Source organism: Streptomyces sp. NPDC057617 (assembly GCF_042800555.1).
GTDB lineage: Bacteria > Actinomycetota > Actinomycetes > Streptomycetales > Streptomycetaceae > Streptomyces.
This window is the reverse complement of the sequence record NZ_JBHVGV010000001.1, coordinates 57,672-113,294: the sequence shown is the minus strand read 5'-3', so window position 1 is coordinate 113,294 and position 55,623 is coordinate 57,672. Positions and strand designations below refer to the sequence as shown.

The following is a 55,623-nucleotide window of genomic DNA, read 5'->3' as shown; positions in this document are numbered from 1 at the left end:
TCGCGACGACAAGAGTGGACGGGACCTTCTCCGTCGCATACCTCGTCTTCAACACCATCATGAATCTGACCACCCAGGCCGCGCAGGTGAACTGCTTCCGCAATGCCGCCGCCCACCTCGGACCGGGGGGCTGCTTCGTCGTCGAGGTCATGATCCCGGAACTGCGCAAGCTTCCGCCCGGGCAGAACGTCGTACCGTTCCACACGGGCCCGACGGGGTGGGCGTACGACATCTACGACGTCGCCACCCAGGAGATGAGCTCCAACTACGTCGAAGTCGTCGACGGCCGCGGCGAGTACAGGCCGATCCCCTTCCGGTATGTGTGGCCGTCGGAACTCGACCTGATGACTCAGCTCGCGGGACTGCGGCTGCGGGAACGCTGGGACGGCTGGACACGGGAGCCCTTCACGGGCGAGAGCCGGCAGCATGTGTCGGTCTGGGAGAAACCCGCCTGACCGGGCCCCCGGCCCTAGCCACGCGCCGCCAGCTGTTCATCCTTCTCCTGCTGGCACCTTTCCTGCATCTCCTCCCGCATCTCGGCACGCTCGCACGGGGCGTGCCCTGCCTGCTCGATGATGGACTGCCCGCTTTCCAGGGTCACGAAGTTCAGAAAACTCCGGGTCAGCGATCCGGTCGACGGATTCCCGTATGTGTAGGCGTATTCGACCTCGGTGAACAGGTAAGTGCTGGTGGCAATGTCGTTGGTCGAGGGCGGTTCCTGCCCGTCCAGGGACAGTACGCCCATCGTCTTCTTGTCCGGGAACTTCTCGAAGGAGTTCAGTTCGCTGTAGCCGAGCGCGCCCTCGGTGTCCGCCACGGCGTTCAGCATCTCGTCCGTGCTGTCCTGTTTGCAGTGGATGATCGGGTCGTTCTTGTCCGCCGCTTTGAGCGTCTCGCAGTCCACCGAGTTGTCAGCCACCGTTTGCGCGCCCATGAGAATCTTCCGTTCGAAGATCTCCTGGGTGCCGGAGTCGCCCTCCCTGGTGACCAGCTTTATCGCTCCGGGGCCGCCGCCCGCCTGTGACCAGTCGGTGAGTTTTCCGGTGAAGATCTGCCGTACCTGCTCGCGTGTCAGACCCTGTTCCGGAAGGCCGGCGGAGGAATTCGCCACGAGCGCGAAGGTGGAGATCGCCACGTAATTCTCCTCCAGCTCCCGGTAGCGGTCGGCGTCGGTCCTGAGTCCGTCGGAGAACGCGATCACGGCCGGGGACCTGCCCTCCGCCTGCTTGCCCGCGCTGACCAGGGCTTCGAGCCCGTCCGTGGTACCCGTCATACGGAGGTCGATCTCCGAGCCGGGGCAGTCCTTCTCGTACGCCGCCTTCAGAGCCTTCGCCGCCTGGTTGAAGGCCGTGGAGCCGACCACGGTGAGCTTGCCCGTCTCACAGCCGCGCGGCGGGACGACGGCCTGGGGCCATGCGATGGTGACCGCCAGCACCGACACCGAGAGCGAGAGGGCGGCGGTGATCCATTTGGCCTGCCTGCTGAAGAGGGGCAGCTCTTCGTCGATGGACACGCCCTTGTTGCGTACGACGTCACCGCCCTGAAGGCCGCCCGTGATCCGTACACCGGAGTTGACCGGACCGCCGGTGAGCAGCACCAGAAGCTTGAAGTGCTGGTTCCGGTTGAGCGGGACCGGAGGGAGAAAGATCTTCCTGCCCGACGAGTGGAGACCCGCCGGTCCCGCCGGTACGAAATGCTCCAGCAGATACTCGTCGTTGACCTCGGGCTGGGTGACGGCGACGCCGCGCACGGTGCGGTCGCTGAAGACGACGGTGAGGCCGTGCAGTGCGTCGCGGCTGGTGTAGTCGGACTCGGCGATGGTCTCCGCGCCGTTGTTCTCGATACGGATCAGCACGACGGTGGCATCGTCCAGGCCCTCAAGGAAGTTGCCGAAGGCGCCGATACGGACGGTGGTCAACGCCCCTTCGTCACCGCCGTCGTTGCTGTTGCCGAAAGGGGTGTCCATCTGGACGCGGTACCCGATCCGTTTACGGTTCTGGGCCCGTGGCCGGTACCAGATCGTAACGGCCGACGCGGCCAGACCGAACACTGCGAAGATCGTGGCCAATATGTTGTCGGCGGTCAGCCACTCATTCATGTTTTTGTCCCCCGTGCGCGTACGCGCGTTTGTATACGTGATGGCGCGTCACGATAAGGAGCGGGGGGTCCGCATTGGAACACCTTTCCGTGTTCCGTCGACAGCCGTTTGCCTGCCGTTCGCTTCATGGGCGTGCGCCGGGGGTTTATGACCCGTTGTCGTCCAAGGCGTCCTGGGCCGTGCCGATGAACTTTGAGAGACTTTGTTCCATGGGCATTACTGTCAGCTCGAATCCCGCGAGGAGGGCATCCACCTCCGGTGGCAGATCGTCGGCCGGATTCGCTTCGTTCGCTGCTCTTATGGCCTCCAGTTCCGCGCAGAGGCTGGAGATCACATTGGCCGTACGGGCGACATCGGCCGCCATCGCGGAGACATCCTTGGGGCCTGCCAGCGCGATATCCAGCCAGAGGGACGCGACGCTCGCGGCGCGCGTCCGGCACTCGTATACATAGGTGCTGGTAAAGGTGGAGACCTTGTAGGGGCCCAGTTCTCTTTGCCCGATCGCATTGCGCAGCGCTTCGGCGGCGGCGATGAATTCCCTGTACACGCCCTCCCGCGGCTGACGCCGCTGCCGCTGATGCTCCGCCCGGGCCGCGATCCGGGCCGCCTCCCGCTGCGCCCTTCCGGCGGTGAGCGCGGCCCCGATGGTCGCCAACGCCCCGGCCAACGCCCCGCACACAGCGGCTAAGCCAGCATCCATAACTACCGAGTGTGACGGCTCGCGGCGGCCCTGGTCAACGTAAATTGCAAAGTTCTGCAATTGGCTACATCATGAACTCAGCACGTGCCCTCTGTGCGGGACATACGGGATTGGGGATCAGGTGGGCGGGGAGTTCTTCGCGGCCGTGCGGGAGCGGGTGCGGCAGGCTCGGGTGGCGCTGGAGGCCGCCGTGGGAAGCGGGGACGTCTATGAAGTCGCCCTCGCACAGGACGAGTTGGACGACGCCTTGTCGGTGGCCGGCGAACACGGAATCGAGACCGGTCCGTGCGCGGAAGGGGCCGGCGGTGCGGATCACAACAGGTAGGAGAGTCACCATGCCGGTTCCGCTGTATCAGGCGAAGGCGGAGTTCTTCCGGATGCTGGGCCACCCGGTCCGTATCCGGGTGCTGGAGCTGCTGCAGGACGGGCCCATGCCGGTCCGCGGTCTGCTGGCGGAGATCGAGATCGAGCCCGCCGCCCTGTCGCAGCAGCTCGCCGTCCTGCGCCGCTCCGGGATCGTCACCTCCACCCGTGAAGGCTCCACCGTCGTCTACGAGCTGGCCGGCGGGGATGTGGCCGAGCTGATGCGCGCGGCCCGCCGGATCCTTACCGAGATGCTCGCCGGGCAGAACGAACTGCTGGCCGAGCTGCGGGAAGCCGAGGTCCCCGCCAAGTGAGCACGCCCGCCGCCCGGGGTCTCGCCCGGGTGCGTTCCCTGCTGCCCGTACGCGGTGATCTCACCGCCATGCGCCGGAGCCCCCGCCGGGACCTGATGGCCGGTCTGACCGTGGCGATCGTCGCGCTGCCGCTCGCGCTCGGCTTCGGCGTCTCCTCCGGCCTGGGCGCCGAGGCGGGCCTGGTGACAGCAGTGGTCGCCGGGGCCCTGGCCGCGGTGTTCGGCGGATCGAATCTTCAGGTCTCCGGACCGACCGGCGCGATGACCGTCGTCCTCGTGCCCATCGTCGCCGCGCACGGCACCGGCGGAGTACTGGCCGTCGGACTGATCGCCGGTCTGATGCTCCTCGTCCTCGCCCTGGTACGCGCCGGACGCTACATGGCGTACGTCCCCGCCTCGGTGGTGGAGGGCTTCACCCTCGGCATCGCCTGCGTGATCGGTCTCCAGCAGATCCCGAACGCCGTCGGCGTCGCCCCGCCGGAGGGCGACAAGGTCCTGGTGGTGGCCGGGCGGGCCGTCGAGGAGTTCGTACGGTCCCCGAACTGGACCGCTGTCCTGCTGGCCGCCGCCGTGGCGGGGACCATGCTGGCCGGGGCGCGCTGGCGCCCGGCCGTCCCGTTCTCCATTGTGGCGGTGATCGCCGCGACCGTCGCGGGCCAGGCCCTGAGCCCGGGCACCGTACCCACGATCGGGGCCCTGCCCGTCGGGCTTCCCGCCCCCTCCCTCACCTTCCTCGACCCGTCCGCGCTCGCCTCCCTGCTGGCGCCCGCGGTCGCGGTGGCCGCGCTCGCCGCGCTGGAATCGCTGCTGTCCGCCCAGGTCGCCGACGGTATGACGGTCGGGGAGAAGCACGACCCCGACCGGGAACTGTTCGGGCAGGGCCTGGCGAACATCGCCGCCCCGCTGTTCGGCGGCGTACCCGCGACCGGCGCGATCGCCCGTACGGCGGTCAACGTCCGTACGGGCGCGTCCTCCCGGCTCGCCGCGCTCACCCACGCCGTGGTGCTGGCGGTGATCGTCTTCGCCGCCGCCCCGCTGGTCTCCAGGATCCCGCTCGCCGCGCTGGCCGGCGTGCTGATCGCCACCGCGGTCCGGATGGTCGAGGTCGGCTCCCTGCGCGCGATGGCCAGGGCCACCCGCTCGGACGCCGTCGTCCTGGTACTGACCGCCGTCGCGACACTCGCCCTGGACCTGGTGTACGCGGTGATCACAGGCCTGGCCGTCGCCGGGGCCCTCGCGCTGCGGGCGGTCGCCAAGCACGCCCGGATGGACCAGGTGGACTTCCGCTCCGATCTGCCCGGCGAGCACAGCGACGAGGAACACGCCCTGCTGGCCGAGCACATCGTCGCCTACCGCATCGACGGACCGCTGTTCTTCGCCGGCGCCCACCGCTTCCTGCTGGAGCTCTCCGAGGTCGCCGACGTCCGGGTGGTGATCCTGCGGATGTCCCGGGTGACCACGATGGACGCCACCGGCGCGCTCGTCCTCAAGGACGCCGTCCACAAGCTGAACCGGCGCGGTATCGCGGTGATGACCTCCGGGATCCGCCCCGGCCAGCGCCAGGCCCTGGAATCGGTCGGCGCGCTGGACCTGCTGCGGCGGGAGGGCCGGGAGTACGCCACGACTCCGGAGGCCATCGCCGGGGCCCGGTCCCATCTGCGCGACGCCGGGCTCCTGCCCTCGTACAACACCTAGGGCCTAGGGCGTGTTTCGGAAGTCCCGTCTGCCTCGCGACGCCCGGCACGCACACTCGCTGCGTTGTCGGAGTCGCCCGAGTACGGCCGGGCCATCAACACCGCCGATCACTCCGCCTTGCGATTGCACGCACCGGACGCCGCGAGGCCCGCCCTGCGGGCCGACGACGCTACTTCCGAAACACGCCCTAGAAGGCGTCCGGATCGATCTTCCCCGTGACCAGACCGGTGAGGAACTGCCGCAGTGTGGACGACGAAGCCGCCTCCTCCGCTTCCGCCGCCCGGTGCCTGCCCGTCCGCCGGACGGGCACGGGTGCCGGGATCTCGTAGCCCTCCCGCAGCCGGTACCTGATCGGCAGCGCCCGCAACCCCCGTACGAACGGCGAGGAGCGCCAGGGGAGTTGGTCCACCGGTACGGCCAGCTCAAGGTGCTCGAACTGCTCGAACAGGGACTCAAGGGCCAAGGTCGTGATGGTGGTGGCGAGTTCACGCGACGGGCACTGGCGCGGGCCCGCACCCCACGAGAGATGGGCGCGCGTGCTGGTCGCCCTGTTCGCCGAAGTGCCGTCCGCGAAGCGCGGATCCGCGTGGGTGGCGGCGGTGGCGATCCATACGGGCTCGCCCGCCCGGATGATGTACTCGCCCAGCCGCTGGTCCCTGAGCGGGAACCGCGGTACGAAGTTGGACAACGGCGGTTTGCGCAGGACGACATGGTTGACGGCCTCGCGGATCATGCCCGCCGACAGGCTCGCTCGCGCGCGGCCGTCGCCGGTGATGATCTCCACGACCGAGTTGGCTATGAGGATGCCTCCATGGTCCGAGACCATCCCCATGAGCATGGTGAGTTCATGCGCCAGCTCCGAGGCCGTCAGATTGGGCTGCGCCGCCAGCATGTACGAGGGGAAGTCCTCACCGGGCCGGCTCCGCTTCTCCTCCCCGAGCTTCGCCATGGCGGCGAGCACCCGGTCGGAGGCCTCGGCCGAGTCCGGTCCCGCGTCGAGGATCCGCCAGATGTCCATCAGCGCCTGGTCGTTCTGGGAACCCGACGCGCCCAGCAGCTCGCCCGCGACCATCAGGGGCAGCGGCCGGGAGAACTGCGCGGCCAGGTCCGCCGTACCCGACCTGCCGCCCTGCGCGAGGAACCCGATGAGTTCGTTCGCGGTCCTGCGGATGTTCTCCTTGAGCCTGCGGGTCTGCGGATGGCCCGGATCCTGGAACGGTTTGAGCGCCGAGTCCCAAGCGGCCCTGTACTTGGCGTGGTTGGAGCCGCCGCGCGCCATCATGTTCTCGGCCGTCAGCGCGGGGGCGACCGGCCAGTCGTACGGCACACGGCCCTCGTTGCGGGCACGCCAGTGGTGTATGCCCTTCGGCCACAACGCGTCGTTCTGGAGTACGTACAAGGCTTCCGGATATCCCAGCACCAGCCAGACGGGCACACCCAACAGGTCCACGGGAGCCACGGCGCCATGCCGGCGGCGTAAGCGCTCGTGCACGATGTCCGGGCGGTCCTGGTACTCACGCCCGAGCAAAGGCTCCGGCATCAGCGACTCCAGGGTGACACCCGGGTTGTAGTTTCCACTGACTTGTTCCACGTCGATCTCTTCCTATGGTGCGGCTCACCGCGCCATGGGCCACCTGACGGCGCGGCGGACCGTACGGCCCTCAACGAGTGCGTCCACCTGCCTGGTTGGTGTGATCGCCGTCGACCGCCCGGTCCGCCGTACACGCTGCTCCGGCATCCGCCCCTTGCCAAGCCCGGTGACGTCAAAAGCTTGGGCAACAATTCCCAGGCCACGGCGTTCCGCCGGCGCACCGGACACCGAACACAACAACTCATTCCCGCCCCGGCCCGGCCTTTCCAAGCGCCGCTTCACCGAGCCCCCCGTCTGCACACTGTCCACGCCCCCGGCGCCATGCCCCGCCCGCTGTCGGTCAACTCCCTTGTCCCGCAGAGCGCGTACGAGCCCGATACGGTGACCCGCCGCCTCGCCGGGAATCCGCGGGACTCGCTTCCCCGGTGCCTGGACGCCTCGGACTCGATGCCGCCGACGATGGGCGATGCCTTCCGCCGTTCCCCCCGTCTGCCTGCTCCGCCCGCCCGCTTCGTGCGTCCGTATCAGAACGACAGCGGTTGCAGGGCGATCGCGTCGCGCAGCGCGGTCACGGCGGGTAACCACGGACGGGTGCTGGGGCCGGTCAGGACGAGAGTGCGCCGGCTCACCGGGTGCAGAGGCACCATGACCAGCTCGTCGCCGAGCATGGAGCGGGCCAGCGTCGGTACGACGGACACACCGACATGGCCCGCGACCATGCGCAGCAGTGTGCTCAGATCACGTACCTGCTGCACCGGACGGAAGGCCGGCACGGCGGATGTGCAGATCTCCATGACCCGGGGACGGCAACTGCTCGCCGACACGATCACCGGGTCGTCGAGCAGTTCGGTCACAGAGATCGACGGCTCAGCCGCGAGCGGGTGATCCTTCCGCAGCACCGCCGCGAAGGCGTCACGGGCGACGACGATGCCTCCGGGCGGTATCTCGGAAGGGTCGATCAGGATGGCGGCGTCGATCGCGCCCTCCTCCAGCCAGGGCACCATCTCGTCCTCGTCCGCCTCCAGGACATGGACCTTGACATGAGGTGCCGCTTTCTCCCACACCGGCAGCAGCGACGGGATCATCCCGGTCCGCGCGGTGAGCGTGACGGCCAGCCGTACGTCGCCGGACGGGGACGCGGGGTCCAGGGCGCTGGCCGAAAAGGAGTGGAACGACGCCAGGACGGAGCGTGCGTGAGGGAGCAGTTTCCGGCCGAGGGGAGTGGGCGCGACGGCGGGCTGGCGGACGAACAGAGGGCGGCCGACAGCTTTTTCCAGGGAGGCGACAGCGTGTGAAACAGAAGGCTGGCTCATCCCGAGGGCGTCGGCCGCTTTTGCGAATCCCGCCCGTTCCACTACCTCGACAAAGACACGAATCTGGACAAGGGTGACCTTCAAGACTCTCCCCCGGTTGCTCGATGGGCGCCCCACGATCCCTGCTGACCAGCAAGGATAAGTCGGCCGTATAGCCGAATCAACGGCTTCTATTGGCCTCGGCCGTGGGATGTGCCACAGAATCGCACCACTCGATGGCCCAGGGGGTGCGGAGTGAAGTCACATACCTCGGACGGACCGACCGGTCGCAGTGCGCGGGTTCTTTTTGCCTATGTCTTGCTTTCTCTGACATGGGGATCCAGTTTCTTCTTCATCAAGATCTCCGTGGCCGGTCTGTCACCCGCGCAACTCGTTCTCGGCCGACTCGTTCTGGGCGCGCTGACGCTCAATGTCATTCTCCTCGCCACCGGGCGGCGTTGGCCGCGCGAGGTCAAACTCATCGGGCATCTGGCGGTGGTCGCATTTCTTCTCTGCGTCTTTCCGCTGCTGCTCTTCGCATGGGCCGGTGAACGCATTCCCTCCGGGCTGTCGAGTATCTACAACGCCACCACCCCGCTTATGACGATGGTCATCGCGCTGGCGGTGATCCCCCAGGAAAGGCTCAACCGGGCGCGCTCGGCGGGAGTCCTGATCGGCGCCGCCGGAATCGCCGTCGTACTGGCTCCATGGCAGCTCGGAGACGGCGCGAGCGACCTGTCCGGCACCGGACTCGCCCAGGTCGCCTGTCTCTTGGGCACCGCGAGCTACGGCCTCGCCTTCACCTACATGCGGCGCTACATTTCGGGGCGTTACTCCTACGACGCGCTGACGATCGCCGCCGTGCAAGTGGCCCTGGCGGCCGCGATGATGGTTGTCACGGCACCCTTCTTCGCCGGTGAACCCGTCGATCTGAATATCAATATCGCGCTGAGTGTTCTGGTGCTCGGCGCGCTCGCCAGCGGTATCGCCTACATCTGGAACACCTTTATCGTCGAGAACTGGGGCGCGACGCCCGCCTCGACCGTCACCTATGTTTCCCCGCTCGTAGGGGTGTTCCTGGGAATCGTGGCCCTGGGCGAGCATCTCACCTGGAATCAGCCCACCGGTGCCCTGATCGTCGTACTCGGAATTCTGCTGAGCCAGGGCGTGATCGGTGCCGGAAAGAGAGCCGCCCCGGGGGCAGCGGGTTCCGGGCTCTCCTCGGAAGAAAAAGTCAGTGATGCCACACGAACGGGAGGACAGCGATGACCACCAGCGGCTACGACCTTCAGGAACTGGAGTCCCTTCTCATCAGGGTGGTGGAGGAGGAGACCGGGGAAAGCGGGATCACGCTCGGCACCTCGCTCCAGGGGATCGACTCGCTCACCTTCTCCGAGATCCTGATGAACGTCGAGAAGGAATTCGATGTCGAGTTCGGCCTTGAGGAGGCCTTCTCCCTGGGCGGCGGGGCGACCGTGGGCGCTCTCCTCGAAGCGATGGCCGAGAGACTGCCCTGACCCGCCTTCTCGCCCGGCTGACCCACAGTGCCCACTTCTCAGAATCGGAGAACCTGGTCATGGCAATTCAGTCCAAGAGAGCCACACTGGACGAGCTGTACGAAGAATGGGAGCGGGAGGAGATATCGCCCTTCTTCCCCGTCATCGAGGAGAACAACGGCAACTCCGTCACGACCGACCGGCATCAGAACCTGCTCATGTTCGGCTCCTGCGACTACCTGGGGCTCTCCCAGGACCCCGCGCTCAAGGCGGGCGCGATCAGGGGTATCGAGCGGTACGGTACGAACACCTACGGCGCCCAGCTGCTCTGCGGCCACACACGTATCCACCACGAGGTCGAGGAGCGGCTGACGGCGCTTTCGCCTGCGCACTCCGCGATCCTCTTTCCGTCCGGAATGGCGGCGAATCTCGCGCTGATCTCAGCCATGGCGTCCTCGGAGGATGTCATCCTCAACGACCGCACCGACCATGTCTCCATTTTCATGGGGAGCACGCTGTCGGGCGCCGAGATGAGGACGTTCCCGCACAACAACATGGCCAAACTGGAGAGCCTGCTGCGGCAGTACGGTGAGAAGCGCCGACGGATCATCATCGTCGACGGCCTCTACAGCGCCGACGGCGATTTCGCCCCGCTGGACCGGATCGCCGAACTCGCCGCCGAGTACGACGCCAGGATCCTTGTCGACGAGGCACATTCCTTCGGCATCGTCGGCCCCAACGGACTCGGTGTCGCAGAGCATTTCGGTGTGCTGGATCAGGTGGACGCCATCGTCGGCACCATGAGCAAGGCGCTGGGCAGCGTCGGCGGCTTCGTACTGGCCCGCAAGCCGCTCGAACGTGAACTCCGTTACATGGCGCCCTCCTACACCAGCTCGCGCGGCTCCGCTCCCGGCGTCGCGGGGGCGACCCTGGCCTCACTCTCCGAACTCGCCACCCGGGGGCCCGAGTTGCGGCAGCGCCTGGCGGACAATGTGGCGCTGATCCTGGGGCGGCTGAGAAAGGCCGGGATCGATCTGATGAAGACGCGCAGCCATATCGTGCCCGTACTCATCAAGGACGAGCGCAAGACGGTCGAAGTGGCCAACTGGCTCATGGAGCACGGCGTGTTCACCGCGGCCTTCGTCTATCCGCATGTGCCCATGGGGACAGGCCGGCTGCGGGTCGGTGTGACCAGTCGGCACACGACAGAGGAATGCGAACGGCTTGTCGAGCTCCTTGTCGAGGCCCGTGACAAGTTCTCGTTCTGACACCGCGCGCGTCGGACCGACACCGCACGCCTCTGCGTACCACCGCGTCACCCCACAGCGTGGATCACAGCACCGCCGGCACCGGCGGGCATGGAGGGAGAAGAATGATGACGAGGTCGGCCGTGCTCGCCGGGCTCGGATCGTGGGTTCCGCCGGACGTGGTCACCAACGAGACGCTGGCCCGGCGGATCGACACCTCGGACGAGTGGATCACCACCCGTACCGGAATCCGTCGGCGCCATGTCGTGTCGCCGGGTGTCAGTACGGGAGACCTGGCCGTCGAGGCCGGCCGCCGGGCGCTTGCCGCTGCTGACGGAATCGTCGTCGACCATCTCGTACTCGCGACGGCGACACCCGACAGGCTCTGCCCGGCCACCGCGCCGGACGTCGCCTCGCGCCTGGGCCTCGGCCCCATCCCCGCCTTCGACATCTCGGCGGTGTGCACCGGCTTTCTGTACGGTCTCCAGACCGCACGGGCCTTCATCGCCGCCGGACTGTCACAGGCGGTTCTGCTGATCGGCGCCGACACGTTCAGCACCTATCTCGATCCGACGGACCGTGTCACACTGCCGATCTTCGGCGACGGGGCGGGCGCGGCCGTCCTCCGCGCGGGCGACGCGGACGAGCACGGTGCCCTGGCCGGCGTCACTCTGCACAGCGACGGGACCCTGGCGGATCTGATCGCCGTGGACGGCGGCGGCGCCCGCGCCAGATCGGCCGGGAGCACGGCACCGTCGTACCTGCGGATGCAGGGGCGCAGCACCTTCAAGCGGGCCGTACGCCACATGGAGGACGTGACCCGGCACACCCTCACCGAGGCCGGCTGGCGGACCGACGATGTCGACCATGTCGTCGGCCATCAGGCGAACGAACGGATCCTCCGGTCACTCGCACGGCAACTGGGCACGGACGAGGAGAAGACCGTCCTCCATCTGCGGGACGTGGGCAACACCGCCGGGGCGTCGATCCCGTTGGCGCTCGATCACGCCTGGCGCGCCGGACGGTTCGCCGCGGGCGACAGGATCGTGATGCCGGCCTTCGGCGCGGGGGCCACCTGGGGTGCGGCGGCTCTTACCTGGCCCGATCTCAAGGCCCCTGAGGCTCCTGAGACTCCGGGGGAGTGAGCGCGCCGCCCGGCACCTCGTGGGGAACCCAGAGCGGATCCTCACGAGGTGCGGCGGCGTCCGTGCACACGGCGAGTACGTGTGACGCCCCCTGCCGACGGAGCAGCAGCCGTACGGGGAGCGGCTCACCACGGGCCGTACGAGCGGTGAAGTCGCTGCCCTCCCCGCTCTCCCGGCTGTCCCCGCTCTTCCCGTCCTGGACGACGAAGGAGTCCAGCCGGGTGCGCAGCCCCTGGCCGGTGTGCTTCGTATAGCTCTCCTTGAGCGCCCACAGCGCGTGGAACCGGTACGTCCGGTCCGCACCGGCGCGCTCCGCGACCGACGCCCACTCCTCGGGATGGAAATACCGCTTGCCCACGTCGGGGTTGGCGGCGCCGATCCGCTGGATGTCGACGCCGACGGGAAGTACGTCCACGGCGAGCGCGACCAGGTCCCCGGAGTGGCTGAGGCTGAAGTGGAACCACGGCATGCCGGCCACGAACGGCTTGCCGAACGCGTCACGTTCGACTCCGACGGGTCCTGTCACACCATGCTCGGCCGCCAGCACCCACCGCAGCAGTGACCTGCCGGTACGGGACTGGGCTTCGCGGCTCACCCGGTCACCCGGGACACGCGTCCAGTACACCTTCAACGCTGCGGATAGGTGCTGTAGATGGTGGCCGGCTCGGCCGGCAACGGCCGGTCCGGGGAGAACTGCGGCAGATCGTAGCCAGATATCAGGAAACTGCTGTAACCGACCGGGGCGGAGCTCTCCGCCCAGAACACCCCGCCGGCAATCACGTGGCCGTCGCTGCCGGGCCCGGCCTCCAGAACAAATGCGCGCCAGTCGTGCCACGGGCGCGGATCCGCAGCCCTTAGCCGTTCCTCCTCCGGTCCGGACGGCAGGCGTATGGTCAGCGACTGGTAGCGATCGCGGATCGAAAGTGCGCCGACATCCGTGAACAGAATCTCCAACGTAGTGTGCAGCCTCGCGTCGGTGTCCCGTTCACCGCGAAACAGCACCTGGCTGTGACCGATGATGTATGTGAAGAGACGCAAGGGCCGCTCGAAGGAAACCGGCAGGTCCACCAACTCGGTCCGTCGCCCCGGCACAAGAACCCCTCCACCTCTGCACGCGATGACGCCTCGCCCTCTGGGTTTCTGCCATCCTAGCCCGCTGCCGCTATGCGAAGCCTGATCGTGCGGGACTGAGGCCGGAGCGCGAACTCGGGCCACACATCCGGTCCGCAGGCCCGTGAGCCGAGCCCGTGCTGGGCCGCGTCGACGAGCAGATAGCTCGTCGATGAGTCCGGAAGCTCAAAGGGGTGGCCGGCTCGGGCGATCTGCTGTGGGGTGTGGCGGCTGAGTGTGAAGCCGGGGCGGCGTCCTTGTGCGTCCGGGATCGCCGCGAAACGCAGCGCCGGTGTGTTACCACTCGTCAGCGCCAGTCGGCGCAGTTGGGAGCGGTGCCCCGTCTCCTGGGGCCTTGCGTAGTCGACCGAGAGATCGCGGATGGTGGCGGAGAAACGGCCGGTGCGTGCCGCGCGGAGACTGTCGGGGTAGGACTCGTGCGGGCCGAGGCCGAACCACTCGGCGCCATCGATGGGAGCTGTTCCGTCGGGCAGATCGAAACGGATCCCGATCCGCGGCCACACCGTCTGCCAACCGCTCGAAGGCTCTATCTCCACCCGCAGTTCGAGTTCGTCGCCCTCGACCGACCAGACGGACTCCACCATCACCGACAGGGCGGAGTTCGCCGGGGAGACCCTGGCGAGCATGTGCAGGGCGTCCGCGGTGCGCTCCACGGACACTCGCCGTGTGGTCAGCCGGTCGAGACCGTCGCGACGCCACAGTTCGGCGTGGGAGACCCCGGCGATGCCGGCGTCGCTGTCCTCGACTTCCCCGGACGTACCTTCGTCGTTGTCGGTCGGGGCACGGAACAGTTCCAGCCGTGGGCCCGCCACCGCGCGCCCGGCGAGGCGCACGAGGGACCCGTCGACGAACTCGGCGATGCCGAGGTCCAGTGTCCCGACGCTCCGCCGCCAGTCGGTCCGGGGCCGGACACCGGGCGCGGGACGGCGCGTCGAACGGTCCAGTTGGGCGGTCGCGATCACATGCCCCTCGCGCGCCCAGGCGGTGTCGGCAGCCAGTACCACCTCGACGGTGAGCCATGTCTCCGAGTTCCGCGACACCGGGATCCGTGGCAGCGGCACACGCACCGACTCGCCCGCCGCGACGACAGGGACCCCCAAGTCCCCGGAATCCACAGGCGTGCCGTCGTGCTCGACGCGCCAGCGGAAGCGCAGGTCGGACGTGTCAGCCGAGTGCCGCAGGTTCGCGATCGCGACATCGTCACCGTCGAAGGTGAAGCCGACCGGCTGTACGACCGCCTTGAACTCGTGGAGACCGGGAGTCGGGACGTCGTTGCTCAACAGCACCCCGTCCATCACGAAGTTGCCGTCATGGACGACCTCCCCGAAGTCGCCGCCGTACGCGTAGTACGGCGTACCGTCCGGGGCCGTCGTCAGAATGCCGTGATCGCGCCACTCCCAGACGAAACCGCCGTGCAGCCGCGGATGTTCGTGCACCAGCGCCTCGTACTGGTCGAGCGCGCCGGGCCCGTTGCCCATCGCGTGGGCGTACTCGCAGAGCAGGAACGGCTTGGTGCGCTGCCGGGCGCCCTGTGCGGGAGTGCAGTTCAGCAGTGGCGAGCGTGAACCGTCGGTTCCGATCTGCTCGGTCTCGACCACCGACGCGTACATGCGCGAGTAGACGTCGGTGTATTCGCCGGTGTGATCACCTTCGTAGTGCACGGGCCGTCCGGTGTCGCGGGCGTGGACCCACGCGGACATCGCGGCGAGGTTGCTGCCGGTTCCCGCTTCGTTGCCCAGCGACCAGATCACGACACTGGGATGGTTCTTGTCCCGTTCGACGGTGCGCTGGATGCGGTCGAGGTACGCCGTACGCCACGCCGGGTCGTCGCTCGGATTGCCGGCCCAGTCCACTGTGGTGAAGCCGTGCGTCTCCAGATCGCATTCGAGGACGACCCAGAATCCGAGTTCGTCGGCAAGGTCGAGCAGCCGCGGATGCGGCGGGTAGTGGCTGGTGCGGATCGCGTTCACATTGAACCGCTTCATCCGGGCCAGGTCCTCGCGGGCGTGCTCCTCGTCGAAGACACGGCCGCGCTCGGGATGGGTCTCGTGGCGGTTCATCCCGTGGAACACAACACGGCGGCCGTTGACCAGGAACCGGTCGCTGCGGATCTCGACCGTGCGGAAGCCGATGCGCATGGCGATGCTCTCCGCGGACGTCGACACGGTGACGTCGTACAGGCGCGGCTGCTCGGCCGACCACGGCTCCACGCCGTCGATGTCGAGCGGGGCCACATCGGCCGCCGTCGCCCAGACCTGCTCGATACCGAGTTCGGGGAGGCGCAGTGTGATCGGAAATGCCGCAGCATCGGCGGTGACCTCCGTCTCGACCCGTCCGCGCCCGTTCTCGAACCCGGTCCGCAGCCAGACGTCCTCGATGCCTCCGGCCGGGCGCGCGATCAGAGTGACATCACGGAAGATGCCCGGCAGCCACCACTGGTCCTGGTCCTCGACATAGCTGGCCGCCGACCACTGGTGCACCCGGACGGCGACGACGTTGTCACCCGGGCGTACGGACGATGTGACATCGAATTCGTGGGCGAGCCGGCTGCCGCTGGCGCTGCCGATCTCGTCGCCGTTCACCCACAGCTTGAAGAGCGACTCGACACCGTCGAACCGCAGCACAACACGCTCGGCCCCCGACCAGTCGGCGGGCACGTCGAAGTGGCGGCGGTAGTCACCGGTGGGGTTCTCGTCCGGAACATGGGGCGGGTCTATCGGGAACGGGAACTGCACGTTGGTGTAGATCGGCCGGCCGTAGGCCCCGTCACCTTGGAGCACCCAGTGGGAGGGCACCGGGATGCTGTCCCAGCCGCCGTCGTCGAAGCCTTCGGCCGCGAAGTCCTCCGCCACCGCCGCCGTCGGCGACAGCCGGAAACGCCACTGCCCGTTCAGCGAATACGAGGGGGCGTCGGAGTGCAGCCACGAGCGCGCCGGGCGCAGCGCGCCACGCCCTGGTGTGATGTCCGAAACGTACGCGGAAAGCTCGGAGGGCACGAGGTCACAACTCTTTCTTGATGACAAAGGGAGCCGAACGCCGGCTGTGTGCGCCGGCTTGTGTACGGATGCGGTTGTCTACCGGACCACGACCGTTCGGATCTCCCATGGGCCGAGGGCGAGTTCGAGTCCGTCCGCGACCGGCGTCGTGGAGAGCGGCCGGCCGAGCAGGTCGACCGTGGTGGCTTCGGTGAACGCGCCCGTCACACGGGCGGTCGATCCCGTACCGCTCATCGCGGCCAGCCGCACCTCGGTGCCGGCACCGCGCTCGTCGTCGGTGACGCGGCGGATGCTCGACACGAAAACGTCCGCGCCGTCGACCCGTACGCCCGTTGCGTCCGGGGGCAGTTGGTCCCCGGCGGGCGCGGTCCCGCGGGCGACCAGCACGTCGTTACGGAAGTCCTCGGCGAGGGCGACCGCGTTCGCCCCCTGCCAGCCGGAAGCCGAGGGCACGACGGCGAAACGGTTCTCGATGCGTACGCCGAGATCCTGCGCGCCCGGTGCGGGAATCTCGCTCGCCGCGGGCTCGTCACGGAGCGGATGGATATTGACGCTGATCGACCCGATCGCCCGCAGCAGTGTGATGGCGAGTTCGGAGCCGTCGCCGACGAGTTCGTACTCGGTGGTGTGGTCGAGCAGTACGTGGGCGGCGCCGGCCGACACGAACGAACCAGCCGGGAAGGTCGGGATCGGGAATTCGCCCCAGCCGCCCTCGGCGGTCAGCCCGCGTTCGGTGACGGCGAACTGCCCGCCGGACGCGGACACGTCCACCGGCTCGGGCAGCGGTACGTGGAAACGCAGCCGGTGGTCGGCGGACTGGTTCAGGAACGAAGTGGAGACACGTACGAACGGCTCACCCGCGCGCACCTCGACGACCGTCTCCACCGGGGTCGGGACGGCCGTACCGCTGCGCAGATCACGGTCGGAGGAGAGCGCGGTGGGCCATTCGTAGACGCGGGTGACACGCATCCTCGAACGCAGCGGACCGTTCTCAAGGAGTTCGACGGCGGCCTCCGTCGGCTCCGACACGAGCACATCCTGGGCCGGCGGCGCGTAGTTGTAGCTGTCGCCGCGGTCACCGCCGTCGACGAGGCGGCCCACTCCGCGCAGTACGGTGCCGTCGGCTCCCGTCACGTCCAGGGTGCCGTCGGCGGCGACCTCGACCTCGACCAGTCCGTTCGACAGCGCGCGGGCCGACGCCGTCGCGGGTGCGAACGCCGTCGACGGCGGGTCGGTACGGTCGCTCGGTCCGACCCGGAAGCTCGCGAGCCCGGAGGCGGGGACGCGCACGGGCACCAGCGCGGTCGCGCGGGCTTCCTCCAGCGTCAGCACCGTCCACTCGCCCGGATGCGCGGCGGCCGCGGCGGCGACCTCCCGGCGCAGGATCAGCAGGTCGAACGGTCCGCTGCTCGGCACCTCGGCGAGATGGAAGACGAGCGAGCCCGGGGTGAGTTCGTAGTGGTCGATCAGACGGCCGAAGAGTTCACGGCGGTGAATACGGCGCAGTACACGTTCGAGCTGCGAGGCGTCCATGCGCTCGTCGCTCAGTACGGTCGGGGCCTCCGAGACCGGCTGTACGGGATGCGTCGAGCCGTCGGCGGCGGTCGCGACCAGATGGGTTCCCCCGGGCGGGGCCACGACATCCACCTCGACCAGAGCCGTACGCGGGAACGGCAGTGTGTTGGCGACCAGGTAGCCGTCGCTCGGTACCAGCGCCGCGGGCTCGGCGAGTGCCGCGTCCCGGACCGCGCGCGCGGTGTGCGTGGCTTCGGCGAGACGCGCTTCGACCTGATCGGCGGTCTCGTCGGTGCCGGAGCCGACGACCGAATCGTGTGCGCTCGACTCGATGATCTTGTGCCATGCCAGCGAGAGGAACGGTGAGTCGTCGCGCCCGGACCACAGCGCGTTCATCCGCTCGGCGTGGTCGACGGTGCGCTCGGCGACAGCCATCCGCTGCTTGAGAGCGAGCCGTACGGAGAGCACGCCCGGGAGGATGTTGCCGCGCACATGGCTGCGCAGCTCACCGGTCACGACGGCGGAGACCTCGTCGCGTACATGCTCACGGATGTACTCGTCGAGCGTCGCGATGGTGATGGGGCGCTCGGCGCTGGACGCACGCCGCAGCCAGGCCGCGAGCTGCGGATCGGGCGCGTTGTGATCGGTGCCGGCCATCGCGAGCACCGGGTCGCCACCCCACCGCCCGGCCGTCATCTCCGCGTACTCGCCGAGCGCGCGCCCGATCTGCTCGGGTACCAGCAACACGTCGAGGCCGTTGTCGTAGCCGTCGAAGAGGAACTCCGTGCGCACTTCGGAACCGTCGGGAGCACGCCAGCGGAAGGCGTGACCGTCGACAGAACCGGGAACACCGCGCCACAGCGCCGCATGCTTGATTCCGGCGCGCGCCAGGATCTGTGGCATCTGCGCGACATGGCCGAACATGTCCGGCAGATAGCCGATGGGCATCGAACCGCCGAGGGCCGCCGCGGCCGCCCATCCCATCTGCAGATTGCGCACGATGGTCTCGCCGGAGCACAGGAACTCGTCGAGCAGGATGAGCCACGGCCCGATGGCGAGCCGCCCGTCGGCGACCAGTGCCACGACCCGGTCGCGGTTCTCCGGCCTCATCTCCAGATAGTCCTCGATCGCGGCCATCTGCCCGTCGACGGTGAACCGGAAGTCCGGGTTCGCCTCGGCCGTCTCCAGCACGGTGTCGAGAGCGGCGACAAGCCGGTGCCGGAAGACCTGGAAAGGCTCGTACCATTCCCGGTCCCAGTGGAAATGGGGCACGAAGACGGCGGAGTTCTGCATGGGGAGTTGGACCTTCTGTGTCGGCGGGGGAGAGGCAGGAGACCGGGGGTACGGAGTCACTTGAGGGAGCCGGCGGCGAGACCGGTGCGCCAGAACCGCTGGAGCAGGATGAACAGGATGATCACGGGCGCGATCGAGACCAGCGAGCCGGTGATCACGGATTCCTGGAGGAGCGGAGCACGGGCGGTCTGTCCGTTCCACTGGTAGAGGCCGAGTGTGATCGGGAAGAGCGACTCCTTCTGCAGCATCACCATCGGCAGGAAGAAGTTGTTCCAGATGGCGACGAACTGGAACAGGAAGATGGTCACCAGCGACGGTGTCATCAGCCTGAACGCCACCGAGAAGAACGTACGGAACTCGCCGGCCCCGTCCAGCCGCGCCGACTCGATGATCTCCTGCGGAACGGCGGCCGCGGCGAAGATCCGGGCGAGATAGACGCCGAACGGGCTGACGATGCTGGGCAAAAACACCGCGAGATACGTGTTGACGATTCCGGTCGCCGAGAAGAGAAGGAACAGCGGGAGCGCGAGCGCGGTGGTGGGAACGAGAACACCGCCGAGGATGACGGAGAACAGGAACTCGCGGCCCCGGAAGGAGAACTTGGCGAGCGCGTAGCCGCACAGCGCGGAGATCAGGGTTCCGACGGCCGCGCCCAGCACCGCGTAGATCACACTGTTCAGAGCCCACCGACCGAAGATGCCGTCGCTGCGGCTGAACAGGGTGGACAGGTTGTCGAACAGGTCGAAGTGCGAGAACGCCAGCCCGTTGGTGGAGGCGAGGTCGCCCTGCGGTTTGGTCGCCGCGACGATCAGAAAGTAGACCGGCAGCAGGAAATAGATCGCCAGCAGGAACATCAGGGACATCGCAGCCGTGCGGCTGACGCGGCTTTCACGGATCAGGGGCTGGTTGCTCACAGTCCCGCCTTCTTCGAGGTGAGTCGCATGAACCCGAAGCTCAAGACGAAGGTGATGACCGCGATGACCACGGAGATCGCCGCTGCCTGCTGGTAGTTGTTCCCGGAAGCCACCGCGTACGCGAGCATGTTCGGTGTGAATGTGCTGGAGATGTTCGAGGAGATCTGGCGCAGCACGGCCGGCTCGGCGTAGAGCTGCAGTGTGCCGATGATCGAGAACACCGTGGTGAGGATGATCGACGGAGCGATGATCGGGACTTTGATCTGCCACGCGATCGTCCAGTTGCTCGCACCGTCGAGCTTGGCGGCCTCGTAGAGTTCCTCCGGGATCGACTGGAGCGCCGAGAACATGATCAGCATGTTGTAGCCGGTCCAGAGCCAGGTGGAGACATTCGCGGCCGACCACAGCACAGCGCCCGGGCCGAGGAAGTCGGGCTGGAGGCCGATGCCTTTCAGCAGGTCGACAACCGGGCTGAGCTGCGGGGAGTAGAGGTACGACCACATGATCGCGGCGATGACACCGGGCACGGCGTACGGCATGAACGCCGCGATACGGAAGAACGGCTTGAGCTTCAGCAGGGGAGTGTCGAGCAGCAGCGCCATGGCCAGCGCGACGAACAGCATGACCGGCACCTGCACGATGCCGAACAGTCCGATCCGCCCGATGCTGGCCCAGAACTCGGTGTTCTGGAAGACCTGCACGTACTGCTCGAAACCGCCGAAGGTCGTGTACGAGGTGCCGTACTGCCCGCCCGTGCGGCGCACGACGCGGAAGCTCTCCCAGATCGCGTAGGCGATCGGCACCAGGTAGAACAGCACGAACGGGAGAAAGAACGGGGTCAGGAACGCGGCGATGGTGCCCGCCCGGGGGCCGCCGCCGTTGTGACGACGGCGGCCCCCGGGCTTCGCCACCACGTGGGTCGCGCGGGTTGCGATATCGGTCATGCTGCGGTCACTTGCCCGCCACAGCCGGGATCGCCTGATCATTCATCGACTTCAGCGCGGCTGCCTGGGCGGCCGAGAGCGCGTCGGTGAGTGTGCCACTGCCGGCCGTTGCCTTGGCCATCGCGTCCTGAAGCGCCAGGTTCACCGTCTTCTGGGTGGGACCCCAGGTGAAGCTGGTGTCGATGTTCTTGGACGAGTCCGCGAACACGTCGAAGATCTTCTGGTTGTTGTAGTACGGGACGCCCTGCGAGAGCGCGGGAAGCTTCGCACCGGTGGTGGCTGCCGGGTAGAGCCCGCCCAGCTTGTTCTCCAGCGCGAGGGCCTCCGGGTCGGTGTTCAGCCAGGAGTTGAACTTGACCGACTCGTACAGATGCGTGCTGCCCTTCATGAACGCGACGGTGGAGCCGCCCCAGTCGCCGGACGCGGCGCTCGAACCCCATGTCGGCATCGGGACGATCGTCCACTTGCCGGCCTGGTCGGGCAGGTTGTCGCGGAACATGCTGTAGCCCCAGGCGGCGCCGACGTAGGTGGCGAGCTGGTTCTTCTGGTACGCGGCGTACATCTGGGTCGAACCATGGGCGAGGTCGGTACGGACGAGCTTGGCGTCGATCAGCTTCTGCCAGTACTCGGCGACCTGCTTGCTCTGGTCGGACGCCACGGTGACATGCCACTTGTCGCCGGAGTACGCGTACATCTCGGCGTTGTTCTGCCAGAGGAGTCCGTTGAACCACTCGGCGTTGTTCGGGTCGAAGGACGTGATGGTGAGACTGGGGTCCGCGCTGTGCAGCTTCTGCGCGTCCGCCGCGTACTCGTCCCAGGTCTTCGGGATCGTGAGGCCGTGCTGCTTGAAGATGTCGCCGCGCACATAGAGGGCCATCGGGCCGGTGTCCTGCGGGAAGGCGAACACGCCGGTGTCGCCGAAGCTGGTCTGCGACCAGGTCCACGGCACGAACTTCGACTTGGCCGCGGTGGCCTCCGAGCAGGCCGAGGCGTCCACGAAGGCGTTCTGGGTGCGCAGGTTGGGGAGTTCGTCGTAACCGACCTGGGCGAGGTCCGGAGCCTTGCCCGCCTTGAGGGCGTTGCCGATGGTGCCGTACTGGTCGTTGGAGATGTTCTTCATCTCGACCTGGATGTCCGGGTTCTTCTTGTTCCACAGGGCGATGACCTGGTCCATGCCCGGAACGGTGTTCCAGTACTGGAGTGTGACCTTGCCCTTCGCGGGCGCACAGGGGGCCTCGGACGCGTCGGCACCCGACGGAGCGGGCGACGAGCACCCGGCGAGTACGGCGATACTGGCTGCCGCGGCGACGGCGGCTAGGCGGATGCGCGTGACTGTGCTGCTCATATCTTCCGTTCCAGAGGACGACTAGCGACGGGCGCTAGACGGGTCGACGTTGACACCTCAGGCGGGGATGCCTTCTGGTTGGAATGGACAAGGACGCAACGGTGTCGGTTCAGCGCCGAGCGCCGCGGCGGGCAGGGGACCATGTATTCCATGTGTACTTGATGCGTGTACTTGATGCCCGTGAGCGTTCACGTGAACGTTCACGGGAGCGCTCACGGGGCCTTTGCGAATTGGTCGGAAGTCTGCGCTCCGGTGCGGCCGAGTGTCAAGACTTTCGGTCGCGCACGAGTCCGGCAGGTTAAGCGGAGCCACCCAGCCGCAGTTCGGCCCGTACGACGAGACCGTCGGCCCCGAGCGGATTCACCCCGGTCAGCAGGCGCCCGACCTGGTCGATGGCGAGCGCGCCGAGCTTCCGCGTGTCGAGGGCGACACTGGAGAGCGGGGGCTCGACGAGGGTGCCGAGCTGCAGTCCGTCGAAGCCGATCACGGCGAGATCCCGCGGGACGCTCCTGCCGAGCCGGCGCGCCTCGCGCAGGGCGCCGATCGCGATGATGTCGTTGAAGGTGAAGACCGCGGTGACATCGGGGTGGGCGGTGAGCAAGGTCCTGAGCGCCGCTCCGCCGCCGTCGGCCGACTGGTCCGCGCCGACCACCATGCCCGAGTCGATCCCGTAAGCCGCCGCGGCCGTGGTGAACCACTCGCGCCGGACGCTCGGCTCGGCGCGGCCGTCGTGGTCGAGCATCCCGATCCGGCTGTGCCCCCGCGCCACCAGGTGCGCGACCGCGGCGTGGACGCCCTCCTCGCCGTCGATCCGGATCGAGCTGAACCGTGCCGTGTGGTGTTCGCGGCCGATGAGCACCACCGGGGCGCCACGGGTGAACCGTTCGAGATCGTCCTCGGAGCAGCGGAAGTAACCGACGACCGCGTCCACCTGCGAGGCGATCACCTGCAGTGTGCCGAGTTCCTCCTCGGCCCTGTCCGCGGTGTCGTATACGACGACGTGCCAGCCGCGGGCCCGGGCCGCCTCCAGCGCGGCCGCGGCGACCTCGGTGAAGAACGGGTTGAGCAGGTCAGGGATCACCAGGCCGATGGTGGTGGTGTCCTGCCGGACCAGCCCGCGGGCGAACCGGCTCGGCCGGTAGCCCAGCTCGCGGGCGGCGTCGAGCACGCGCTGTTTGGTGGACCCGTCGATCTCGTCCTTGTCGTTGAGCGCCCGTGACACGGTCTGACGGGACACCCCGGCGGACCGGGCGACGTCATGGATCGTGACCCTCCGGGGTTCCGTCCCCGACGACGACACCATCGCGTACCTCCCGCTGCCGGCGGGCACCCGTGTGCCCGCAGGGCCGAGTATGCCAGCGGTGGCGGCCTGGACGGTCCGTGGACTACGGTCGGCAGCCGTCGTACGTCACAACGGCCTTCGGCGCATCAACGTGTGGCGTGTGCGAAGTCACTTTCGGCGCCGCCTCCCCGACGCTCGCCACCATGATGGGGCTGGGAGTGGGGCTCGACTACGCGCTGTTCCTGACCACCCGCTGCCGCAAACTCCTGCACGACAGCCCGGACGCGGCCACCGCGCTCGGCAGGACCGTCTCGACCAGCGGCCGGGCCGTCATCGTGGCCGCCGTAACCGTGGCCATCGCTCTGGCCGGTCTCTACGCGTCGGGCATTGTGTTCATCGGCACGCTCGGTGCGGCCGCGGCCGTCACCGTCATGGTCGCGGCCGGTGCGTCCCTCACCCTCGCGCCCGCTCTCCTCGGTGTCGTCGGTACGAAGATCGACAAGTGGCACATCCGTACCCCCGTCGACGAACCTGACGCGCAGGACGACATCTGGGCCCGCTGGGCCGCGAACGTCGAACGGCGTCCCTGAGCATGCCTGCTGGCCGGCGTCCTGCTGCTGGGGATCCTCGGTATCCCCGTCGCGTCGATCGATCTCGGACACCTGGACCCGGGCAACGATCCCGCGCAGACCACCAGCCGCCGTGCCTACGACCTGATGACAGACGGATTCGGCCCCGGCTCCAACGGGCCCCTCACCGTTGTGGTCGCACTCGACCAGAAGCAGACGTCCACGTTCGGCGACCGCCAAGTGCTCGCCGGCTCCGTACGGGACGTCATCGCCGACACCGGCAACGTCGCCTCCGTGGGCCCCGCCGTCACCAGCCCCGACAACGCGCTCTTCACCGTCAGTGTCACACCGAATACAGGTCCTCAGGACGATGCCACTGCCGAACTGGCCCACACCCTCCAGGACACCGTGCTGCCCAGGACCGTGGAAAGCGATGGCGCGCAGGCGTATGTCACCGGTACGACGGCTGGGCAGATCGCCTTCACCGACATTGTCGTGAAACGCCTGCCGCTCATCATCGCTGTGGTCGTCGCCGCTGCGTTTCTCCTGCTGCTTCTGGTCTTCCGCAGTGTTGTGATCGCGATCTGCGCCACCGTTCTCAACATGCTGTCGATCGCCGCCGCCTACGGCGTTGTGGTCGCCTCGGCCGCAGCCTTCGAGCCGGTTCCGTAGGCTCCGCAAGAACAAACCCCTCATGGCCGTGCTGCTCGCGTGCGCCACTGCCGTGATCGGGCAGCGTACGGGCCGAGATCGACGTACCGGCCAGTGCGATAGCGCAGCAGGTCGGCCAGGGCAAGGTCCAGGTCGCCGGGGTCCGGCCCGACCCCGGCACGGGCACACTCACACTCCAGATGGGGCCGGGCGGGGTCGCGGAGGTCAGCCTCAGACCCACGATAGACGCCGGTCGTCTGACCTTCGCCCTGGACGCGGTGAACGTCTTCGGCCGGCCGGCGCCCGACCAGTACAGACAGACCATCGAGGAGCGACTGCCCAACGGCTCCCGGCAGAAGGCGTACCCGCTCGGTATGTCCATGACGTCGGTCCAGGTGACCAACAGCGGCGTACGGGTCACACTGCGGGGCAACCCCACCGAACTGAAACGCTCCTGACGCCAACACGCCGATCACAGCGGTGGGACCGTACCCGAACCCGGCTCTCTCAGTCGGGCAGCGGCAACCCCGTGTAGTTCTCGGCCAGTTCGGCCGCCGCATGCCGTGACGTCGCCAACCGCTCCAACTGCGACAGCTGCAACCGCGTCTCGAACGCCGACTGGGCCGGATCGGCATGCAGCGTCGTCGTCATGAAGTACGAGAAGTGCTCCGCCCGCCACACCCGCCGCAGGCAGGTGTCGGAGTACGCGTCCAGCAGCTCGGCCTGGCCCGTTCGCCGCCACTCGATCAGTGCACGGGCCAGCACGATCACATCGGCGGCGGCCAGGTTCAGCCCCTTCGCCCCGGTCGGCGGGACGATATGGGCCGCGTCGCCCGCCAGGAAGACCCGGCCGTGGCGCATGGGTTCGGTCACACGGCTGCGCATCGGCAGCACCGCCTTCGACGTCACCGGCCCCCGCTCCAGTTTCCAGCCGGGGTCAATGTCCGTCGCGAACCGCGCGTCGAGTTCGTCCCAGATCCGCTCGTCGGACCAGTCCTCGGGATCGGTGCCGTTGGGCACTTGGAGGTAGAGCCGGCTCACCGACGCCGACCGCATGCTGGCGAGCGCGAAGCCGTGCGCCGAGTGGGCGTAGACCAACTCCTCGTACACGGGCGCCGCTTCGGCCAGAATGCCGAGCCAGGAGTAGGGATACGTCCGTTCGTACGTGGTTCGCACGGATGCGGGGACCGCATGGCGGCTCACACCGTGGAAGCCGTCGCAGCCGATGACGTAGTCGCAGATCAGTGTCCGTTCGCGGCCTTCGTGCAGATACCGGACCGTCGGGCTGTCGCTGCCGGCGCCCTCGACGGAGGTCACCTCGGTGTTGAACAACAGCGGGCCGCCGTCGGCGAGTTGGAGAGCTATGAGGTCTTTCACGACCTCGGTCTGGGCATACACCATCACACCGCGCCCGCCGGTGAGGGACGGGAAGTCGACGCGGTGCGCGCGGCGGCCGAAGCGCAGCTCGATGCCGTGGTGGGGCATGCCCTCGCGGTCCATCCGTTCCCCCGCCCCGGCGGCGCGGAGGGCGTCCGCGGTGGCCTGTTCGAGGATGCCGGCGCGCTGCCGTTGCTCGACGTACGCGCGGTCGCGGCGCTCCAGGACGACGCTGTCGACGCCCGCGTTGTGCAACAGCCTCGCGAGCAGCAGTCCGGCGGGCCCGGCACCGACAATGCCGACGGTGGTGCGCATCAGCGCTCCTTTTCCTCTTGTCTTCCTCTTGTGTTGGTCAGGCTTCTTTGCGGTGCGTCAGGCCGGGGCGAGTGATGGCGTCCGCTGCTCTCGTACGTACAGGTAGATCACCGCACTGGCGATCATCAGGCCGCCGTCGATGTAGATGGCACCCACCCACGTACCGTACGCGTCGAAGAGCGCGCCGCCGAGTGCCGGACTGATGACCGCGCCGATCTCGCCGATCAGGTTCCACATGCCGAAAGCCGCGCCCCGCTGGTGCTCCTCGACGACTTCGGCGAGAAGTGCGTGAGCCATGGGCTGCAGGGCGTTGAAGAACAGGCTTGCGGTGAAGAGCATCACCGACATGACCACCAGCGAAGGCTTCCCCGCGACGTTCAGATAGGCCCCGAAGGCCAGCACCAGCACCCCCTGGATCAGGGTGAACCAGACCAGCATGGGCCTGCGCCCCCAGCCCCGCTTCTTCGCCCGGTCGGAGAGCAGTCCGCCGGCGGGAAAGCCGAGAACGCCCGCTCCGGCGTTGAAGGTGGCGACCAGCGCCGCCTGCGCGAACGAGCTGTGGGCGACGTCGGCGACGATCGAGACCGACCAGAAGCTGAAGAACCACAGGTTCCACAGGATGGCGACGGCGGCGATGCTCAGCAGCATCGCGTCCCGGTTGCGGACGATCGAACCGGCCTGCCCGCCGCGCCGGGCGAAGATGACACCGACGAGCAGCAGCGCGAGCACGGTCTCGGCGACGGCCACGCCCCAGGCCGGCATCCCCGCGCTGTCGGCCACGAGGTAGACCGCCATGACGGCGGCGCAGAAGAGCGCCGATATGCCCAGCAGCCGCAGGGTGGGGCCGCCCGCCTTCAGCGGCCCGCCGAGACGGCGCAGATACGGCACCATGACGAAGCCGAAGACCAGGGTGGCACCGCCGAGGACTAGGAAGGGCATCCGCCAGCCGTCCTCCTTCCCGAAGGCGTCCACGCCCCAGTCGAGGAGGTACGGGGCACCGATCGTGGCGACGGTCAGGCCGAGCGAGAGACCGGTGATGACCACGCCCATGCCGAGACTGACCTTCCCCGGTGGCGAGTGCTTGGCGATCAGGGTGCGGTCGTTGGAGTAGAAGACGCCCTCGCCGAGCCCGGTCAGCACGCGCAGCGCCACAAACACGATCAGACCGGTGACCAGGCCGGTCACCACGGTTGTCACGCCCGCCCAGACCAGGGATATCGCAAGCATCGCACGGTGGCCGTACCGGTCGCCGAGGTAGCCGCCGGGGTACTGGGTGAGCATGTAGCCGGCGAAGAAAAGGCTGCCGATGAGCCCGCCGAGCGCGTGCGGATGGCTGGACCCGCCGATCAGGCCGATGTCGTTGTTGATCAGCCAGGTCACCACCGGGCCGGTGATGGCGCGGTCGGCATAACTGAAGAGCCAGCCGCCGAGCAGCACGGCCCAGAGTGTGTGGTACGGCCGCCAGCCCCGCCGTTCTCCGTCGCCGGCCGGTCCGCTCGATCCCGCACCGGTTGTCTGCGGCTGCATCGCGAAAGCCCCTTCCTTTGAAGCTCGTTCGTCATGTGAACTTTTCTTCGCCATGCTGGGCGGGGGGATGGTGCCACCGCCCCGAGGACGCGTCAACGGTCCCGGCAGCCTCGCGTCGGACGGTCCCGGGCGCGCCTGGACGCATGTGCCGGCAGGGGCGGCGGGGGCCGCGATCTCCGTGGTCCCTGCCTCGCGGCAGTGAAGCCCGGCCAAGATCTCGGCCGCGGTGGCGGGTGTGTTCCGGTCAATCCGTGTATGCGGCCTGGATGTGTGGTGGGGTGTCAGGGACGTGTACCGAATCCTTGGGAGGACGCTCGTTATGCATCGTTCCTTCGCACGTTCTTTTGCGCGCCGGAGTTTGCTCGGAGCCGTTGCCGGTGCCGCTGTTGGTGGCGCGGCGCTTGTGGGGCCGCTGGGTGGTTCGGCGGCCGCCGCGGGATCCGAGGGATCCGAGGGATCCGAGGGATCCGAGGGGAGGCGGTGGCCGACCGGGTTTCCGCTGCCGGACGGTTTCCGGCCCGAGGGCATCACCATCGGTTCGGCGCCGTACGCCTATTTCGGATCGATCGCGTACGGCGATGTGTACCGCGCGAGTCTCGCGACCGGCAGGGGCCGGGTGGTGGTGAAGGGGCTCGGTCCCGAACACCCCGTCACCGGGCTCAAGATCGACGCCTGGGGGCGGCTGTTCCTGTGCGGCGGGGCGAGCGGCGAGATCCGGGTCGCCGACCTCCGTACGGGCAGCATCACGAAGAGCTTCACCGTGGGCACGGACCTGTCGTTGATCAACGATGTGTTCCTGACACCTGATGCCGCCTGGTTCACCGACTCGTTCGAACCGCAGCTCTACAAACTGCCTCTCGGCCGACGGGGCGAGCCGGGGGACTGGGTCATCACTGTTCCGCTGTCGGGTGACTGGGTCCAGGGGACGGTCATCACCGCGAACGGCATCACCGCGACGCCGGACGGCCGGGCGCTGCTGGTGGCCAACGACTTCGCCGGCGGGGGGAGCCTGATGCGGGTCGATCCCCGTACCGGGGTGGCGCGCAAGGTGGACATCGGCCCAACTCTCCTGCCCAACGGCGACGGCCTGCTCCTCCTCGGCCGTCTCCTCTACGTCGTGCAGCAACGCCAGAACGCCATCGACGTCCTGCGGCTCGACAACGCCGGTACGAGGGGCACCGCGGTCACCCGTATCACTGACCCGGAGCACTTCCGCGTCCCGACGACGGCCGCGGTCTACGGCGACCGTATCTATCTCCCCAACGCCCGCTTCGACGTCGAAGCACCGACACCGGAGACGGACTACGACGTGGTGTCGGTGGAGCGAGTCCGCGCCTGACCGGCCTCCGCATGGCGGGGCGGGCTGTTTCCCGGATGGGCAGGGGACATGTGGCAGGAATAGGGTCTGATGCACTATGACGGACCATCACATCTACGGCACCAGCACCTACAACGTCGGCGAGCTGGTCCGGTGCGTCAATGACCGCCTCGGGCTGCTCTTTAGCGGGCGCGGCAGCGATTGCCAGGGCGTCTGCTACTGATCGACAGGCTTTGGCATTTGCGCGTTTCGGCGCAACGGCTGTGTTCCTCGTCGTCGGCTGTTGTACTGGGCGGTGGTATCCGCACGTTCGCAACCAAGGGGGATCCTCATGCCGTTATCGCGTCGTTCTGCCCTCGCCCTCGCCGCCGCAGCGGGCTTCGCCATGTCCGCGGCGCTCACCACGCCGGCCGCCGCGGCGGAACCGGTCGCTGCCGTTGCGTATCCGACCAGAGACGTCGATGTCACGTTCGGGGCCACCTACGTGCGTGGCACGCTGACCTGGTACAACCGGTCGGTCGGTATCACGGGAACGTACCGCGCCATCGCCAGCAGTGGCTGCCGCAGGGTGTGGGTCGGTACGTACGACATTGCCGGCGTCCCGCTGGATGCCCAGAGCACCAGCACTCTGTGCGACGGGGTGAAGCCGATCGATTTCCCGGTTCCTGCCGATGTCCCCGGCGGGGCCGCGTCGGTCCTCGTCTGTCTTGATGACGGGAACGCCGAACCGCTCAAGTGCATTGAGTACGACCGTCCCTGATGAGCCACCAACCACCAGCTCTTCTGCGGGATCACCCGCGGAAGAGCGGGATGGGCCCGGCGCCGGAACCGACAACGTGAGGTACTGCGTCGGGTCGCAGGGGGCGGTGTCGCGGGACGACGCGACCAGTGGCGCGTGACCACCCCGGCAACACCCCGTATGCCTCGGTCTTCCCCTGTGCCCCGGCCTTGGGATGTCAGCGGCGTACGGCGCGAGGCGCGCCCCTGTGTGGTCCGCCGCTAAGGAGACAGTCGTTCTGGACACCAACTGTGTTGCAGCACTGGACAGTTGAGCGTCAGCGTCCACACTCTCGGGAGAGGTCACCGGCCCGGCGGTCCATACCGCCCGTTCTCGCTTCGGAAGGCGGCGCCCGTGAAATTCAGCTATGCGATGCTCCCCGACTATCCGCTCCAGGAGTCACTGGCCTCGATCAGGCTTGCCGATGAACTCGGCTTTCACGCCTGTTATGCCGCCGATGAGACCTGGCACAAGGACCTGTGGCTGCTCTTCGCCGCGGCCGCCGGCCAGACCAGCCGCATCCGTCTTGGCCCGAGCGTGTCGCCCGTAACGCTCCGGGAGCCCACTCTGATCGCCCAGGCTCTGGCGACACTTGACGAGTTGTCCGGTGGGCGGGCGGAAGGTGTGCTGTCGAGCGGGAACTTCGGGCTGCTGGCTCAGTACGGCATCGAGTGGGCCCGCGCACGGCCGTTGTCCCGGGTCAGGGAAGCGCTGCATGTGGTGCGTACGCTGCTGGACGAGGGAGCCATCTCGTACGACGGCGAGTTCTTCACCTACGACGGGCTGTTCACCTTCGCCCGCCCTGTCCAGGAGCGTGTGCCGCTCAAGCTCGGGGCGATGCGCGGGCCCAAGTCCTTCGAGGCAGCGGGTGAGTTGTCCGACGGCTGCCACCACGCGCTGAGCTACACACGTGAGGCGTACGAATACGCGGTACGGCATATCCGGGCCGGAGCCGAGCGGGCGGGGAAGGACTGGCGGTCACTGGACATAGGTGCCTGGGTCGTTTTCGCCACCGGACCCGACTCCGCGGCAGCCAAGGACGCGGCCCGCAGCATGGTGGGTATCTATGCCTCTTCGATGCCCGAGGAGCAGTTGCGCCGCAACGGGGTCGATCCGGGCGAGCTGAAACCGGTCATCGACGCCATTGCCGCAGGTGACCTTGCCCGTGGCATCGAGTTGACCACGCCCGGGATCGCCGAGCGTCTTTCCATCGCGGGGACTCCCGAGGAGTGTCTGGAGAAGATCCAGCGGGAGATCGCCCCCAGCGGCGTCAATCACATGATCTGCGCCATCACCGACCGCAGCCTCGTCAAGGCCTTCACGGGCCGCGACCTCGCGGGCGCAGCCGATGTGGACACCCAGCTCCGCCTGATCCACGACAAGATCATGCCTGCCTTCGCCTGATCCGTGCAGCCCGTGCCCTGCCTGCCTCCCCGTCTTCGACATCGGGCGGCGGACCGGACGTCGACAACGCCCGGTCATTCCCGGTGACGGAGGCCGGGGGAAGGCGGGGCGGTTGCCGGGAAGTTCGGCGTCCAGACGTTCACGTATCCGGCAGGGATCCGACAGGGACCGGGCAGGCATCTGGCTGCGAACCGGTCAGACATGCCGTGGCTGGTCCATACAGCTGGCGCCGCGCGGGCGCATCTGCCGTCGACCCATTGACCGGGAGAGCTGCTTTCCACCGTCGTGAACGCGATGTCCGGATGCCGCCAGCGTCCACGTTTGTGGGTGGCAATGATGGAACACGTAGCGGGCTGACCTGTGACAACAGGAAGCGGTGGCTGGGACTTCCATGCCGAGTGGCATGCAGAAGCCACCGTTGCCAAGGAGCGCTTGTGGACAGGTTCCCGCGTAATCCAACCTCTCGGACGCAAGGAGCGCATGATGTCGATCGAAGAGAACAAGGCCGTCGTCGGACGTTGGTTCACCGAGTTCTGGGGCCCGGACTTCAATCCGGCTGTGATTGACGAACTCGCCGCACCGGACATCCGGTTCGAGTACTCCCTGCACGCCCCCTGCCGGGGACGCGACGCCGTGCGCGCCTTCGCGGAGAAGTTCCGGGCGGCGTTCCCCGATCTCGCTTTCTCCGGCACTGCCGATCTGATCGCGGAGGGCGACTACGTCGTCGGCCAGTGGATCGGCGGAGGCACCCAGACCGGCGAGGCGTTCGACGACATGCCCGTCGGCTCCCTGCCTGCCAACACCGGCAAGACCATGCGCTTCACCGGTACCACCGTCCTCAAGGTGGAGAACGGCCGGATCACCGAGGAGATCGGCCTCGACGACGGCGTTACCGTCCTCAAGCAGCTCGGCCTCGTCGTCCCCGCCTGACCCTTGCCGCGCGGCTGCCCGGCACACCGCCGAACCAGGCCGGGCAGCCCCCTCGGGCTGCGCGACACGACCGTCGTCGACGGCGCATGTGGTGACCTGCAAACGGCCTCGGTCGCGGCCTCGCTCCTGAGCGCGGCGTCGCTGCCGGGGCCGGGCCACTGGTCGTCCCGGCTGGGGCCTCAGTGGTCCCGACTGCGCAGCCGGCCCGGTCGGGCCGCCATCGTCATGGCGGTCCGGCCGGCCCGCCGTGATCCCCATGACGATCTTCGAAAGACCTTCCATGAACCAGTCCGTACCCGTTTCCAGCTCCCTGTTTTCCCCCGCCGCACCGGCACCGGCTGGTGCCGCCCCGCGCATCCCCGCCGCACGGGATCTGCCGGCGCTCAGCGAACTCAACTGGGCTGACCTGTATGCCCAGTTGAACGAGGAGGGCGTGGCGCTGACCCCGCCGCTGCTGTCCCGCGCCCAGTGCGAGGAGATCATCGACACGTTCGACCAGCCAGGCCTGTTCCGCTCCACCGTTGTCATGCAGCGCTACCAGTTCGGGCGTGGCACCTACAAGTACTACGCCGACCCGGCTTCCGTTGCGCTGATCCAGACTCTGCGGGAGCGGTTGTATCCGCCGATGGCGTGGATGGCCAACCAGTGGGCGCCGCAGCTCAATGAGCGTACCTTCCCCGCCACGCTGGCGGAACTGCTGGCCGAGTGCGCGGACAACGGTCAGCACCGCTCCACCCCGTTGATCCTCAAGTACGGTGCGGGTGACTACGCGTGTCTGCACCAGGACGTCTACGGCGACATCGTGTTCCCGTTGCAGATCGCCATCATGCTCAACCAGCCCGGCGAGGACTTCACGGGCGGCGAGAACATCTTCGTCGAGCAGCGGCCCCGGTCCCAGTCCCGCGCGATCGTCGTCAAGCCCCGGCTCGGCCAGGGAATGATCTTCCCTGTGCGGCATCGTCCGGTCCGTGGCGGGAACGGGTTCCGCCGCCATCCCATGCGTCACGGTACGGGCGCCGTTGAGAGCGGACACCGCAACACTCTTGGTGTCATCTTCCACAATGCCCGCTGAGCCGAATCGCTGCTGTTCGCCCGTCAAGCTTGCCGAACGTGTCCGGGCGGCTGGTTGCCGACCCGTACGTGGTCACCGAGCGCCCCGGCAGCGCCCCGGCGCCTGTGTCGCTGGTCGAGCGGCGGCCCGGACTGCGCGCCCCGGGGCCGCCGACCCGTACGAGCTGGCCATCCGCGCGGTCCTGGGCCGCCAGGTTTCCGGGGCCGCACGGCGGAAACTCGGCAACGCCCTGGTGACCGGTTTACGGCCGGCCACTTCCGGCTTCGAGCGGCCAGCTGCATGCGGATGCGGGCCCTCAGGGATCCCGATGTCCTGGTGAACGGGGACGTAGCCGTCCAGGCCGACAGGTGCCGCGCGGGCGCCGAGCCGGTCGACGCCGAGGGCCGACGGCCCGGTGCACTTACGCCGTGCGCCATTTCTGGAACGCGGGCGACTGAGCACTCCGGGATGTCGGCCGGACTGCGGCCGGGCCGTCGTCCCCGGCTTCGCGGGCCGGGCGGCGTGCTCAGCCGGGCACGGCCACGCGTGCTTAGTTACGGCACGGCTGCCGACCGGCGCTGCGCCCCCCCAGCAGCGTGATGTCCGAATGCCGCCAGCACGCCTGCCCGGCGGACGGCAAAGTCGACAGTGGAAAGCATTGCGACGACAAGGAGGCGACGATGACCGCCTGCACGACGATCACCAGCCCGCTGGGCGAGCTGCTCTTCGTAGGCGAGGAGACCGAGGAGGGGATCACCCTCACCTCGCTGTCCATGCCCGGTCAGAAGAACGCTCCGTCCGTCCGGCCGGACTGGCGGCAGGACGCAGAGCCGTTCGCGGATGTCGCCCGCCAGCTCACGGCATACTTCGCGGGCGAACTCACCGAGTTCACCATCGAGTTCACCCCGGCCGGTACCGACTTCCAGCGGCGGGTCTGGAACGCGATCGAGGAGATCCCCTACGGCGCCACCACCACGTACGGCGCCCTGGCCGAACAGCTCGGGCTGCCGCGCGAGCGGATCCAGGCCCTGGGCGCGGCGGTCGGCGCGAACCCGCTGCTGCTGGTACGCCCCTGCCACCGCGTGATCGGCGCGGACGGCACGATGCGCGGCTACGCCGGGGGCGTCGAACGCAAGGTCCAGCTCCTCACCCGCGAAGGCGCCCTGCAACCGACCCTGATGTAACGCCGGGCCCGGTGCGGCCGGTTCAGAGCAGAGCCGAGCCGCGTCCGAATCCCGCCAGGCAAGACGAGTGATACAGCCGCAGAGTGGATGGCGAAGACATCAGCTTGGACTTCCAGCAGCAGGTGTGGACGGTCCTGGAGGCGGTTCCGTACGGCACCACCCTCACCTCCGGCGACATCACCGACAAGATCGGCGCTCCGAAGGCCGCCGTACGGGCCGTGGGCGCGGCGGTCGGCGCGAGCCTGCCGCTGGTCGTACGCCCCTGCCACCGCGTGATCGGCTCCGGCGGCCGGCTGACCGGCTGCGCCGACGGCCTGGAGCGCAAGCAGCAGCTCCTGGACCTGGAAGAAGACGTCCACCAGGCCGCCTGACAAACCGTCACCCCGGTCCCGCATCGCGTTCTCCCGCGGCAGCGGTGCCGAGGTGCCCCCACCACCGAACCAAGGGATCATCCTCATGACCGAGACCGAGACCGAGACCGAGACCACCCGGCTCGCGGGCCCGGTCGCCGACCGGGTCGCCCGCAGTGACTGGGCAGCCCTGGCCGACGAACTCGACGAGTACGGCAGTGCCCTGACCGGGCGGCTCCTCACCCCCGCCGAATGCCGCGAGACCGCCGCTCTCTACGACCAGCCCGACCGTTTCCGTACCACCGTGGACATGGCCCGCCACCGCTTCGGCTCCGGCCAGTACCGCTACTTCACCCACGACCTGCCCGGCCTCGTACGGGAGCTGCGGGAGGCGTTCTACCCCCGCCTGCTGCCCGTTGCCCGGGAGTGGGCGGCCAGGCTCGGCAAGCCCGCACCCTGGCCGGACAGTCTGGAGCAGTGGCTTCACCTGTGCCACGAGGCGGGGCAGGACAAGTCCGCTCAGATCCTGCTGCGCTACGGTCCCGGCGACTGGAACGCCCTGCACCGGGACGTGTTCGGCGACATGCTCTTCCCGCTCCAGGTCGTCATCGGCCTCGACGCGCCTGGTGTGGACTTCACGGGCGGGGAGTTCCTGATGACCGAGCAGCGGCCCCGCGCGCAGTCCCGTGGCTCGGCCACGACCCTCCCGCAGGGCCACGGCCTCATCTTCACCACCCGCGACCGGCCGGTGGCGACCAGGCGCGGCTGGTCGAACGGTCCGATGCGGCACGGCGTGAGCACCGTCCGCTCCGGCCGCCGCCACACCCTCGGCCTTGTCTTCCACGACGCCGCATGACCCCCGCCGTCCCCGCCGCCAACGCCCCCGAGCGCACCCGCACACTGCTGGGACCGGACGGACAGCCCTACCGGAGCCTCGTGCCGGGCACGCTCGGCGGACACCGCCGCGGGCGCTTGTACGGGCGGCTGGACTGCCCCTCCGCGCTGCGGGCCATCGCCCGCGGCCACTACGTCAAGCACCGGGTGTTCTTCCCCGACGAGCCCACCGCCGTCGCAGCCGGTTATCGGCCCTGCGCCGTGTGCCTTCCCGCCACGTACGCCCGCTGGAAGGCCACCCGGGAGAGCCTCGCCACCCGGCGGAGCCCCGGGTGAGGATGCGGGGGTCCTTCTGCCGGTCGATCAGCGGGGCGATCTCGCGGACGACCCTCAGCAGGTCCGGCGCGGTCGGGCTGTCCCGGTGCTTCCAGTCGAGCGCCGGGCGCCAGTGCTTGTCGACAGCCGCGGGTCCGCCGCGAACTTAGGCGCGCCGGTGACCGCGCCGAAGGCGGCGGGGTCGGCCCTCAGCATCCGCAGGGCCCGGACCGCCCGGCGGTCGGGGCCGGGTCCCCGGGGCAGGACCACGCGAAGAGCGGTCGGCTTACGGCCGACGGTCAGCAGGCCGACCCAGGCCGCGGGTTGTGGGCGTCGGCCGGGTCAGGGGTTGGCGGTGACCTCGAAGCCCGCGCCGTAGACGTCGGCGGGGTCGGCGGCGTCGCGGGCGCGCAGGTCGGCGAGGATGTTGGCCGAGCTGGTGTAGACGTAGGGCGGGAAGCCGAGGATGAGTGCCTTGGTGATGCCGGCCCAGGGACCCTCCGCCTGGAAGCCGTTGGCCTCGGACGGGTAGGGGGTGCCCGGTACGTGCCAGATCGTCGGGCCGCCGGAGTCTCCGGCCCTGTGAGGGGCGTGGGACTGGTAGATGCCGTTCGAGTTGTTCGTGATGCGGCCGTACCAGACGCCCAACTGGCCGGAGACCACAAGCTCGTTGTTGTCGAAGAGACCGGCACCCAGCAGACGCTCGTCGGCGCGCGCGGGGCTGATGGCGTTCGGGCTGGGCTGCCCGCCTGGGACCTCCACCTGCCCGGTCTGTTTCAGGGTCGGCCCCTGCGAGGAGAGCGTGACCTCCGGGACCAGCTCAATGATCATGTAGTCCTTGGTCGGGTGTCCTGTCATCGAGCCTTCGGGGCTCTTGAAGTACCGTACGTACCCGATCGGGCCGAACGCGAAGTCCTGCCGGTCGTAGACGGGGTAGCTGTTCTCGTGGATCTCGCGATCGGCGTTCGGACCGCCCCCGCAGTGGCCCGCCGAGACGGCGATCGCCCGCCCGTAATCGTCCGTGCCCACCGCGCCGATCGTGCAGAAGCTGTCGGGAGCGGACGGATCGGCTATCTGCATGGCGTTGTGGACACGCTTGACCTGCTTGACCGCCGTGGCCTCGTCCTGGGCCCGGGCGATACCGGTGCCGGTGCCCAGGGTCGCGATGGCCGCGAGGCCGGCCACGGACGCGGAGAGGACGCGCAGGCGTCCGAGTCGGAACATGCGCAATTCCTGTCTGTCTGGGTGTGAGAAGCCCTCGGTTGAGGGGCCCGGTCGGTCGCCCCGGGCATCAGGGGAATACTCGTACGACGGAGGTGACTTCGGTGCCGCTTCGGACGGCACTGACGCAATCCCGCCCGTACAGTGGCACGGAACTCCGGCCGCCGCCGGGCTGCGGTGGTGGGTTGGCTGCCGCCCGGCATGCCGCAGATCTCGGCTTCCTCGTCCTGTCTCGGCTCCCTCGTCCTGCCAGGCCGGTAATCGCGGCTCCTGGCGTTTCGGGGAGAAGGCCGTGGAAGAGGCGGAGTGGGCGACGGCCACGGCTCGGCGTACCTGCGACAGTTACGGCTACGCTACCCAGTCGGCAGGAAGCGGGCTCTGAGGTTTGCGGGGGCCAGCCGGTCGACGAACTCCGGTGTCACCGACGCGGCGTTCGGTGATTCGATGGTGAAGCGGTGTGCCAGCCGGGAGGTGGTCAGCGTCAGCTGCCGCATCGTCAGCGCCGAGCCCAGGCACACCCGTGGTCCGGCACCGAACGGGAGGTAGGCCGGTCCGGGAGCCGATCGTCCGTCCAGCCACCGGGTGGGGTCGAACTCGTCCGGTCGCGGCCACCACCGGGGGTCCCGGTGGATCAGATAGGGATTGAGCAGTACGTCGTCACCGGGGCTCAGCGACCAGCCGCCCAGGGTGGTCGCCGTACTGGCGGTACGGGTCATCAGCCACGCGGGCGGATACAGCCGGAGCGTCTCCCGGACCACGGCCTCTGCCAGCGGGGTGCCGCCGTCCGCCGGACCGTCCGCCTCGTCGCGGAGGTCGTCCACGAGCCGGGGGCGGCGGGCGAGTTCCCACACGACGGAGGTGAGGGCGGCGGCGGGGACGCCGTGGCCGCCCATGAGGACGCTGTGCAGCGTCGACACCACGGTGTCGACGGACGGGGCCGGTTCGGCGGCGAGGAGGAAGCCGAGCAGGTCGTTCCGGGGCGCGTCGGACTGCGCCGCGCGCCGCTCCCGTACCAGGCCGGTCAGCGTTTCGGTCAGGCGCCGGTAGGTATGGAAGAAGCGGCGGTGGCGGGGGAGCGGCAGCCACGCCGGGAACTCACGGGACGACTCCGCGAAGGGCTGGGTGGCGCGTACGGTCTCGTGGAGCAGATCGGGGATGCCGGCGGAGTCCGCGCCGAAGCAGTACTCGGCGATCGTCCGGGCGGTGAGCGTCCGCATCGTGGTGAGTACGTCGACATCACGGCCGGCCCCGTCGGCGATGACCGCGTCGAGGATCGCGACGGTCAGGTCGTCGGTCGTGGCTGCCGCCGTCCGGTTGAGCCCCGGCCACGCGGCCCGGCGTTCGGACATCCAGGACGTGGCGTGTGCGGTGGCCTGGTCGAGATCCCGTCGCATGTCGAAGGGCGCCAGCTCGGTCACAAAAGCGTCGCCGGTGCGGGCGAGCGCGTCGTGGGTGAGTTCCGGGTCGATCACGAACAGCGTGTGCTCGTCGTAGGAGAAGACGTCACCGTACTCTCGGTGGCAGCGGCGCAGGAAGCCGATCCGGTCCGCCTCGTACTCGCGGGTGTTGCCCCTCAGCCAGTGCCCGCGCGGGCCGGGCGGCCATCTGAGCTTCTCGCGGTGCGCCATGTGCCCTCCCCGGTGAATCGCAGGACCCCTCGTGAGGGATCCTGCGATCGGCGTTCTCCACTGAGCGGGTCGGGCTACCGAGCGTGGTAGGGCCAGTAGATGTAGCGTCCGCTGACCCGCTTGCGGCCCACCAGGTGAGCCACCAGGCGTCGTGTCCGTTTCATGAACACCTCACTGCCATCAGGGCGAATAGTTTTTCGATCGTGCCACGGTCTCTTGCACCGGGCAATATCGCGTCCTGAGCCTTCGCCGGATGCTGTGACATCAGGTGATGTCGAGTCAGGTGAGGTGTACGGCAGGGCGGTTGGGGTTGGTGGATATGTATGGCCGGGAGGTTCGCGGATACGCTTCATGGACGCGGCTCCGACGGCTTGAGCAAGCGTGGGGGAGCGCGGCCAGGAGCCCGATGGCTTCGGTGACGTAGCGGCAGGCGGTGATGATGCCGATGCCGCCGCCGCTGCCGAAACCGGGCCGCGTGTTGCGCGTAGGGGTGGCCGTTGTGCCACGGGCCACTGCCCCGAGCCGTGCTTAGCGTGCCGCGCCCGCGTCGTACACCACGAGGGCGATCTGCACGCGGTTGTTGAGGTCCAGCTTGGCCAGGATGCGCGAGACATGCGTCTTGACGGTCGGTACTGACATGTAGAGCTCTGCCGCAATTTCCGCGTTGGTCTTGCCCTGCCCCACCGTGACCGCCACTTCCCGCTCCCGGTCGCCGAGCAGCGCCAGTTGCGCCCGAGCCCGCTCGGCCCGGGTTTCGCGCCCGCTCGTTCCCTCCGCTACCTGTGCGATCAGTTGCTGTGTCACCGCAGGTGAGAGCACCGGCTCACCCGCCACCACCTTCCGTACCGCCGCTACGATCTCCTGGGGCGGGGTGTCCTTCAACAGGAAGCCGGCGGCGCCCGCGCGCAAGGCTCGCAGCACGTGCTCGTCCGTGTTGAACGTGGTCAGCACCAGCACCTCGGGGGGACGGGGTATCTCCGGTACGGGGCTTCTCGGGGAGCTTGGGGAGGGGCGGGCGCGCAACGCCTCGGTGGCGGCGAGGCCGTCCATGCCAGGCATCCGGATGTCCATGAGCACGATGTCGGGGGAGTGCTCGGCCACCAGCGCCGCCACTTCGGCCCCGTCCGTGGCCTCGGCGACCACCTTCACATCCGGCGCGCCTCCGAGCATCAGCCGCAACCCGGAACGCACCAGCGGGTCGTCGTCGACCAGGAGTACTCGGATCATGACGGTCACGTTAGCGGCCCACCGTCTTGGTGCCGCCCCAGGGCAGCCAGGCGCGCAGTACGAACGAGCCGCCCCGAGGGCCGTGCTCCAGCCGCCCACCGGCCAGTTGGGCACGTTCGCCGAGCCCGATCAGGCCCTGCCTTGCACCCGGGATCGTTGTTCCCGGGCTGCCCGGGAGCGGGTTCGTCACGGCCACTGTCAGTCCTTCTCCGGGCCGGCCCGAAACGGCGACCGTGATCTCGGCGTCGGGGGCGTGCTTGCGGGCGTTCGTCAGGCCCTCCTGCACGATGCGGTACGCGGTTCGGCCGGTGGCGGCGGGGAGCATGTCCGTATCCCTGGCCTCCTGTTGGTACGTGACGCCCATCCCGGCCTCGCGGGACTCCGCCACCAGCCGCCCCACGTCCGCCAGCGTCGGCTGCGGCCACCCTTCGGCCCCGTCCGGGCCCGCCGTCGGCGCCCGCAGGACACCGATCACCTCGCGCAGGTCCTGCAACGCCTGGTGCGCGCTGTCGCGGATCACCTCGGCCGCGTGCCGGATGTCCGCCGCGGAGGCGCTCGGGTTGAACTCCAGCGCTCCCGCGTGCACGCTCAGCAACGACAGCCGGTGGGCGAGGACGTCGTGCATCTCCCGGGCGATCTCCTCCCGCGCCTGCCGCCGGGCCTCGTCGGCTGCCCGGGCCGCGCGTTCCTCCAGCGACGCGACCAGCGCCCGCCGTGAGCGTACGTACAGCCCCCACCCGATGGTGCCCGCCACCAGCGCGAAATAGGTGAAGGCCGAACTGGCCGCCTCGGACGCCGTATCCGGCCCCCGCGCCAGAAACACGAGGAACTGCACCAGTGCGACCGCCACCACCCAGGCGGTGACCCGCCGTCGCCGATGCACCGCAACTGTGAACAGCGCCACCAGCGTTGCCCCGGTCAGATGGTGGAAATACGTCCCGGCCAGCATCAGCACCACGGCAAGCTGCACCGGACACCGCCGCCGCAGGAACACCAATGCGCAGGCCAGCCCGCCGGCCACCTGGTCGGCGATCCGCTCGCCGCCGGACATGCTCTCGTCCAGGTGCACCGAGTCCGCCGTGACCACGGAGAAGACCACGGCGAAGAGGAAGAAGGCGATGTCGACGGACCAGTCGCGGCGATTGCGCATAGCGCCGAATCTACGTCTGCGGCGCAGCCGGCAGGCTCCTGCGTGCCACAGGGTCGATACTTTCGGACTACAAGCCCGCCACCCCCGTATACCAATGACCGATACTGGCCCTGAACAGGGGTTTCTACTGTTCAGGTCATGAAGGGCATTCTCGGTTTCATCAGCTTCACGTTCATCATCGGCGGCCTGCAGGGCATCGTCCACGAGGCCTTCGGCACATGGATCCCGCTCATGGGCTTCATGAGGCACCTGTACGTCGACGGCTACGAGATCTACATCAGCATCGCGCTCATCGTCCTGGGCATCGCAGTGGGCACCGCCGTGCAGAGGGCCCCGAAGGAGTAAATGCCGCGAAGGACCTGTCGTATGCGGCCTCCGCAAGTACCGGTTGGCCCGGGGCGAATCCGACGACAATCCAACGACACTGTTGACAGGGGAAGCCGCAGAACCGGGGGGATAAACGATGGGGACCATGTTCCAGCGACGAGCCACGGTGGCCACGCCGACACTCGACCGGTACGACATCGCCCATCTCGCGGGTGGGGCAAGGCGCGTGGCGGAGACCGCGCTTGTAGGACTGCGCGGGCGGGGCGTCATCACGGTCCTCGGGCAGCGGGTGCGCGCGGCGGAGAGCCCGGACGGGCCGGCCGGGGGAGGGGCGGAGCATCCCGTGGAACAGGCCCTCGTCGCGCTCTGCCCCGTAAGCAGGAGCGTGGCCTCCGTACTCGCCGACGTGGCACGCGGCGCCGAGACGGCAGAGATCGAACGCCGGCTCGTCGCATACGGTCTGCGCACGCGCTACCGCCGCCGCCTCACCCACGCGGGCCGGCGGAGCCTGGAGGCTGCCGTACGGGAAGGGGTCCTTCCCGCGTACGTCTTCGAGGGCCCCGCGGCCGTCCCGGATCGGCGGCTGAGCCGCGTGATCAGGGAAGCCGAACTCCCCTCCGGGCTGGGCAAGTCCATGCTCCGGCTGGGCAAAGCGCTCGACTCCGACCACGATTCCCACCACGACTCCGACACACACAGCGGCCCCGGTCATTCCTGTGGCGGTGGCGGTGGCGGTGGCGGTGGCGGTGGCGGTGGCGGTGGGGACTGAACCCGTACGGATCCATCCAGCTCAAAGACGAGGACATCGTCTGGTCTCCACCGGACGACACCCAGGACGAGACCACGCCCGGCATGCGGATGCGCCGGCCCATACCTGGAGCAGGCTTCGAGTGAGATCGGCCAACTCCCCTGTCCACCAGGCCGGTTCGCTGCTACCGGACTGAAAAGCTGGCTCGTCGGCGAGTCCAATATTGTCCTGTCGCCCTCCGCGCGCGTTTGGCACGATTTCTCCCGACCACTTGACATGTACGGGGGAGTGTTGGTGGATCGCCTGTTTGACACAGCGGACTTACCGAGGAGACGACGGCGCTGGCACTGGTCGCGACGGAGTTCAGATTCCCCGCCGGGGCAGAGAACTTCACAGCACAGTTGCGGGCCACGTCGCTTGGACCGGTGCAGCTCTCGGCGATGAGCTACAACTCACTGGTTTCGCGGCGTACGCCGTCTCTCATCAGGAAGTCCGACCCGGAGCTGTTGCAGGTCGCCCTGATCGTCTCCGGGCAGCAGAGCATCGAGCAGTGTCGGCGCACCGCCGAACTCGCCCGCGGCAGCCTGGTGCTCTACAGCAGTTCGCACCCCTTCGAGGCCGCCGTGACGCACGGATCGGCCGTCTCCTCGTCGCTCCTGCTGCAGTTCCCGCGGGCATTGCTCCCGGTCTCCGACCGCCAGGCCGGCCGTCTCCTCGCGCGGCCGCTGCCGGGACATGCCGGTGTCGGGCGGTTGCTTGCCCGGTTCCTCATGGCGCTCGACGAGGACGGCGGCGGCTGCACCCACGCGGACCGGGTCCGACTGTCCGGAACCGCGCTCGATCTGGTCGGCGCGGTCGTGGCACACCACGCCGACGCCGAGCGGGACCTCCCGCCCGACGACCGTCGGCGCGTGCTGTTCCTGCGTGTCTGCGCCTTCGTCCAGGAGCGGCTGGGCGAAGCCGACCTCGAGCCGTCCAACATCGCCTCGGCCCATCACGTCTCCCTGCGTACCCTGCACCGGCTCTTCCGGCAGCACGGCACGAGCGTCGCGGCGTTCGTACGGCAGCAGCGGCTGGAGCGGTGCCGCCGCGACATCCTCGACCCGGCCCTGCGCCGGTCGACCATCGCGTCCATCGCTGCGCGGTGGGGTTTCCCGAACGCCGCGGACTTCACCTGCGCCTTCCGTACCGCCTACGACGTGTCGCCGAGCGAGTACCGCGGTCTTTCCGAGGTCGCTCCGTCTCCGTCCGAAGCCCTGGACGGACGGCGCGGCACGGGTGCCTGACGGGACGTGACAAGCGGGCTGGACCACGGGTACGGCGGGTGCGACTCACCCGCCGTACCCGGTGTCAACCGTGGTGGCTGAGCCTCAGCAGGACTCAAGGTAGGCGTCGAGGGCGTAAGGCTGGGACGCCCAGTCGGTCTGGTACAGGAGGTAGTCGCACATCTTGCCCCAGGTCTGGGAGCCGACGATGCCGTCGGCGGAGATCCTCCGGTTGTTCTGGAAGCAGACCGTCGCGTTGTAGGTCTTGGTGCCGAAGTCGTTGTCCACGGTGAGGGTGGGCCGACAGGTCAGCGCGTCCCTCATGAAAGCGTTCAGTGCCCGCTGCCACCGGCCCACCGCCGCTCCGCTGTCGCCGATGCTGAGCACTGGATTGGCCGCCGCGACCAGGGGCCCGGCGGACGGCTGCGACGCTGCGGACGCCGACTGGGACACGGAGGCGGGGGCGCCGGCCTGCGCCGCCGGAGCAGCGGCGAAGGCGACGGCGGCCTGGAACTGCCGTCCCGCCTGGTCGTTTGCCCTCAGCGCCGTCGTGTTCGTGTTGCGTGCCACACGCGGGAGACGGCTCCTTTCGGTCCCGACCCACCGGACGCCAGCCGCCCACGTCGGCATGGACCGCGGTCAGAAGTTCACCGACGAGACGACCAGGTGGGAGGCGGTCGGCTGCACCCGGGACTGAGAGACCGCGAGTCGCACCCGCATCCGCGCCTGTACCTGTGTGAGGACTGCCCAGGCCGAGCCGTCGCGGCCCAGCAGCAGGCCGAAGCCGACGAACGCGAGCGACAGGAACAGGGGAGCGCCTCCGGTCCTCGGAGCCCGGTGGTGGGTCCCGTGGTCGATGAACGTACGGGGCTGTCGGCGGGTGAGGCCGGTGACGATGTCCGTGTCCGGCAACAGGGGAACGACGGGCCCTCGACGCTCGCGGGCAGACCCTCGCTGAGGGCGCTGAGGCCTGCGCACACTCGGGTTGACGTCATTGTCACCCGCCGGGGGGTTCGGCGGGATCGTCTGATGTGGGGGTATCCATGTACACACGTACGCGTTCCACCCTGGCCGTCGCCACCGTAGTCACCGGCGCCCTGGCCCTGTCCGCTCTCGCCGTGCCGGCCGCCCAGGCCAATATCGTTTACGGCGACACCCGGATCTCCAGCGTGGTGGTCAACGGGGGCAAGCCCATCGTGCTCGGTGTCTCCGGCAGAACGCCTGTGACGGTCAAGATGACCGTCTCCGACCCGAAGGGCATCAGCGACGCCGGCGGAATTCTCTACCACGGCACGAATATCAGCCGTAACGACTGGGGTGTGATCCTTCCCATCTGCGGCAAGCACGCCGTCCCGGTCTATACGTGCACCCTGAACGACACCTTCGACGCCATCAAGAACGCGCACGCCGGAACCTGGAAGATGTGGGCCTACGCCAACGGCATGGACGGCCACTACATCCAGAAGGACCCCGCCCTCACCTTCAAGGTGCTGCGCGCCACCAAGCTGACGGTCAACGCCGCGCCGGAGCCGGTGAAGAAGGGCAAGCCCATCACCGTCACCGGCTCACTGGCCGTGGCCAACTGGGAGACACACAAGGCCGTCGGCTATGGAAGCCAGAAGGTGGTGCTCCAGTTCCGCAAGGCCGGAACGACCAAGTACGTCAATGTCAAGACCATCACGTCCAGCAGCAAGGGCGCGCTGAAGACCACGGTCGGCGCCTCCGCCGACGGATACTGGCGTCTTGCCTACGCCGGTACGACGTCCACCGCCGCGGCCACGGCCGCCGCCGACTACGTCGACGTCCGGTAGCCCGAAGAAGCACGCCGCAGGAACGGAGCGGTACCACCGGATCTCGCGGTGGTACCGCTTCCCGCACTGCCGCGATGCCCTTCCCGGGGCCTTCCGTAACGCCGCGCACCGCCCGCCCGTAACGCCGCGCGGCAGGTCGGTACGCGAACCGCCCCGGCGTCAAGGGCCCGTTCCCGAGGGGCGGCCGTGCAGTGGTCCGTTCTGACGACGAAGACGCGGGACGGCATGACCGGCGGGGCCGAGTGCATCGGGGGCTGAAGCACAACGACCACTCTCGACGGCGCCGTCGCTCGGCCCGGACCGAGCCGGACAGTTCGAGACGGGTGGACTGGACCTGCTCGCCGCGCCCACGGGGATGGTCCTCCTCGAACGGTGGGTGCGTGGCCGTCACGGGCACTCGTCCCGAGCCGTACCACCGTCGACCACGCCCTGGCAGATCACAAACGCTGGAAGCAACTGGCCCGCCGGGCCCGCAGGACCTATCGCCGCGACCGCCTGCCTGACACCTGCCGGGCCATCGCCGGCCTCGTCTCCGACCGCACCGCAGCCATCTGAACAACAGCCCGCCGGCAGGCCGGAACACCTCACCCGCTGTCACACACCAACTGGTTACTCGGCTGGTGTCCACGGTGGATCCGGGGTGATGTTGATGGCATCACAGTTCCAGCACTCCCGGTCATCCGGAAGTCTGTACAACTCCGTCCAGAACTTGGCCGGCTTCCCATGGACCACGCAGTCCTCAGGGCCTCGTTGAACAGCACGCGCCAGTATGGGGGAGCGGTGACGTCGATCAAGCAGTTCCGGGTCACCTTCGACTGCGCAGAACCGGAGCGTCACTCGCTTCTGGTGCGAGGTGTTGGGGGTATGCCGTACCGCCGCCGGGCGCATTCCCGAAGGTGGAGGCCATCGCCGAGGTGACCGGCCTGCTCGCGCCGGGGGCCACGCTGCGCTGATGGCCGGGGCCCGGGTGCCGTCCTCGGGCGTGCCGATCCGGGGCGTCGGCGGCCGAGCCCGGTCGGCACACCTGGCGGTTCAGCCCCGGAGGGAGGCGAGCCAGCCGGTCAGCAGGCGGTTGACCTCCTCGGGGCGTTCCTGCTGGAGCCAGTGGCCGGTGCCGTCCAGGATGTGGGAGGCGGCCAGGCCGGGGAGGGTGGCGGGGTAGGCGTCGATCGCGTCGGCCATCCAGGTCGTGGAGGCGTCCAGGGCGCCGCCGATGAACAGGGACGGCTGCTTGATCGGGGCGCCGCGGTAGGGGGCGAGGTCTTCCCAGTCGCGGTCCATGTTGCGGTAGCGGTTGAGGGCCCCGGTCATGCCGGTGCGCTCGAACTCCCCGGCGTACACGTCAAGGTCGTCCTCGCCGAGCCAGGAGGGCAGTTTGCCGCCGGGGAAGCGGTCGCGCAGCCTGCCGCCGTCACGGGTCACGAAGTGCGGGTCGGGCTCGCCCTGGGCGGGCATGGTGTCGGCGGACAGGGCCGCGTAGAAGCCCGCGAGCCACCCCCGGACGTCGGGCTCGATCTCCGCCTCGGCACGGCCGGGCTCCTGGAAGTACGAGACGTAGAACTCCTGCTCGGGGCCGCCGATCTGACCGAAGATGTCGGTGGGGCGGGGGCCGCCGGGCGGCGCGTAGGGGACGCTCAGCAGTCCGACGGCGCGGAAGACCTCGGGGTGGAGCAGGGCGGAGGCCGTCGCGATGTTCGAGCCCCAGTCGTGCCCGACGATCACTGCGGTCTCCTCGCCCGAGGCGTGCACCAGGGCAACGTTGTCCTCCACCAGGTCGAGCATCCGGTAGGCGTCCGTCGCGGCCGGCTTGGAGGAGCGGCCGTAGCCGCGCACGTCGAGCGCGACGGCCCGGTATCCCGCCGCCGCGAGGGCCGGGAGCTGGTGGCGCCAGGCGTACCAGGATTCGGGGAAGCCGTGGACGAGCAGGACCAGCGGCCCGGTGCCCTGCTCGACCAGGTGCAGGCGCCCGGCGGGTGCCTCGATGGTGCGGTGGCGAAGGCCGGCGGACGGCGCGGGCTGGTGCATGGCTTCTCCTCGGTTCACGGGCGGCCGCGGTTACCCACCGATCATGCGGCGCGGCGGCCGTCCGACGCGATCAGCCTTGCCATTCTGGCAAACTTGCAGGACGGAGCGGTGCAGGCGGCGCGGCCGGAGGGAGCGGGGCGACGATGACGGACGACGGCGTAACCGGCACGCTGGCGGCCATGGGCCCCCGGCTGCGGGCCGCGCGCGAGCAGCGCGGCGCCACGCTCACCGGTGTCAGCCGTGCGACCGGCATCTCGCTGAGCACGCTGTCGCGGGTCGAGACCGGACGGCGCAAACCGACCCTGGAGGTGCTCCTGCGGCTCGCGAAGGCGTACGACATCTCCCTGGACGAGCTGGCCGGAACCGCACCCGCCGCGGCGGCCGGCTCGCGTCCCTCCGCGCCGCAGCGTTCCGGCGGCGACAAGGCGGTGCTTCCGCTGACCCGGTACGTGGGAGGCCTGCACGCCCACAAGCACGTCCTGCCCGCCGTCGACGCGCCGCCTACGCGACCGCGGCAGGTCTCCCACGACGGGTACGAATGGCTGTGCGTTCTGTACGGGCGGCTGTGGCTCGCGCTCGGCGAGCAGGACCTCGTCCTGGCCGCCGGGGACGTCGCCGAGTTCGACACCCGCACCGCCCATGGAGTCGCGAACGCCGGGCCCGGCGGACCGGTCGAATACTTGATCATGTTCGGGCCGCAGGGGGAGCGCCTGCGACCGCGTACCCCTGCGGCTCCCGGCCGCGGGGCCCGGTAGCCCGCAGCGTCCGGGACCACTCCTCCCGCGACGGCGCCTGCGCTTCACGCCTCGGCGGTGTCCGCATCGCGCAGCGGGCGCGCCTGGTCCGCTCGCCGGGTGCGATGATCAGCCCCGTGTCTTCGCTGCCCGCCATGGAGTGAGAGGACGAGAAGGCGTGGATGTGTATGAAGCCGTGGACAGTCGCAGGGCCGTGCGGGCGTTCAGCGATGAGCCGGTGCCCAGAGAGGTACTCGAACGAGTGCTGGCTGCGGCGGCGCGGGCTCCGTCGAGTGGGAACCTCCAGCCGTGGCATGTGTATGTCGTGACCGGCGAGCCCTTGACCGAGCTGAAGAGGCGTGCGACAGCGAGGGCACTGGCCGGAGACCCGGGTGATGAGCGGGAGTATCCGATGTACCCGGCCGAACTGAACTCACCGTATCTGGACCGTTTTTCTGCCGCGGCCACCCAGCGGTACAGAGCGCTGGGAATCGAGCGCGACGACCTTGACAGGCCCGTGAAGATCGCCGCCTTGAACTCGGAGGCGTTCGGGGCGCCGGTCGTACTGTTCTGCTACGTCGACCGGACGATGGGGCCCGGGCAGTGGGGGGACGCGGGGATGTACTTGCAGACGGTCATGCTGTTGTTGAGGGCGGAAGGGTTGCACAGCTGCCCCCAGGTGATGTGGACGATGTATCGCAGGACTGTCAGCCGGATAGTCGGAGCCGATGACGGACTCGTACTGTTCTGCGGTGTCGCGGTGGGATTCGAGAAGGAGGGCGTGCCACGAGTGCGTACCGGGCGGGCGGACATGGCGGAAACAGTGCGCTTCATCGGAGTGTGACCCGCTGACCGGTGATCCTCACAGCAGACGGGCTATCAGTCGGTGTCGCTCCGCTCAGTGCGGGCCCGGGTCTGGGCGGGGCGGAAGGAGTCGGTGCCGGTCTCGACAATGTTCCCGCCCGAAGTTGAGTCCGTCGACGATGGTGAGTCGGTCGACGATGGCCGGGCAGATCCGCAGATCCGTGAAGGTTTTCGTCCAGCCTCCAAAACTCTCGTTGGAGGCGATGGCCACGCTGTTCTTTTCCTCCCGTTCGGTCAGGACCTGGAACAGTAACTCGGCGCCGCGTTTGTCGAGTTCCATGAACCCCAGCTCATCGATCGCCAGGAGATCGACGCGTCCGCAGCGGGCGATCGTTTTGGTCAGCTGCTTCTGGTCGGCGGCCTCGGCCGACTCGTTGACCAGCTTGGTGGCGAGGACGTACTTCACGGGATAGCCCGGGGATGAGGCTGCCTTGATCCGGCGCTCGGAGGTCGGCGGGCCCGGTCGTCGCACTCGGCCAGCAGCGGTTCGGCGAGGCACCCGCGGTAGGTCGTCCGGCCCTTGGCAGCCTCAGTCGCGATATCGGCGAACTGGTTCCGGATCGTGGGCAGTCGCAGGGCCTTGCAGGCTGCTTCGATGGCCGCGTCGGCGGCCTGTTCGGTCAGGTCACAGTGGTGTTCAACGGTCATGGTTCTTCTCCCCGGGGGGTGGGCCGGCCGCCAGCCGGCGTCCTCGCCAGTAACTGGTCGTGGACGGCCGCCAAGGGCAGTGCCCGGGTGTCCGGCGGCAGTTGTGCCGGCCTCCGCTCGGTCAGCGACGTGACCTTCGGCTGCCGGAACCGGTCCGGTCCCGAAGACTCGGACGGCACCCGGGCGAAGGTTTCGTCGGCCTCGGCCGCTTTGCGGGCCTCCAGCGCGGCCGCGTCTGCGGCCATCGCTCCCGCCCGCGGGGCCGTGGCGAGTCCGGCGACCAGATGCCCGTGACGCGTGTGCCGGCCCAGCAGCAGAACCTCGATCAGCGCTGTCGTGGCGTCCCGGTCGCCGTGGGCCCTGCACGCAGCGGCTCACCAGGCGTCGTGGACCGGGGTGAACTTCCCTGCGGAATGGACCTGTTCCAGCGCGGTCGCCCCGGGCAGGGCTCGACGCGGTTCTCGGTCGGGGCCGCTCTCGTGGATCTTGTTGGCTGAAGAACCGCCCCGCCGGCGAAGCGCAGATGGGAATATGTGAAGGTCGCCACCCCCTCGACGGAAGAGAGTCCTCGGCATGGCTGTCATCCATCACGTTGCTCTCAAGCCGGCCAAGCTGGAACTGCTCACCTCCTGGCTACCCTCCCGGCCGTGGTACTTCGGCGGCGCGGGCGAACCGGAATTGGCCAAGGCCGGCGGCTTCCGGCTGGACGACCCCCAGGGTGAGGTCGGGATCGAGTTCATGGTGGTCACCGATACCTCGGGCACTCGGCCGACCGCCTACCTGGTGCCGCTCACCTATCGTGGTGCCCCGCTCGACGGGGCGGAGCACGCCCTCGTCGGCACTATGGAGCACGGGGTGCTGGGGCGGCGCTGGGCTTACGACGGGTTCCACGACCCTGTGCTGGTCGCCCAGTTGCTGGCTCTGGTCGAGGGCCGGGTCCAGGCCCAGGACCAGAACACCAGCGATACCGCCGACCGGGAGGTCACCCGCTCCTGTATCGGTGACAGCCCCGCCGCCACGGACTTCACCGCCACTGCCGTCGACGGCCAAGAGGGCACTGAGCTGTCTGCACCGCATGGTCCGGCCCTCCGCCTGCACCGGATCCTGCGTCCCGCCCCGGACAACACGCCTGTCCTTCCAGCGGAGGCGACCGGCCACATCGCCGGTGCCTGGCAGATGCCGGATGGCACGCGGGCCCGGGGACTGTTCGTTGTCCTGCACAACGGCGGACAAGCTGCCTCTGTCGGGCCCAGTTGAGAATCCGGGAGTCGACCCGGCCGAGCCGATCACGCGGCCGGGTGCCGCTGCCCTGGGCGAGCCCAGTGCCTGCTTCCTGACCCCGGACCGCAGTTGGTGCTGGTCGAGTGGCCATTCGCTTTACGCACTCCGGAATATCGTCTTGGTCATCATTTGCCCCCTTGGGTGTTTCGCGAGGTGATCGATATACGGTCCGGCCGCTCTCAGCTACTACGCAGAGCTCTCTTGCTGCTTTCGCGCGCCCTCGCCGGTCGATCCGCAAGGTCAGGCAACACCGGGGCCTGTCCGCGTGGGTGACGGCGTGACCGGTCGTAGTCGGCGGCCGTATCCGGCGAGCAGCACGAAGTGTTGTCCTCGGCGATATCGGCAACAAGAAGCCCGTTTGAGTCACTGTCGGCGGCTTGGCACAGCCGCTCTGCCTCACCAGTCCTCCCGGACAGCCGCGCCCGCAACTCACAGCGCGGGCAACCAGCCACGGCGGGGTCGGAGGCGCCGGTGAAGACACGCGGGACGGCCTCGCCCGGCGATCGGCATGGGCGACGCTGTTCTTCCCTTTCGGGGGCCGCTCCGATTGGCCTACGCCAAGATGCCGCCTGCCAGGGCGGCCTCTTCTGCTTGGCGGGCGGGGAGTGCGAACCTGACCTTGGGCCGGGCTTGGGCTCCCGCGCGGTGGTAGAAGCGGATGGCGTCGGTGTTCCAGTCGGGCGTCTGCCACTGTATTTGTGTGGCGCCGCGGGCTGCTGCCGTGTCCTTCACGGCGCTGAGCAGGGCGTGCCCCCAGCCCTCTCCCCGGTGCGGTTCGGTGATGAACAGGCAGTCCAGGTGGACGTAGTCGGTTGCCCGCCAGGTGGAGAACTCCAGGGAACAGGTGGCGTAACCGATCAGGTCGCCTCCGCGGTCGACTACGAGGCACCATGCTCTCGGACGTGCCGAGAACAGCACGGGCTCCAGTCGGTTGGCGAGATCAGCAGGCACGGGTTCGGCGCGCTCGAAGGCAGCGTGAGCGGCGCACAGATGGGCTATCGCCGGCAGGTCGGCCGTGGTGGCCGGACGGATCACGCCGCCCGGCCGCGCGGTGTCTTTCAGCATGCGCAGGAGATGCCCGAGCGCGGGGCGGTCAGGTCATCGACAGGGCGCTGTTCGGCACCGGTGGCGGTGTCGTAGGCGAAGCCCTCGCGTGCCCAGTATTCGAAGCCGCCGAGCATTTCCTTGACCTGGTAGCCGAGGCGGGCAAAGGCCAGCGCCGCGCGGGTCGCGCCGTTGCAGCCGGGGCCCCAGCAGTAGGTGACGACGGTCTGGGCCCGGTCGATCAGCTGCGGTGCCAGGTCGGCGATCTGTGCGGTGGGGATGTGGAGGGCGCCGGGGATGTGGCCCTGGTCCCACGCGGCATTGCTGCGGGTGTCGACCACCACGACGCCGGGCGCGCCGGATGCCAGATCGGCGTGGACGTCGGAGACATCCGCCTCGAAGGCGAGACGGGCGGCGTAGTGTGCGGCGGCCTCGGCCGGGGCGGCTGCGGGCACGCTCAGGGCGGCGCTGGTGATCTCGGCGGAAGCGGTGGCAGACATGGGGGTACCTCTTGTTCTTGCTGGGCGGGACGGGGTCCGGTGGGCCGTGCCGGGATTCCCCGGCCGACGACTGCTCCATCGTCTGATCCCTGCGTCCGTCCTACGAGTGGCGTAAACGCCTCAGGTCGCCAAGATTCCGCCAGTCATCGGCGTACGGAGTGACCCTTATGAGTGCGTGGGGACGCGGGTGAACGTCTTCCGGTAGGCCGTCGGCGTCGTACGCATCTGGCGGGTGAAGTGGTGCCGGTACGTTGCGGTGCTGTCGAAGCCGACCGCGGCGGCTACCTCGTCCACGGTGCCCTCGCCGGACTCGAGCAGTGGCAGGCTGGCGGCCACCCGCTGGGCGATGACCCAGCGCATGGGGCTCACGCCGTTGCGGCGGGTGAAGTGCCTCAGGTACGAGCGTTCCGACATGCACGCAGCCCGGGCCAGGGCGGGCACGGACAGTTGGGTGTGCAGATGGCGCAGCGCCCAGTTCATGCTCTGCGTGATGCCGTCGCCCTCGGGGTCGATCTCTCCCACTGCCGCCTCGATGAACTGGGCCTGCCCGCCCTCGCGGTGCGGCGGAACGACGAAGCGGCGCGCCACCGCGTTGGCGACGGCCGCACCGTGATCGGCCCGGACCAGGTAGAGACACAGGTCGATACCGGCCGCGCTGCCCGCGCTGGTGAGGACATCGCCGTTGTCGACGTACAGCACGTCGGGGTTGACCTCGATCCCGGGATGCCGTTCGGCAAGCGCGCGGGCGTAGCGCCAGTGGGTGGTGGCGCGTCGGCCCTCCAGCAGCCCGGTCGCGGCCAGCGCGAACGCCCCTGAGCAGATCGACACCAGGCGCGCCCCTCGCGCATGGGCCCGCAGCAGCGCTTCCACCAGGGCGGGCGAGACCTCCACCCCGGCCTCGGCCACCCCTGGCACGATCACCGTGTCCGCCGCGGACAGCGCATCGAGCCCGTGCTCGGCACGCAGCGTGAACCCGCCCACCGCACGCAGATCCCGGCCGGGTTCCTCAGCGCATACCCGCAGCTCGTACCAGGGCAGGTCTCCCAGCTCGGGCCGGGACAGGCCGAAGACCTCCACCACCACGCCCAGCTCGAAGGGCGCCATCCCATCGAAGGCCAGTACAGCTACCACATGCATCTTCGTCATGGCTGGATCTTAACAATCACCAAGATCCCGCCATGACGGTGTGGGCGGTGAGAGGGAGCGACTGGACAGGGGAGCCATGGCCCAGCCGGGGCTGTTACGGGGTTGGGGATCTGGTCGATGGTGGGGCAGGAACCGGTGCCGCCGGTAGCCTGGCCCCGAATCTGAGTCCTGCCGAATCTCTCCCGCCGATTACGTCCGGGCGGTCGCGCTCGGGAGTTGTACCGGAGCGAGGGGCTCTTCGGAACGATCCCGTACCGCTCCGATCTCAGTGATCATGATCTCCGTGTCGTGGTCAGTGCCTTCGACCTTGGGAGCCATGGCGCCCCCGCGCGCCCGACCCCGGCTCTGACGACGGAGCAGTTGCGGGAGATGATGCGCTGCGGATCTTTCGGCAGGTGAGGACCGGATCTTCAGACTGGACCGCATCACTGGTGTGAGAACCAGCTGTCGGAATCGATTCGGCGAAGGAGTCCTGACAGGGCTCGCCACGGCTCCGTACCAGCATGAGGTGACCCTGCGAATCCAGGGGACGGCCGAGCGATCCATGCCCGGCTGCCCGCCGGCATCGCGCTTGTGACGGAACTGCCTGCCCCGGACAGCGCAGTCCCGGTGACGGAGTGCTGGTGTAGGGTAGAAGTGCGTGCGCACCGGCTCGACCGGCTGCCTGCCGTACTCGCCTCCCTGGACCGGCCCTTCGCCATCGAACGCCCGGATGAACTCCGCGGCCTCGTCGAAGCATTCGCCGAACGACTCGCGAACTCCGCCCGGCGAAGACCGCCTCTATGAGAGATCGACAAGCTGGCCCCGACAACTCGCACCGCCGATGCCCGAAGGCACCAGCGGGAAGGCGGTGAGGGCGTTCGAGACGCACGGGATGTTCGGGAACGCAGTGGAGCGCCAGGTGACGACGCGGTCGCTGCAGAAAGCCTTGGCCCCGATCCGCAAACAGATCAGGAAGGCGGCGGGCCAGCTCAGGGGTCTGCAGGGCCGGGGCCGGCCGCTGATAGTCGTGCTGGACAACCCAGGCGCGCGGCCGATGCCCTTCGCCTCACCGCGCATGGTTCTCTCCGCGATGTACGGCGACCTCACCCTGCAAGCCTCCATCGAGCCCGACGGTGCGCTCGGGGAGTTCCACGCGATCGCCGGACGCAACGGGCGCCGTACATCAGCGCGATCGCGGTTGTCCGCCGCGAGGACCACGCGGCCCGGTGGGCCGCCGGGTGGTTCGGCGCGCACCGCGACGAATTCGGCCCCGCCGACGGCGAGGATGCCGACCGGGGAACGAAGGCGATGACGGCCGCGTTTCCTCAAGGCGAGCAAGGAAAACGCCCCGGAAGGCGACGAGATCTACCTTGGAGGACTTCAGGTCTTCGAGACACTCAGCACTGCCGCCGTACCCCTGCCCCGGGAAGTGTTCAACGGCCCGCGACAGCCGGTGGGTCCCGAACGCCGACCGGACTGTTCTCGTCCCTCTCGTTGGCAGCGCCGAGACGTGGGGTCCTCGCTGCCCTGGAGGGTGCTGTTTCCGGTCCGATGGGGAGCGGTCAGCCGGCGACGGGAGTCTCAGGTTGCATCTCGTATGAGTGCTGGATGGCTTGATGCCGGGTCCCCAGGCCATCCGTGACCTTGCGCTCCCAGGGAACCTGCTGGAGGCGCTTGGTCTCTTCGAGCATCGACATGGGCTCCAGATTGCGGAAACTGTCGACCTCTCCGGCAGCGACGGACGTCAACGTCGCATAGACCGCTTCAGGATCGAACTGCGTTCGGGGGAAGGCGAGCTTGGAGTAGTCAAAAAGCCGCTGAGACGGGTCGTCCTCCCAGCTCTCCCAGGTCTGGAACATCCGGTCGTTGAAGCCGGTCAGGAATGGCCCCGGGTTGACCGTGGCGACTTCGATGTTGTGCTCCTGCAACTCGTAGGCCATGGTTTCAGCGATCGCTTCGACCGCGTGCTTGGAAGCGGAGTAGATGCCGGTGAATGGGTTGACGTTCAGGCCCTCTCGGGATGAGACCCAAACGATTCTTCCGGCGCCGCGCTTGATCA

General features: G+C 68.7%; 54 protein-coding genes and 2 pseudogenes (2 of these 56 running past the window's edge). 29 read left to right on the top strand and 27 right to left on the bottom strand.

Translation table 11 applies throughout. The features are described from left to right. Positions 1–455, top strand: the 3' portion of a protein-coding gene (locus ACFU9P_RS00525) for a class I SAM-dependent DNA methyltransferase (protein WP_384076643.1). The gene continues 283 nt to the left of window position 1, outside the view; 455 of the gene's 738 nt are visible here — the last part of the coding sequence; its start codon lies beyond the left edge, outside the window; its stop codon occupies positions 453–455. Between the two features lie 14 nt (positions 456–469). On the opposite strand, the gene ACFU9P_RS00520 is transcribed toward ACFU9P_RS00525, so the two are convergent. Together ACFU9P_RS00520 and ACFU9P_RS00515 are read right to left on the bottom strand one after the other, a co-directional pair. After that, the gene (locus ACFU9P_RS00520; RefSeq protein ID WP_384076640.1) at positions 470–2,098 is read right to left on the bottom strand and encodes a substrate-binding domain-containing protein; all 1,629 of its coding nucleotides are present in this window, start codon (positions 2,096–2,098) and stop codon (positions 470–472) included. Positions 2,099–2,243: 145 nt separating this feature from the next. Continuing rightward, entirely contained in the window at positions 2,244–2,798 is a 555-nt protein-coding gene (locus ACFU9P_RS00515; RefSeq protein WP_384076638.1) for a hypothetical protein, read from the bottom strand. 121 nt (positions 2,799–2,919) lie between these two features. On the opposite strand from ACFU9P_RS00515, the gene ACFU9P_RS00510 reads away from it, so the two are divergent. The 3 genes from ACFU9P_RS00510 to ACFU9P_RS00500 are packed head-to-tail and all read left to right on the top strand — an operon-like array spanning position 2,920 to position 5,169. After that, entirely contained in the window at positions 2,920–3,123 is a 204-nt protein-coding gene (locus tag ACFU9P_RS00510) for a hypothetical protein (RefSeq protein ID WP_384076635.1), read from the top strand. Positions 3,124–3,133: 10 nt separating this feature from the next. Then, complete coding sequence (locus ACFU9P_RS00505) at positions 3,134–3,475, top strand: metalloregulator ArsR/SmtB family transcription factor (protein WP_046509512.1); 342 nt, start codon at positions 3,134–3,136, stop codon at positions 3,473–3,475. Continuing rightward, positions 3,472–5,169 (top strand): SulP family inorganic anion transporter, encoded by a 1,698-nt coding sequence (locus ACFU9P_RS00500; RefSeq protein ID WP_384076632.1) that lies wholly within the window; start codon positions 3,472–3,474, stop codon positions 5,167–5,169. The genes ACFU9P_RS00505 and ACFU9P_RS00500 overlap by 4 nt, the downstream gene beginning before the upstream one ends. A 187-nt stretch (positions 5,170–5,356) precedes the next feature. Here the strand turns inward: ACFU9P_RS00500 and ACFU9P_RS00495 are convergent, their stop codons facing one another. Together ACFU9P_RS00495 and ACFU9P_RS00490 are read right to left on the bottom strand one after the other, a co-directional pair. Then, positions 5,357–6,709: a cytochrome P450 gene (locus ACFU9P_RS00495; protein ID WP_384077884.1), complete on the bottom strand. Its 1,353-nt coding sequence runs from the start codon at positions 6,707–6,709 to the stop codon at positions 5,357–5,359. Between the two features lie 575 nt (positions 6,710–7,284). Continuing rightward, complete coding sequence (locus tag ACFU9P_RS00490) at positions 7,285–8,190, bottom strand: LysR family transcriptional regulator (RefSeq protein WP_384076629.1); 906 nt, start codon at positions 8,188–8,190, stop codon at positions 7,285–7,287. A gap of 117 nt (positions 8,191–8,307) precedes the next feature. On the opposite strand from ACFU9P_RS00490, the gene ACFU9P_RS00485 reads away from it, so the two are divergent. From ACFU9P_RS00485 to ACFU9P_RS00470, 4 genes are all read left to right on the top strand, one after another. After that, a complete protein-coding gene (locus ACFU9P_RS00485; RefSeq protein WP_384076627.1) occupies positions 8,308–9,321 on the top strand; it encodes a DMT family transporter in 1,014 nt (337 codons plus the stop codon). Further along, positions 9,318–9,569, top strand: a complete 252-nt coding sequence (locus tag ACFU9P_RS00480; RefSeq protein ID WP_376381070.1) for an acyl carrier protein — start codon at positions 9,318–9,320, stop codon at positions 9,567–9,569. Before ACFU9P_RS00485 ends, ACFU9P_RS00480 begins: the two co-directional genes overlap by 4 nt. A gap of 59 nt (positions 9,570–9,628) precedes the next feature. Then, the gene (locus tag ACFU9P_RS00475) at positions 9,629–10,816 is read left to right on the top strand and encodes an aminotransferase class I/II-fold pyridoxal phosphate-dependent enzyme (RefSeq protein ID WP_384076623.1); all 1,188 of its coding nucleotides are present in this window, start codon (positions 9,629–9,631) and stop codon (positions 10,814–10,816) included. Positions 10,817–10,920: 104 nt separating this feature from the next. Beyond that, positions 10,921–11,940, top strand: coding sequence for a beta-ketoacyl-ACP synthase III (locus ACFU9P_RS00470; protein ID WP_384076621.1), 1,020 nt, complete (start codon positions 10,921–10,923; stop codon positions 11,938–11,940). Here ACFU9P_RS00470 and ACFU9P_RS00465 read toward each other — a convergent pair. The 8 genes from ACFU9P_RS00465 to ACFU9P_RS00430 form a co-directional block, all read right to left on the bottom strand. Next, the gene (locus ACFU9P_RS00465; protein WP_384076618.1) at positions 11,903–12,535 is read right to left on the bottom strand and encodes a 4'-phosphopantetheinyl transferase family protein; all 633 of its coding nucleotides are present in this window, start codon (positions 12,533–12,535) and stop codon (positions 11,903–11,905) included. The two genes, ACFU9P_RS00470 and ACFU9P_RS00465, sit on opposite strands and share 38 nt — an antisense overlap. A gap of 32 nt (positions 12,536–12,567) precedes the next feature. Further along, positions 12,568–13,008 (bottom strand): hypothetical protein, encoded by a 441-nt coding sequence (locus ACFU9P_RS00460; RefSeq protein ID WP_384076616.1) that lies wholly within the window; start codon positions 13,006–13,008, stop codon positions 12,568–12,570. Between the two features lie 80 nt (positions 13,009–13,088). Next, complete coding sequence (locus ACFU9P_RS00455) at positions 13,089–16,067, bottom strand: glycoside hydrolase family 2 TIM barrel-domain containing protein (protein WP_384076613.1); 2,979 nt, start codon at positions 16,065–16,067, stop codon at positions 13,089–13,091. A 78-nt stretch (positions 16,068–16,145) separates the two neighbouring features. Then, positions 16,146–18,875 (bottom strand): alpha-mannosidase, encoded by a 2,730-nt coding sequence (locus tag ACFU9P_RS00450; RefSeq protein WP_384076610.1) that lies wholly within the window; start codon positions 18,873–18,875, stop codon positions 16,146–16,148. Between the two features lie 56 nt (positions 18,876–18,931). Continuing rightward, positions 18,932–19,738: a carbohydrate ABC transporter permease gene (locus ACFU9P_RS00445; RefSeq protein ID WP_376381196.1), complete on the bottom strand. Its 807-nt coding sequence runs from the start codon at positions 19,736–19,738 to the stop codon at positions 18,932–18,934. Positions 19,739–19,785: 47 nt separating this feature from the next. Continuing rightward, positions 19,786–20,733 carry a carbohydrate ABC transporter permease gene (locus ACFU9P_RS00440; protein WP_376381049.1) on the bottom strand — a complete coding sequence of 316 codons (948 nt, stop codon included), beginning with the start codon at positions 20,731–20,733 and terminating at the stop codon, positions 19,786–19,788. Positions 20,734–20,740: 7 nt separating this feature from the next. Continuing rightward, a complete protein-coding gene (locus ACFU9P_RS00435; RefSeq protein ID WP_384076607.1) occupies positions 20,741–22,078 on the bottom strand; it encodes an ABC transporter substrate-binding protein in 1,338 nt (445 codons plus the stop codon). A 298-nt stretch (positions 22,079–22,376) separates the two neighbouring features. Further along, positions 22,377–23,381 (bottom strand): LacI family DNA-binding transcriptional regulator, encoded by a 1,005-nt coding sequence (locus tag ACFU9P_RS00430; RefSeq protein ID WP_376381043.1) that lies wholly within the window; start codon positions 23,379–23,381, stop codon positions 22,377–22,379. Between the two features lie 137 nt (positions 23,382–23,518). Here ACFU9P_RS00430 and ACFU9P_RS00425 point away from each other — a divergent pair, with 137 nt between their 5' ends. From ACFU9P_RS00425 to ACFU9P_RS00415, 3 genes are all read left to right on the top strand, one after another. Beyond that, positions 23,519–23,950 (top strand): MMPL family transporter, encoded by a 432-nt coding sequence (locus ACFU9P_RS00425; protein ID WP_384076604.1) that lies wholly within the window; start codon positions 23,519–23,521, stop codon positions 23,948–23,950. Positions 23,951–23,956: 6 nt separating this feature from the next. Then, positions 23,957–24,601 carry an MMPL family transporter gene (locus ACFU9P_RS00420; RefSeq protein ID WP_384077883.1) on the top strand — a complete coding sequence of 215 codons (645 nt, stop codon included), beginning with the start codon at positions 23,957–23,959 and terminating at the stop codon, positions 24,599–24,601. 179 nt (positions 24,602–24,780) lie between these two features. Then, positions 24,781–25,038, top strand: coding sequence for a hypothetical protein (locus ACFU9P_RS00415; RefSeq protein ID WP_384076601.1), 258 nt, complete (start codon positions 24,781–24,783; stop codon positions 25,036–25,038). 49 nt (positions 25,039–25,087) lie between these two features. Here ACFU9P_RS00415 and ACFU9P_RS00410 read toward each other — a convergent pair whose 3' ends face one another. Together ACFU9P_RS00410 and ACFU9P_RS00405 are read right to left on the bottom strand one after the other, a co-directional pair. After that, positions 25,088–26,272, bottom strand: coding sequence for a 4-hydroxybenzoate 3-monooxygenase (locus ACFU9P_RS00410; protein ID WP_384076599.1), 1,185 nt, complete (start codon positions 26,270–26,272; stop codon positions 25,088–25,090). 57 nt (positions 26,273–26,329) lie between these two features. After that, positions 26,330–27,799 (bottom strand): MFS transporter, encoded by a 1,470-nt coding sequence (locus ACFU9P_RS00405; protein ID WP_384076596.1) that lies wholly within the window; start codon positions 27,797–27,799, stop codon positions 26,330–26,332. A gap of 319 nt (positions 27,800–28,118) precedes the next feature. On the opposite strand from ACFU9P_RS00405, the gene ACFU9P_RS00400 reads away from it, so the two are divergent. From ACFU9P_RS00400 to ACFU9P_RS00355, 10 genes and pseudogenes are all read left to right on the top strand, one after another. Beyond that, positions 28,119–29,138 carry an SMP-30/gluconolactonase/LRE family protein gene (locus tag ACFU9P_RS00400; protein WP_384076593.1) on the top strand — a complete coding sequence of 340 codons (1,020 nt, stop codon included), beginning with the start codon at positions 28,119–28,121 and terminating at the stop codon, positions 29,136–29,138. Positions 29,139–29,214: 76 nt separating this feature from the next. Beyond that, the gene (locus ACFU9P_RS00395) at positions 29,215–29,340 is read left to right on the top strand and encodes a hypothetical protein (RefSeq protein WP_384076591.1); all 126 of its coding nucleotides are present in this window, start codon (positions 29,215–29,217) and stop codon (positions 29,338–29,340) included. A 108-nt stretch (positions 29,341–29,448) separates the two neighbouring features. Beyond that, positions 29,449–29,877, top strand: a complete 429-nt coding sequence (locus ACFU9P_RS00390) for a hypothetical protein (protein ID WP_384076588.1) — start codon at positions 29,449–29,451, stop codon at positions 29,875–29,877. A 372-nt stretch (positions 29,878–30,249) separates the two neighbouring features. After that, positions 30,250–31,299, top strand: coding sequence for an LLM class flavin-dependent oxidoreductase (locus tag ACFU9P_RS00385; RefSeq protein ID WP_384076586.1), 1,050 nt, complete (start codon positions 30,250–30,252; stop codon positions 31,297–31,299). A gap of 480 nt (positions 31,300–31,779) precedes the next feature. Beyond that, a complete protein-coding gene (locus tag ACFU9P_RS00380; protein ID WP_376381020.1) occupies positions 31,780–32,229 on the top strand; it encodes an ester cyclase in 450 nt (149 codons plus the stop codon). 280 nt (positions 32,230–32,509) lie between these two features. Next, a complete protein-coding gene (locus ACFU9P_RS00375; protein WP_384076583.1) occupies positions 32,510–33,301 on the top strand; it encodes a 2OG-Fe(II) oxygenase in 792 nt (263 codons plus the stop codon). Between the two features lie 659 nt (positions 33,302–33,960). Further along, the gene (locus ACFU9P_RS00370) at positions 33,961–34,464 is read left to right on the top strand and encodes a methylated-DNA--[protein]-cysteine S-methyltransferase (RefSeq protein WP_384076579.1); all 504 of its coding nucleotides are present in this window, start codon (positions 33,961–33,963) and stop codon (positions 34,462–34,464) included. 107 nt (positions 34,465–34,571) lie between these two features. Next, positions 34,572–34,835, top strand: a pseudogene (locus ACFU9P_RS00365) (methylated-DNA--[protein]-cysteine S-methyltransferase); the annotation flags it as partial. A gap of 85 nt (positions 34,836–34,920) precedes the next feature. After that, a complete protein-coding gene (locus ACFU9P_RS00360) occupies positions 34,921–35,670 on the top strand; it encodes a 2OG-Fe(II) oxygenase (protein WP_384076576.1) in 750 nt (249 codons plus the stop codon). Further along, positions 35,667–35,984 carry a metal-binding protein gene (locus ACFU9P_RS00355; RefSeq protein WP_384076573.1) on the top strand — a complete coding sequence of 106 codons (318 nt, stop codon included), beginning with the start codon at positions 35,667–35,669 and terminating at the stop codon, positions 35,982–35,984. Before ACFU9P_RS00360 ends, ACFU9P_RS00355 begins: the two co-directional genes overlap by 4 nt. Before the next feature lie 321 nt (positions 35,985–36,305). Here the strand turns inward: ACFU9P_RS00355 and ACFU9P_RS00350 are convergent, their stop codons facing one another. The 4 genes from ACFU9P_RS00350 to ACFU9P_RS00335 form a co-directional block, all read right to left on the bottom strand. Further along, complete coding sequence (locus tag ACFU9P_RS00350; RefSeq protein ID WP_384076570.1) at positions 36,306–37,187, bottom strand: hypothetical protein; 882 nt, start codon at positions 37,185–37,187, stop codon at positions 36,306–36,308. A gap of 350 nt (positions 37,188–37,537) precedes the next feature. Then, positions 37,538–38,812, bottom strand: coding sequence for a cytochrome P450 (locus ACFU9P_RS00345; protein ID WP_384076567.1), 1,275 nt, complete (start codon positions 38,810–38,812; stop codon positions 37,538–37,540). A gap of 528 nt (positions 38,813–39,340) precedes the next feature. Then, a complete protein-coding gene (locus ACFU9P_RS00340; RefSeq protein ID WP_384076565.1) occupies positions 39,341–40,039 on the bottom strand; it encodes a response regulator in 699 nt (232 codons plus the stop codon). Between the two features lie 10 nt (positions 40,040–40,049). Next, entirely contained in the window at positions 40,050–41,189 is a 1,140-nt protein-coding gene (locus ACFU9P_RS00335) for a sensor histidine kinase (RefSeq protein WP_384076562.1), read from the bottom strand. A gap of 138 nt (positions 41,190–41,327) precedes the next feature. Here ACFU9P_RS00335 and ACFU9P_RS00330 point away from each other — a divergent pair, with 138 nt between their 5' ends. From ACFU9P_RS00330 to ACFU9P_RS00320, 3 genes are all read left to right on the top strand, one after another. Then, on the top strand, positions 41,328–41,534 hold the full coding sequence (locus ACFU9P_RS00330; RefSeq protein ID WP_384076559.1) for a hypothetical protein: 207 nt from the start codon (positions 41,328–41,330) through the stop codon (positions 41,532–41,534). A 127-nt stretch (positions 41,535–41,661) separates the two neighbouring features. Further along, positions 41,662–42,285, top strand: a complete 624-nt coding sequence (locus tag ACFU9P_RS00325; RefSeq protein WP_384076557.1) for a TIGR04222 domain-containing membrane protein — start codon at positions 41,662–41,664, stop codon at positions 42,283–42,285. 320 nt (positions 42,286–42,605) lie between these two features. Next, on the top strand, positions 42,606–43,550 hold the full coding sequence (locus tag ACFU9P_RS00320; RefSeq protein ID WP_384077882.1) for a helix-turn-helix domain-containing protein: 945 nt from the start codon (positions 42,606–42,608) through the stop codon (positions 43,548–43,550). A gap of 84 nt (positions 43,551–43,634) precedes the next feature. Here ACFU9P_RS00320 and ACFU9P_RS00315 read toward each other — a convergent pair whose 3' ends face one another. Both ACFU9P_RS00315 and ACFU9P_RS00310 read right to left on the bottom strand, forming a co-directional pair. Then, entirely contained in the window at positions 43,635–44,099 is a 465-nt protein-coding gene (locus tag ACFU9P_RS00315; protein ID WP_384076554.1) for a peptidoglycan-binding protein, read from the bottom strand. A gap of 69 nt (positions 44,100–44,168) precedes the next feature. Beyond that, positions 44,169–44,441 (bottom strand): hypothetical protein, encoded by a 273-nt coding sequence (locus ACFU9P_RS00310; RefSeq protein ID WP_384076551.1) that lies wholly within the window; start codon positions 44,439–44,441, stop codon positions 44,169–44,171. 131 nt (positions 44,442–44,572) lie between these two features. Here ACFU9P_RS00310 and ACFU9P_RS00305 point away from each other — a divergent pair, with 131 nt between their 5' ends. Beyond that, complete coding sequence (locus ACFU9P_RS00305; protein WP_384076549.1) at positions 44,573–45,340, top strand: calcium-binding protein; 768 nt, start codon at positions 44,573–44,575, stop codon at positions 45,338–45,340. A 1,032-nt stretch (positions 45,341–46,372) separates the two neighbouring features. Here the strand turns inward: ACFU9P_RS00305 and ACFU9P_RS00300 are convergent. Further along, positions 46,373–47,365 carry an alpha/beta fold hydrolase gene (locus tag ACFU9P_RS00300; RefSeq protein WP_384076546.1) on the bottom strand — a complete coding sequence of 331 codons (993 nt, stop codon included), beginning with the start codon at positions 47,363–47,365 and terminating at the stop codon, positions 46,373–46,375. Between the two features lie 143 nt (positions 47,366–47,508). On the opposite strand from ACFU9P_RS00300, the gene ACFU9P_RS00295 reads away from it, so the two are divergent. Beyond that, positions 47,509–48,120, top strand: coding sequence for a helix-turn-helix domain-containing protein (locus tag ACFU9P_RS00295; protein WP_384076543.1), 612 nt, complete (start codon positions 47,509–47,511; stop codon positions 48,118–48,120). Positions 48,121–48,277: 157 nt separating this feature from the next. Then, complete coding sequence (locus ACFU9P_RS00290; protein ID WP_376380971.1) at positions 48,278–48,943, top strand: nitroreductase; 666 nt, start codon at positions 48,278–48,280, stop codon at positions 48,941–48,943. Positions 48,944–48,978: 35 nt separating this feature from the next. Here ACFU9P_RS00290 and ACFU9P_RS00285 read toward each other — a convergent pair. Then, positions 48,979–49,611, bottom strand: a pseudogene (locus ACFU9P_RS00285) (ATP-binding protein). Continuing rightward, positions 49,608–49,856, bottom strand: a complete 249-nt coding sequence (locus tag ACFU9P_RS00280; protein WP_384076540.1) for a hypothetical protein — start codon at positions 49,854–49,856, stop codon at positions 49,608–49,610. The pseudogene ACFU9P_RS00285 and the gene ACFU9P_RS00280 overlap by 4 nt, the downstream one beginning before the upstream one ends. A gap of 328 nt (positions 49,857–50,184) precedes the next feature. Between ACFU9P_RS00280 and ACFU9P_RS00275 the strand changes: the two genes are divergently transcribed. Further along, positions 50,185–50,868 carry a 1,4-alpha-glucan branching protein gene (locus ACFU9P_RS00275; protein ID WP_384076537.1) on the top strand — a complete coding sequence of 228 codons (684 nt, stop codon included), beginning with the start codon at positions 50,185–50,187 and terminating at the stop codon, positions 50,866–50,868. 576 nt (positions 50,869–51,444) lie between these two features. Here the strand turns inward: ACFU9P_RS00275 and ACFU9P_RS00270 are convergent. The 3 genes from ACFU9P_RS00270 to ACFU9P_RS00260 form a co-directional block, all read right to left on the bottom strand. Further along, entirely contained in the window at positions 51,445–51,957 is a 513-nt protein-coding gene (locus tag ACFU9P_RS00270; protein ID WP_384076534.1) for a GNAT family N-acetyltransferase, read from the bottom strand. Then, positions 51,951–52,436 (bottom strand): rhodanese-like domain-containing protein, encoded by a 486-nt coding sequence (locus ACFU9P_RS00265; RefSeq protein ID WP_376380954.1) that lies wholly within the window; start codon positions 52,434–52,436, stop codon positions 51,951–51,953. Before ACFU9P_RS00265 ends, ACFU9P_RS00270 begins: the two co-directional genes overlap by 7 nt. 165 nt (positions 52,437–52,601) lie before the next feature. After that, entirely contained in the window at positions 52,602–53,582 is a 981-nt protein-coding gene (locus tag ACFU9P_RS00260) for a helix-turn-helix domain-containing protein (protein WP_384076531.1), read from the bottom strand. Positions 53,583–54,222: 640 nt separating this feature from the next. On the opposite strand from ACFU9P_RS00260, the gene ACFU9P_RS00255 reads away from it, so the two are divergent. Continuing rightward, entirely contained in the window at positions 54,223–54,876 is a 654-nt protein-coding gene (locus tag ACFU9P_RS00255) for a hypothetical protein (protein WP_384076529.1), read from the top strand. A 250-nt stretch (positions 54,877–55,126) separates the two neighbouring features. On the opposite strand, the gene ACFU9P_RS00250 is transcribed toward ACFU9P_RS00255, so the two are convergent. Next, positions 55,127–55,623, bottom strand: partial view of an SDR family oxidoreductase gene (locus ACFU9P_RS00250; protein ID WP_384076526.1) — the 3' portion only. The gene runs 367 nt beyond the window's last position; the window shows 497 of its 864 coding nt (coding positions 368–864); its start codon lies beyond the right edge, outside the window — the gene reads right to left on this strand; the stop codon is at positions 55,127–55,129.

Bases quoted from the DNA above. Each gene is read 5' to 3' on its own strand.
- ACFU9P_RS00440 (WP_376381049.1), bottom strand. From the start codon at position 20,733: ATGACCGATATCGCAACCCGCGCGACCCACGTGGTGGCGAAGCCCGGG.
- ACFU9P_RS00360 (WP_384076576.1), top strand. From the start codon at position 34,921: ATGACCGAGACCGAGACCGAGACCGAGACCACCCGGCTCGCGGGCCCG.
- ACFU9P_RS00505 (WP_046509512.1), top strand. From the start codon at position 3,134: ATGCCGGTTCCGCTGTATCAGGCGAAGGCGGAGTTCTTCCGGATGCTG.
- ACFU9P_RS00275 (WP_384076537.1), top strand. From the start codon at position 50,185: ATGGCTGTCATCCATCACGTTGCTCTCAAGCCGGCCAAGCTGGAACTG.
- ACFU9P_RS00445 (WP_376381196.1), bottom strand. From the start codon at position 19,738: ATGTCCCTGATGTTCCTGCTGGCGATCTATTTCCTGCTGCCGGTCTAC.
- ACFU9P_RS00330 (WP_384076559.1), top strand. From the start codon at position 41,328: ATGAAGGGCATTCTCGGTTTCATCAGCTTCACGTTCATCATCGGCGGC.
- ACFU9P_RS00325 (WP_384076557.1), top strand. From the start codon at position 41,662: ATGTTCCAGCGACGAGCCACGGTGGCCACGCCGACACTCGACCGGTAC.
- ACFU9P_RS00470 (WP_384076621.1), top strand. From the start codon at position 10,921: ATGATGACGAGGTCGGCCGTGCTCGCCGGGCTCGGATCGTGGGTTCCG.
- ACFU9P_RS00305 (WP_384076549.1), top strand. From the start codon at position 44,573: ATGTACACACGTACGCGTTCCACCCTGGCCGTCGCCACCGTAGTCACC.
- ACFU9P_RS00430 (WP_376381043.1), bottom strand. From the start codon at position 23,381: ATGGTGTCGTCGTCGGGGACGGAACCCCGGAGGGTCACGATCCATGAC.
- ACFU9P_RS00300 (WP_384076546.1), bottom strand. From the start codon at position 47,365: ATGCACCAGCCCGCGCCGTCCGCCGGCCTTCGCCACCGCACCATCGAG.
- ACFU9P_RS00435 (WP_384076607.1), bottom strand. From the start codon at position 22,078: ATGAGCAGCACAGTCACGCGCATCCGCCTAGCCGCCGTCGCCGCGGCA.
- ACFU9P_RS00370 (WP_384076579.1), top strand. From the start codon at position 33,961: ATGACCGCCTGCACGACGATCACCAGCCCGCTGGGCGAGCTGCTCTTC.
- ACFU9P_RS00355 (WP_384076573.1), top strand. From the start codon at position 35,667: ATGACCCCCGCCGTCCCCGCCGCCAACGCCCCCGAGCGCACCCGCACA.
- ACFU9P_RS00450 (WP_384076610.1), bottom strand. From the start codon at position 18,875: ATGCAGAACTCCGCCGTCTTCGTGCCCCATTTCCACTGGGACCGGGAA.
- ACFU9P_RS00390 (WP_384076588.1), top strand. From the start codon at position 29,449: ATGCCGTTATCGCGTCGTTCTGCCCTCGCCCTCGCCGCCGCAGCGGGC.
- ACFU9P_RS00520 (WP_384076640.1), bottom strand. From the start codon at position 2,098: ATGAATGAGTGGCTGACCGCCGACAACATATTGGCCACGATCTTCGCA.
- ACFU9P_RS00495 (WP_384077884.1), bottom strand. From the start codon at position 6,709: ATGCCGGAGCCTTTGCTCGGGCGTGAGTACCAGGACCGCCCGGACATC.
- ACFU9P_RS00375 (WP_384076583.1), top strand. From the start codon at position 32,510: ATGAACCAGTCCGTACCCGTTTCCAGCTCCCTGTTTTCCCCCGCCGCA.
- ACFU9P_RS00295 (WP_384076543.1), top strand. From the start codon at position 47,509: ATGACGGACGACGGCGTAACCGGCACGCTGGCGGCCATGGGCCCCCGG.
- ACFU9P_RS00400 (WP_384076593.1), top strand. From the start codon at position 28,119: ATGCATCGTTCCTTCGCACGTTCTTTTGCGCGCCGGAGTTTGCTCGGA.
- ACFU9P_RS00260 (WP_384076531.1), bottom strand. From the start codon at position 53,582: ATGACGAAGATGCATGTGGTAGCTGTACTGGCCTTCGATGGGATGGCG.
- ACFU9P_RS00380 (WP_376381020.1), top strand. From the start codon at position 31,780: ATGATGTCGATCGAAGAGAACAAGGCCGTCGTCGGACGTTGGTTCACC.
- ACFU9P_RS00515 (WP_384076638.1), bottom strand. From the start codon at position 2,798: ATGGATGCTGGCTTAGCCGCTGTGTGCGGGGCGTTGGCCGGGGCGTTG.
- ACFU9P_RS00345 (WP_384076567.1), bottom strand. From the start codon at position 38,812: ATGGCGCACCGCGAGAAGCTCAGATGGCCGCCCGGCCCGCGCGGGCAC.
- ACFU9P_RS00410 (WP_384076599.1), bottom strand. From the start codon at position 26,272: ATGCGCACCACCGTCGGCATTGTCGGTGCCGGGCCCGCCGGACTGCTG.
- ACFU9P_RS00270 (WP_384076534.1), bottom strand. From the start codon at position 51,957: ATGCTGAAAGACACCGCGCGGCCGGGCGGCGTGATCCGTCCGGCCACC.
- ACFU9P_RS00395 (WP_384076591.1), top strand. From the start codon at position 29,215: ATGACGGACCATCACATCTACGGCACCAGCACCTACAACGTCGGCGAG.
- ACFU9P_RS00335 (WP_384076562.1), bottom strand. From the start codon at position 41,189: ATGCGCAATCGCCGCGACTGGTCCGTCGACATCGCCTTCTTCCTCTTC.
- ACFU9P_RS00475 (WP_384076623.1), top strand. From the start codon at position 9,629: ATGGCAATTCAGTCCAAGAGAGCCACACTGGACGAGCTGTACGAAGAA.
- ACFU9P_RS00415 (WP_384076601.1), top strand. From the start codon at position 24,781: ATGGGGCCGGGCGGGGTCGCGGAGGTCAGCCTCAGACCCACGATAGAC.
- ACFU9P_RS00405 (WP_384076596.1), bottom strand. From the start codon at position 27,799: ATGCAGCCGCAGACAACCGGTGCGGGATCGAGCGGACCGGCCGGCGAC.
- ACFU9P_RS00280 (WP_384076540.1), bottom strand. From the start codon at position 49,856: ATGGCCGCAGACGCGGCCGCGCTGGAGGCCCGCAAAGCGGCCGAGGCC.
- ACFU9P_RS00480 (WP_376381070.1), top strand. From the start codon at position 9,318: ATGACCACCAGCGGCTACGACCTTCAGGAACTGGAGTCCCTTCTCATC.
- ACFU9P_RS00350 (WP_384076570.1), bottom strand. From the start codon at position 37,187: ATGTTCCGACTCGGACGCCTGCGCGTCCTCTCCGCGTCCGTGGCCGGC.
- ACFU9P_RS00265 (WP_376380954.1), bottom strand. From the start codon at position 52,436: ATGTCTGCCACCGCTTCCGCCGAGATCACCAGCGCCGCCCTGAGCGTG.
- ACFU9P_RS00340 (WP_384076565.1), bottom strand. From the start codon at position 40,039: ATGATCCGAGTACTCCTGGTCGACGACGACCCGCTGGTGCGTTCCGGG.